Source organism: Halococcoides cellulosivorans (genome assembly GCF_003058365.1).
Classification (GTDB): Archaea; Halobacteriota; Halobacteria; order Halobacteriales; family Haloarculaceae; genus Halococcoides; species Halococcoides cellulosivorans.
The window spans coordinates 166,590-222,498 of record NZ_CP028858.1; the positions used below are offsets into that span (position 1 = coordinate 166,590).

A 55,909-nucleotide genomic window follows, 5' to 3' on the forward strand; every position below is an offset into this window, starting at 1 on the left:
GCAACGCCGCGCTGCTCGAAGAGAAAGCCCGCGCCCTCGAAGAGATCGGTGAGGACGAACGCGCCGAGGAACTCGCGGACGAGGCCGACGAACTCCGCGAGGCCCAACAGGCCGAGATGATGGACGAACACCTCTCAGAATGAGCACCGACGACACGCCCGAGGACGGCGACGCGCCCGAGGGCCACGCTGTGCCCGAGGAGAGCGACACGCCCCACGCCGACCAGCCACAGCCGTTCCGCCTGGCGATCCGCGAGACCGAGGAGGGAACGTTGCTCGCCGCGTGTGACGCCGACCTGATCGGCGAGACCATCGCCGAGGACGAGGTGAGCCTGACGATCACCGCCGAGTTCTACGGGGAAGAGGGCGCGGACGCCGCGGCGGTCCGGGACGGACTGGCGGACTGTGCGGTCGCGAATCTCGTGGGTCGTGAGGTGGTCGATCTGGCGATCGAGGTGGGCGTCGTCGACCCGGCGAACGTCCTCGACATCGAGGGGACGCCCCACGCGCAAGCGATGTGGATGTAGGGGCCCGACCGAACGGCCACGCCCCGGACTGGCGTGGTCGCGGGCCCCGCGCCCGAGGGCGCGAACGACACGATTTTGGCCCGGCCCGCAGAACCCGCTGCCATGTTATCACGCCAGTTCGTCCGGGACAACCCCGACGACGTGCGCGCGATGCTCGACCAGCGGGGCGTCACGGACGTGGATCTGGACGCCCTCCTGGAGATCGACGCCGAGTGGCGCGAGTTGAAGGCGCGTGGCGACGAGTTGCGCCACGAGCGCAACGAGGTCAGCGAACGGATCGGCGCGCTCAAACGCGAGGGTGACGACGAGGCCGCCGAGGCGGCCATCGAGCGCTCACAGGACCTCAAAGCCGACCTGGAGGAGGTCGAGTCCCGCGCCGAAGACCTCGAAGCGGACCTCGAAGATCGCTTGCTCGCGATTCCGAACGTCCCCCAGGACGACGTGCCCGTCGGAGAGACCGAAGACGACAACGTCGAGATCGACCGCTGGGGCGTCGCGGAGAGCGACGTCGACCCGAGCACGGTCGACCCGCACTACGAGTTGGGTGAGCGCCTGGGCATCATCGACGAGTCCCGCGGCGCGAAAGTCTCGGGCGCGGGCTTTTATTTCCTGCGTGGGGACGGCGCACGCCTCGAACGCGCACTCGTGCAGTTCATGCTCGATCGCCACCGTGAGCAAGGCTACACCGAGGTCTTCCCGCCGATCCCCGTCAACTCGGCGTCGATGACGGGGACGGGGCAACTCCCGAAATTCACCGCGGACGCCTACCGCGTCGGCGGCGACGAACGCGAGGCCTACGCCGACGAGGACCTGTGGCTCTGCCCGACCGCGGAGGTCCCGGTCACCAACATGCACCGCGACGAGACGCTGATCGCCGACGAACTCCCGCTGAAATACACCGCCTACACACCGAACTTCCGGCGCGAGGCGGGCGAACACGGCACCGAAACCCGCGGGATCGTCCGCGTCCATCAGTTCAACAAAGTCGAGATGGTGAACTTCGTCCCGCCAGAACAGAGTGACGAGCGCCTGGAGGGTCTGCTCGACGAGGCGACCGCGATCCTCGAAGAGTTGGGCCTGCCCTACCGTGTGATCGAACTCTGTACGGGCGATCTCACCTTCGCGTCGGCGAAGACCTACGATATCGAGGTCTGGGCCCCTGGCGACGACATGGACGACGGGCCCGACCGCGGCGGTCGCTGGCTCGAAGTCTCGTCGGCGTCGAACTTCGAGGACTACCAGGCCCGACGGGCGGGTATTCGATACCGACCCGAGCGCCACGAGTCCGCCGAGTACGTCCACACGCTCAACGCTTCGGGGCTGGCACTGCCCCGCGTGATGGTCGCCATCCTCGAACACTACCAGCGCCCGGACGGCACCGTCGCCGTGCCCGACGCGCTCCAGTCGTACATGGGTGGGATCGACACGATCGAGGGCCTGGACCCCGTCGACGAGAGCGCCCTCGGCGAGAGCGATTCCTGACGCCGGCGGTTCGTCTCGAGAGTTCTGCCGTGCCCAGCGACAGCGATCGGCGTGCGTCACTCTGACAAGAAATAAACAACATGTTTATTAATGACTGTCCGTAACGCAGTGTACGGATGGAACTCACAGAGATCCACACGCACCTGACCGACAACTGCGACTTCCCGGTCGACCGGGCTGGACTCATCGCTGCCGTCGGGGACCGCGAGGTCACCGCCGCCGACGGTGGGTCGACGCGCCTGGCGGACGCGCTCCAGGCCACCGATGAACCCCAGTACGGCTCCGCGACCGAGGCTCACGAGGCGATCCTCGCGAACCTGGGCGACGCCCACGTCGGGCGGAAGTTCTACGATGACCGCGGCGGCACTGGCCAGGACCGCCACCGAACACGCAGTCTCTAGCACGACCGATCGCGACGGCGTCAGTCGAGAACAGAGACAGTGGCGGCGTCGGGATCGACACCCAATCGGGCGAACTGTTCGACGAGATGGTCGTGCGCGGCGTCGATCGCCCGCCCGCGATCATCGAACCCACGCGGTGCGGGCTGCTCGAAGATGACCCGCACCTCTCGACCGTCGATTTCCTGGACGACACCGCCCGTACCGACGGGCGTGATCGCGTCACAGACCCAGACGAAATCGGTCTCGGGCGTGGGCGCTCCCCGATACTCGGGTGGGTCGTCGCCGGGTTCGTACAGCGTCCCCGTGAGCGCGACGTCCGCGTATCGCCCTTCGATTCGGAGCACGCACTCCTCAGGCCTCGATCGCGCTCGCGATCTCAGCGAGGCGGTCGTCGCTCACCTCGGGGCGATCGGCAAACAGCGCGTGGACCGGGCCCACGTCGTCGCCGTCGGTCCGGGGGACGACGTGGACGTGGCTGTGGGGCACTTCCTGGCCCGCGGCGGGGCCGTCGTTGACGGCGACGGTCGCGCCGTCGGCCCCGACCGCGTCAGCGATCGCGTCGGGCAGGCGACGGGCGACCGCGAACACCTCGCCCGCGAGTTCGTCGGGCATCTCGCCCAGGCGCTCGTGATGGGCTTTCGGAATCACCAGCGTGTGGCCCTCGCGCAACGGGTTGGCGTCGAGAAAGGCCAGCACGCGATCGGTCTCGTGGACGACATGGCCGGGAATCTCGCCGTCGACGATCGAACAGAACACACAGTCGCTCATGAGCGAACGATCGGGTGGCGGGTACGTTAAACGCGTGGTCCTCCGGACCACGCTATGTCGTGGTCGGTGTAGTCGCTCGCGTCGGCGCAGGCGACCACGCGATGTCGTGGTCGACCGTGGCCGTGCCAGCGATAGCGGACCTAAACCTTTAACCGCGCCAGCGCCGGTCTTTTGGACATGGCTTTTGACGGTCTCCTGGAAGACCCCGTCATCCAGAAGTACCTCCACGAACTCGTGGGCCCGACGGGCATGCCGGTCGCCGCTGCACCGCCAGACGGCGAGGTGACCGACGAGGAACTCGCCGAGACACTCGATCTGGAGTTGAACGACGTCCGCCGGGCGCTGTTCATCCTCTACGAGAACGACCTTGCGAGTTACCGCCGGTTGCGCGACGAGGACTCGGGGTGGCTGACCTACCTCTGGACGTTCGAATACCAGAACATCCCCGAACAGCTGGAATCGGAACTCCACCGCCTGCTGGAGGGACTCGAACGCCGTCGGGAGTACGAGACCGACCACCAGTTCTACCTGTGTGAGCAGTGTGGGATCCGCTTCGAGTTCGAGGAGGCGATGGACGTGAACTTCGAGTGTCCCGACTGTGGGAGTTCGCTGCAGTCCATGGAGAACACCGCGCTCGTCGACGCGATGGACGGCCGGATCGACGAGTTGCGTGCGGAACTCAACGTCGAGCGGGTGGCCTGATGGTCGTTCTCGCGAGCAAGGTCACGGTCCGCGGTGAGGCCCGCGAGCGCGCGCTCGACGGCCTCGAAAGCATGGTCGGGGATGCGATCGGTGAGTTGGACGTCGAGTGGACGATCGGCGTTCGAGACGACGACTTCCCCTCCGTGACGATCGAGGGCCCGGACGCCGCCGCGGCGCGCTCCGTCCTCGGTGAGCAGTGGGGGACGATCACCCCGCAGTTGACCGACGGCGAGGTCCACGTCGGCACGCTCAACTCCTGGGACGCCGACGGCATCGTCCTCGACGCGGGGCAACCGGTCCACATTCCCGCCGACCAGCTCGGCCTCGGAGAAGGTGGTCCCTCGCGGATCCGCCGTCGGTTCGGCCTCGTTCAGCATCTCCCCATGCAGTTCGTCGCGGGCGAGACGCCGCGGCTGGCCGACGCCGAGCGCGACCGCCTGTTCGAGTGGACGCGTGGCGACGGCCGCGTCAACGTCAACAACGTCACGCGCTCGGAACTGCGCGCGACGCTCAACCGGGCGGGCCACGCCGAGGACATCGTCACGATCGAACGGCTGGGCCTGCTCGAACAGAGCGTGGTCTGTACGCCCGAGACCGCACCGCCGGGCCTGATCGCGTCGGTCGGAAAGTATCTCCCCGCGGAGATGCTCGCCGTCACGCCATGAGGCGGGCGCTGGCCGTCGCCGCGGTGCTCGCACTCGTCGCGCTCGCGGGCTGTTCGGGCACCGTCTCGGAGGCCGACCTCGCCGAGAACGCGACGACGAACTGGTCGACGACCGAGCCCGCCCACCTGACCGTCGAGGGCGACGAGTACCGTGCCGTCTATCGTATCGAGAACCGCACGACCGTCGAGCTCTACCAGCGCGACGCGTTCGGCCAGGAGTCGCCGCTGCCCATCTCGGCGCTCTCTTTCCGTGCCGACAACGGGACCGTCTACAACCATTCGGCGTTCGAGGTCGACGAATCGAGTCGCCGGCTCACCCTGGAGCTCCCCGCCCGGTCGGGCCAGCTCGCCTATTCGGCGCCTGCCGGGAGCAAACACCTCGGGGCCCAGACGGTCGTGACTGGCTCTCATCGGGTGACGCTGCCCGCGAACACGACCGTCGGCCTCCCCGTGCTCTCGCGGGTCCACCCCGGCAACTACACCGTGAATCGCTCGGGACCACGGACCGAGATCGTCTGGCAGAACGTCACGAGTGATCAGCTCTCGGTCGATTACTACCACGAGCGTGACCCGTTCGTGCTCGCCGCCCTGTTCGGACTGATCGGCCTGGTGCTCCTCGCGGGCGCGATTCATTACCTGAGGGCGTTGCGTCGCCTCCAGCGCCGCCGGGTCGAGGCGGGTCTCGAATTCGAGGAGTAGCCGTCGCCCTTTCCGCGCGATGGGGACCGTCGCGGGGGTTATGGACGTGGACCGCGGACGGCCGGGCATGGAGGTGGGCATCGTGACCGTCGGCGACGAACTGCTGGTCGGTGACACCGTCAACGGCAATGCCGCCTGGCTGGGCCAGCAGTTGCACGAACGCGGCGCCGATCCCCGTCGGATCACCGTCGTCGGTGACTCCATCGGGGCGATCGCTGACGCCGTCGACCGCCATCGGGACGCGTTCGACGCGGTGATCGCCACCGGTGGACTCGGCCCGACCCACGACGACCGCACGATGGCCGCCATCGCCGCACTCTTCGACCGGCCGCTGGAGCCCCATCCCGACGCGATCGCGTATCTCGAAGCCGAACGCGGCTATTCGAACGAGGAGTTGGCCGCCGACACCGTCGCCCTGCCCGCCGGCGCGCGCCACCTGCCCAACAGCGAGGGCGTCGCGCCCGGGGCAGTCGTCGAGACCGTCTACGTCCTCCCGGGGGTGCCAGCCGAGATGAAAGCGATGTTCGAGGCCGTCGCCGGCGAGTTCGGCGGTACGCGGCCCGTGATCGAGGTCGTGCGCGTGCCGGGCCACGAGTCCGAACTGCTCGACGTCATCGAGGGTGTCCGCGAGCGCTTCGACGTGCAGGTCGGCTCGTATCCGGGCGAGGTCGTCCGCATCAAACTCACCGGCACCGAGGACAGCGAGGTCGCCGCGGCCGCGGACTGGGTTCGCGAACACGCCGACGTCGAGAAATAGGGGGGGGGGAGGGACGCCGGTCGCGTTCTCAGCCGTGCGCTCAATCGAGTTCGAGCCAGGGGACGTCGATCAGCGCCGGGATGTGCGTCTCGATGTGGTGTTCCCAGACGCCCTCTTCTCCGAACGCCTCGCCGTGGTCGGCGGTGACGACCACCCGGCCGTCGAGGTCCTCGACCAGCGTCGCGATCTCTTCGAGCGCGATCCTGAGGTTCTCCTCGTGGAGTTTCAGGCCGGTCTCCCGGGTGCCGTCCGAGAGCAACCCCGTGGTTCCGGTTTCGAGCCAGAGCCCCGCTTTCTGGGCGAGTTCGCTGCCTTCGAGCAGGCGCTCCATCTTGGGGCGGACGGCGTCACCGATCCGTCCGAGTGGCCCCTGGCTCGCATCGTCGTCGCCCTGGCGTTTGATCCCCTCCTGGATCTGTTCGAGTTTCGGGCCGCCGTCACGCGAGAGAAACGGGGCGTGAGGCTGCATGTAGTGGAGGACCGTCCGCTCGCGCTCGTCGACGAGATCGGCGTGGTCGCGATATGAGGCTTCGATTCCCGCCGGCGGGACCGTGCCGAGATCGTCGTCCCACTCGTCTTGCCAGACGTCGATCACGCTCTTGATGTGATCGTTGGCCGTCCAGTCGTAGTCACAGCTCGCGCCCCACTTGAGGTCTTTCAGCGCGATGCCGAGGTCGTTGATAAAGGGGTTCCCCGAGAAGTAGGCGATGTCGTGATCGCCGTCGAGGGTGCGATACGCCCACTCGGGGGTCGAGGAGCCCAGACTCTCGCGTTTTTCGAGCGTGCCGTCGAGATACTCGTCGTAGACGTCCTCGAAGACGTCGTAGCGGCAGGCGTCGAGGACGATGCAGGTGTCCCAGTCGGATTCGAGAAACTCCTGGGGCGTCATTGCCAGCGGTTACGCGCCCGCTGATGAATGCCTTGGGATGTTCACCGGAGGAGGGCGTACAGCCAGCCGAGCGTGGCGAGCAGGCCGCCGCCGCCGACGAGGACGCCGAGGAGGTTCACCGTCGACGGATCGAGCGTTCCCGAGAGGACGATCATACCGGTCCGTGGAGCGCGCTCTGGATAAAGCTACGCCCGCCGGAAGGTCGGGCCGCCGTCGCCGTCCTCGACCTCGATGCCCAGCTCGTCGAGTCGGTCGCGCACCCAGTCGGCCCGGTCGTAGTTGCCGGCCTCGCGGTCGCGCTCGCGGACCTCCAGGAGGAGTTCGACCAGATCGTCGACCAGGTCGTCGGCGTCGCCGCCCGCCGCGACCGCCAGCGGCAGGCCCAACACGTCGATCGCGATCGCGTCGTACAGCGCGATCGCGTCGCGACAGCCCTGGTAGTCGTACGGCGCGCCCCGATCGACGTGGCGGTTGACCGCACGGGTGGCCGCTTCGAGTGCGGCGAGCGCGCGGCGGGTGTTGAAATCGTCGTTCAGGCCGTCGTGGGCCTCACGACGTGCGTCCGCGACGGCGTCACGAAGGTCGTCGTCCGGCGCGGTCGCGAACGCCGCGACGCTGTCGGCCCCCTCCTGGGCGCGCTCGTACCCGCGTCGAAGCGTCTCGAAGCGATCGCGGGCCTCCGCGATCGTCGCCGCGCTGTAGGTCGCCCGCGAGTCGTAGGCCGTCGAGAGGAGGAAGGTGCGCACGACGCCTGCGCCGTGCTCGTCGATCGCCTCCGCGACGGTCGCGAAGTTGCCCAGCGAGGAGGACATCTTCTCGTCGGCGGTTTCGAGCAGGCCGACGTGCAGCCAGTAGCGCACGAACTCCCTCCCCGTCGCGGCCTCGCTCTGGGCGATCTCGTTTTCGTGATGGGGAAAGATCAGGTCCTGCCCGCCGACGTGGATGTCGATGGTGTCGGCGAGGTGGGCCGTGCTCATCGCCGAGCACTCGACGTGCCACCCGGGCCGACCTTCACCCCACGGAGACGCCCAGGTCTGGGCGCCGTCGACGGCCTCGTCGGCGGGTGCGGCCTCGTCGTGACGGTGGTCAGCGATCGCCGCGGGGTCGACGCCGCCGGCTTTCCAGAGCGCGAAATCGGCGGGGTGGCGCTTTTCCGATCGTTCGTCGGGGTCGCCCTGGGACTCCATCTCGTCGACCGCCTGATTCGAGAGGTCGCCGTACGACTCGAAACTCGTCACGTCGAAGTAGACCGACCCGTCGACGGCGTAGGCGTGGCCCCGGTCGATCAATCGCTCGACGAGTGCGACGATCTCTTCGATGTGCTCGGAGACGCGCGGGTACGCGCTGGCGCGCTCACAGCCCAGGCCACGCATCGCGGCGATGATCGTCTCGATGTAGGATTGCGCGACATCGCGTTCGTCCGCGCCCGCTTCTCCGATGCGTGCGACGATCTTCTCGTTGACGTCGGTGAAGTTCTCGATATGGTCGACCGAATACCCGCGGGCCCGCAGCCAGCGCACCATCACGTCGACGTGGACCCACCCGCGGGCGTGACCGAGATGCGGCGGGTCCGAGGTGGTCAGCCCACAGTAATAGAGCCGAACGTGGTCGTCGTCGGTGGGCTCGAAGACCTGTGACTCGCCGGTCATCGAGTCGGTCACCCGAATCGGATCGCCACCGTCGGGGGGCGTGTGCTCGCTCATTGGCGGGCCAAGCGGTACCGCGCCAATCAATCCGTCGATGGTCCGGCCGATTCAGACCCACTCGAACAGCGTCAACGGGTCCTGGAGGTCGATCTGGCCGTCGCCATTGATGTCGAACAGCGCAGTGTGCTCTTCGAGGATGCGGTCGTCGGCGTGCTGGAAGTACCGATTGACGTCTGGGAAGTCGATCCGTCCGTTGCCGTTGAAATCGGCGTGGATCCCGTCGCCGTCGAGATCACGGGGCCGGACGCCGTCGATCTGCGGGACGTCGGGGGCCGTCCGCACGACGGCTCGCGCCGGGACCGACCGTCCGTCGCCCGTGACGGCTTCGACGGAGACGTCGACGACCGATCCCGGTGGGAGCGCGTCGATCGTGACGCTCGTCTCGCTGGCTGGCACCGACCGGAAGACACCTTCGAGATTGTCGGGAACGACTCGCACGGCGTAGCGCTCGACGGATTCGGCGGGCGCCGTCCACGAGAGGTCGATCCCGCCCTCGGCGGGGGCGAGCGAGAGGTCCCCCGGCGGAGCGATCGACCCCGCAGTCGTCACCTCGGCTTCGATCGGGGCCGATTCCGCGACGACCTCGCCGTTTTCGACGGTCTCCGTCCAGGCCTGGAGGAAGTAGGCCGTCTCCGGATCGAGGCCAGTCAGGGTGGCCTGGCCATCAGCGGCAGTTGCGTGGGTGACCGGCGGTTCGACGACCCTGTCGGTGACTGGTGCAGCGCCGACGTGAACACGGTTCGTCTCGTCGCCCGCGGCGGTCCACCCGACGACGACCTCGGTTTCGGTGACGTCGAACGTGGCCCACCGGAACTCCGGTCCCCCTGGTGCCGGTGAATCGGCCGGTGGTGTCGTCACTATCGCAGGGTCCAGTGTCTCACTGACAGTCGTCGATGGGTCCCCCTGGTCGACCTCTATCTCGTAGGTTCGGTCGGGGGCGATCGGAGGTCGACCGACCGTCTCCGGGGAGTCGGGAGTTTCCACCCAGAACACGTAGTCGTCCCACCTGATCTGGATGGGGGTGGCCGAAGAGACGTACGAAAAGGAGATCGAAGAGGCAGTCACGTCGTCGATAAACATCTCGTTGGTCGGCCGTCCCGATGCGCTTCCGATCACTCTCGACCCGACGGCCGCACCCCCTGCGAGTCCCGCTGCCGAGGCCAGCAGGCCCCGCCGGGTCGTCACCGGCTGTCCTGTCCCCGTTGGATCGTTCTCGTCAGCCATCGTTCTCTCACACGTTGGACAGAGATAATATTAAAATTACGCAATTTATGTCAACATTGGCGCCCCGGTCGCACGCCTCGTCGAACATCGCTCACAGTCCGTGGGGTCGAACCGACCCGTCGCCCGGTTCAGAGGTCCCGACGCTGGAACAGGAACACGGCGAGCGCGAGACAGACGATCGCGACGACGGTCAGGACGCCCGCGCCGACGAGGTCGATCTCACCGTGGACGAGCACGCCCGGCGGGTCGAGATATCGCATCGGCGAGAGGCCGCCGAGCGCGTCGTACTCCGTCGTCACGATCACGGCCTCGAGCAGCCACGCCGCGAACACCGCTCCGAGCGCGACCCGGCCCGCGACACGCCCGCGCCGGACGACGACGCCGACGAGCAGGCCGATCGCCGCCCAGCAGACCAGATACGGGAGCGACAGCGCGTGCAGGACGGCCAGATCGTCGAGCGCCAGCGGGTCCCCGAACAGGAAGGCGGTCCCGGAGAGCAGGATCGGAACCGCGACGCTGAGCGCGACGATCGGGACGCCGAGCGCGAGGAATTTTCCGAGCAGGACGCTCCGGCGGGTGACCGGGCCGGCGAGCATCGTGTCGAGTCGGCCCTCGCCGAACTCCCCCGCGACGCTGCCCGCCGCCGCGGACGCGAGATAGCCGCCGACCCCGACCATCCACCCGAGCGTGTAGAACTCACTGGCGAGCAGGCCCTCGATCGAGTCGAGGGTTTCGAAGCCGAACAGTTCGTTGAGCGCCGGCGGCATCGCGTCGAGCATCTCGGTGAACCCCGCGTCGGTCATCTGCGGGCCGACCCAGACGTACAACGCCCCGAACAGCGCGAACAGCACGGCGATGACGCCGGTGATCCGGAGGCGATTGTGCCCCTCGAAGCGCGCGACGGTCAGCAGCGTCTGCCAGTCGGTCCTGCCGTGGGCATCGTGTCGGGCGTCCCGTGTCTCAGGCATGGAGGTCCACCTCCCCGAACCACAGCGCACTCGCGGCGACGAGCACCACCGCCGCTCCGAGCAAGATCACGGCCCCGAGCGGGTCGTACGCACTCTGTGTGAGGATATCGAGGGGGACGTAGTACCGCGTCGGCGAGAGCCCACCCAGCCACGCGAGATCCGTCTCGGTGACCAGCGTGTCCACCAGATAGGCCCCGACGATGCCGCCCGCGCTCACCCCTTCGGCGACGCGGCGCCGCCCGGCGGCGACGCTCGCGAACGTTCCAAACGCGCCACACGCGAGCAGATACGGGATCGAGAGCAGGTGCACGGCGGCGAGATCACCGATCGCCATCGGATCGGTGAGCAGTGCGTTCGCGCCCGCGACGGCCCCGAACACGATCGCGTTGACGACGAGGATCGGTGTGAGCACGGCGAGATAGGTCTCGACGAGCAGGTGCCAGCGCGCGATCGGCGCGGCGAGCAGCGTGTCCATCCGCCCCGAGTCGATATCGCCCGCGATCGATCCGGCGGCGACGTACGCCACGTACGCCCCGAGGCCGAGCAGCCAGGTGTACTGGTAGATCTCGATCGCGACGAAGCCTTCGAGTGTCGCCATCTGCGCCAGGTCGAGGCCCTCGACCATCGACGCGGGCAACTGCCCCATCAGCGCGTCCATGTCGACGTCACCGACGATCCCCGGCGCGAGCAGCGTCATCATCGCGGCGAACCCGCCCATCCCGAGGCCGATCACGATCGCGGCGGGCAGGCGGCGCTCGGCCTGGAATCTGGTGGTCTCAAACATCGCTGGACTCCGCCGACTCCCGTTCGGCGTGCGCTCCAGACGCCCGATCGCCACCACCTCCGGCCCCAGGCCCGTCAGCTCCAGACGCCCTATCGCTCGCGCCGTTCTCGACCTGATCGACGCGTGCAGCGGGGTCTTCGCCGTAAAATCGCATGAACACGTCTTCGAGCGGGGCCTCTTCGATAGTGAGATCGAGGATTTCGTAGTCGAGGACGCGTTCGAGCAGGGGCTCGTAGGCGCCCGTGTACGTAAAGGAGAGCGTCGTCGCCGGCGCTGTGGCGCTGTCCGCGTCGTCGCTGACCCCGTCGCCGCCGATCTCCACGTCGTGAACGCCGTCGAGATCGAACGCTGCGGCCCCCACGTCGCCGGCGATGCGCGCCCGAACGGTCTTCCCGCTCCGATCGATCAGCGACTCGATGTCCTCCAGTTCGACGAGGTGGCCGTCCCGAACGATCCCCACCCGATCGCAGACCTTTCGGACCTCGCTGAGAATGTGCGAGGAGAAAAAGAAGGTTTTCCCGCGTTGCTGTTCCGAGCGGATGAATTCGAGCAGTTCTTCCTGTTTCAGCGGGTCGAGCCCGGAGGTCGGCTCGTCCATGATCAACAGATCGGGATCGTGCATGAAGGCGAGCACGATCGCGAGCATCTGTTTGTTCCCACGTGAGTACTCCCGGACCTTGCGATCGAGCGGCGGGTCGAACAGATCCAGCAACTCGTCGCTGCGCACGTCGCCCCGGAGTGCGCCGTGGTACTCCAGCAGACGCCGTCCCGATACGCCCTCGTCGAACGCGGGTTCGCTCGGCAGGTAGCCCACTCGCGCGCGGGCCGCCCGGAGTGCGCCCCGATCCAGCAGGTCGGCCCCCAGCACGGTCGCCGACCCCTCGGTCGGCGACTGAAACCCCATCAGCGTCCGGATCGTCGTGGTCTTGCCCGCGCCGTTCGGGCCGAGAAACCCGAAGACCTCGCCCTCCGCGACCGAAAAGGAGAGGTCCTCGACACCGCGCACGTCGCCGTAATACTTCGTCAGCCCGTCGGTTTCGATCGCGGCCATGCGACGGCCGACGGCCGACGAGCGCATAAAGGTGTGCGAGGCCCGACCCACGGCGGTCGGGCCCGTTCCGCATCGGTTTGCTCCGCCCGGGTGCAGTGCCGGGAAGCCAACGTCCAAAGGTCACTGTCGTGTACCGATGGCCATGCCAGCACTCGGGGTGGCTGCCCACGGCTCATACTCAGTCTGCCCTCTCTGAGGACATCGGTCTGTTGCATGCTTTATGAGATATGGGGGACGACCGCGAGTTTGAGAAGCATGAGACTTACCCCATGGGCATTATTGAGCCAGGGCCGTTGGCCGTCGAGATGGTGTCTTGGATCGCCTACAGGGCGCGGATTTGTGGGCACGATCGCGTCACCGAGTGAAACGAGGTTGGCTTCTTGACGATCAAACCAGGCAAGGAGAAGTCGTGTGTACACGAAACCGGGTGGTGGATTTCGACAGACTGTATTGATATTTGTTATTAGTAATATATGCCACGTGGGCGGTGACAAACTGATGTCGCGCTCTGTCTGGCCCATCTTTTCGGTGGTGCATGAGAAAGCATATACCGCGGCGGTTTATGTGGCAAAATATGCCGATAAGCGATCATATAGTGACTGATCTGTTGGGTGATAGTGTCGAAAACTCCATTTCACGTCGAAATTTCGTCAAAGCAGTCGGTGCCAGCGGGGTTGCCCTGGGAGGGGCTGGAGTGACATTGGCGAATGAGGATGGGGTAAAAATGAGGGATACCTCCAATGCCTGGGGAGTACGACGGGATGCGCACATGAGTACGGGAGGTTCTGAAAATGAGGAACACGATGATATATGGGATGCGGGTATATGGGAAAATACACATATGATATCTTCAACCTCGCTGAATCTCGTCGGTAGAACCTGGGAACCACGTGGTAATCCCGACATGTCCGCCCCTGCTGACGGTGCCTGGCGGTATACGTTTGCCATCAGTTCATCCGCCATCGCATACGGGGAACTTGAAGAAGATATGTCAAAAAATTGGGCATTCCCACTGAATAGTGACCCCCAGGACCCCTTTGATACTGCTTATATGGGGAGAGAGGTTCAATTTCGGGAAACATTTACGGTTGAATCAACTGGGACTGACGACCAGATAGATCGCATAGCCATTGCCGAACGTCGAGATAAGGACTATTGTGGGTTCATTCATGGGCGCAGCTTCTTCGAGGAACTCTACAACGGAACCGAGGTAGAAGCGCCTTATGTCCCGCCGCAATTCATCCCTTCTCAACTCGGAGAGGGCCTTTCATCCCGCTATGCGAATCCGGCTGGAGTATTGAACGATGCAGAGGTAAAGTACGAACAAGAACAGGCCCAAGACAGGATTCAAGACGCCAAGGCTGGGGTGGGGGTTGCGGGATCGACGATAGGACTGGCTATAACTATAGCTGGAGTATCATTACCTCTTGTCGGATTGGGAGTGGGTATTGTTGGTCTAACACTTTCGATCGATGGATTTTTTAACGCTTTATTGGAGGAGCCGGATCGGGATGTCGCCATCTATCGTGGTTTCAGGCACCAGCGTCCCTCAGAGGCATGCGGACCCGCTGGCCTCGGCTATGTCACTTTCGACGTGTTCGTGAGTCCAGACGAGACGACACAGTTTACGACAACAATAGATATCTCACAGAATGGTCATCAATTCGTCGGTGATGACCCCTATATCCACCCAGAATGGACCGTGGAGATTGATGCTGGCCCCCCTGAAAACGATAGGCCCACACGAGAAACATTGGATATCAACTGGGGCGATTCCTCGCCTGCCGACCCACCTGACGAAGCGAATGAGGACAAACAATACGGATCGAGTCCGACCCCTGTCATTGGCTATCCCAATCAAATTTCTGAATCGGACACTGTCCGGTTCGACGCGTACGGGACCAAACTGGAGATGCATCCTCTCGCCGACACGGAACCGTACGAGTGGACACTCTCACGAAGCGATGAGAAAGTCGACGAATACTGCACACGGACCGATTCACCCTATTTAGATGTTGACTTCGAGTCGATCGATAATGCAACCGGGATCTACGAGATGACGCTTTCGGTCACCGACGCGTCCGGTGGAACGGGGACGGCTGTCGATGATACGATTCGTGTCGGTGATAGTGATGAGGTCGGGGCCGTCTTGTGGGAAGCGACGAGAGAGCAAACGCCCGATGGAGCGGCTGTGACGTTCAATATCGGCAAGTATTCGAGTGGGGACGTCGACGAGTGGACACTCTCGTACGACGGGCCGGATGGGTCACACGGTGAGGTCACTGGGTCGACCCTCAGGGAGATTATGGTCGTCCATCAGTCGGAGATCGGAGAGACCCACACGCTCACCTTCGATCAGACGGGCACCTACGACGTTACGTTAGAGGTCGTCCCAGTTGACGGGCAGGTAAGTACGGCCTCGGTGACCGTCGAGATTGAGTCGTCGGATCTGGAAGCACCTGCACCTGGGGCGGCATTGGACGTAGCAGAAACGAACACCATAGAGAACGGAACGCAGGTCACGTTCAGCTACGGAAAGCGAGAATCGGTCGATATCGACGAGTGGGTCCTGAATTTCGGTACCTGGGTTGGTCCGAACACGAACCGATTCCAAGAGATGACCGGGGAACATATCCAAACCTTTGGGACCCCGCCATCGGATGTCGGTGAGACGAGTACTGTCCTGTACCGTACCACTGGCGAGTACGAGGTCACGCTGACAGTCACCGGTAAAAATGGCAAGGAAAGTACGGCCACGACGACGGTCCAAATCGGTGACGAAGACGAGGGGAACGGTGGAACGGAGCGCGTTCGGTGGACGTACGAACTCGAATCCAGCAAACTCGCCGCGGCACCCACCGTCGAGGATGGTCCGGTTTACACTGCAACTTCGGGTGGGACGGTCCATGCTGTCGACCCCGAGACTGGCGACGCGATGGACGTTCCGTCGGGGTCTTGGTCAACTCAGGCTGCATCGACACCGATACCTGCCGGTGAAGACCTCTTGGTCAGGTCTTGGGGTGGGAAATTATATTCTGCTGATGCGATGTCGGGTACCGTCAACTGGACATTCACCGGGCAAGCAGGCGGTTTGGCAAGCAGGCCAACCTATCACGGCGGAACCGCATATGCAGTTCTTTGGAACGGAAGTCTGGTGGCAATCGACGCCAGTACCGGTGAGGTTCAGTGGCGTTTGAACGAGTCGGCCACCACCTTCGCCGACCCCCCGGTCGTGAACGACGGGACAGTGTTCGTCAGGTCACGAGCGGGAACGCTCTGGGCGGTATCTGCCGACGGCGGCGACATACGTTGGCGAAATGATTCCATTGCAGATGGTGTCGCCGTTCAGCCCGCCGTCCATAACGATTCGATTTATGTCGTCTCGTTCGATGGACGCCTGCATGATGTGACGGCGGATGATGGGACTGTCGTGGATTCGTTTTCACCACCCTCGACTGGCCCATATTCGTCCTCTCCAGTTGTGGGTGAGGAGCACGCATACGTAGCGTCAGGTGGGGGGACCGTCCATGCTGTCGATCGCACAACTGGAAACGTAGACTGGTCTTTCAGCAAACCCCATGGGGGTGTGCGTGGCCTTACGGTTCGGGCCAACACACTCTTAGTGGTCTCTGATGAGGGAACCCTTTACGCCGTAGACATCTGAATAGTGGTGGCGATCATGTGAACTGGGTGTCTCAACAATTCTGGGTGTCTATCACCACGATCTGGGACCTTAGGTCGCGGTAATTCCATTCCGATGTCTTAATTTGTGCTATATAGAGTCGATGGCGTTTTAGCCGGATTCGGAAGAGACAACCCCAATATTGCACCTGTCCCCGGCGGTCGTCGCCGCCGACGACACGACTAATGGCGCGGGTCGCCTTTTCAATCTATGCCCGCGCTCGTGGTGGCCGCCCACGGCTCACACCTCAGTCCCGATTCGAGCCGTCCGGCCCGCGATCACGCCGCCCGGATCCGCGCGACCGGGGCGTTCGACGAGGTGCACACGGCGTTCTGGAAAGAAGAGCCCTCCTTCCGGGACGCCCTCCGGACGGTCGCCAGCGACGAGCTATTTCTCGTTCCGCTGTTCGTCAGTCGGGGCTATTTCACCGAGCAGGTCCTGCCCAGAGAGTTCCGCCTGACCGAGTTCGACCGCGATCGGTGGGCGGAGGCGGGATCGATCACGACGACCGCCGACGACGTGTCGGCGACGATCCACTACTGCGGTCCGGTCGGGACCGACCCCGTGATGAGCGACGTGATCGTCCAGCGTGCCGAATCGATCACCGGCGACACCGCGATCGGCCCGGAGACGACCCTCGCGATCGTCGGCCACGGCACCGAGCGCAACCAGAACAGCGCCGAGGCGATTTACGACCACGTCGAGCGCATCCGTGCGACCGACCGCTTCGCCGCCGTCGAGGCGTTGTTCATGGACGAAGCCCCCGCGATCGACGACTGGCCGGAATACGTCGACACCGAGCGCGTCGTGATCGTCCCCCTCTTCGTGGCCGACGGCTACCACACCCAGGAGGACCTCCCCGAGGACATCGGCCTCGTCGAGGACTATCGCGAGTCGTGGGCGACACCCGCCCGCGTCGCGGGCCACGAGGTCTACTACTCGGGGGCGGTCGGGACCGAACCGCTGACCGCCGAAGTGATCCTGGATCGCGCGAAACGCGCGGGGGCGAGCGTCGAGCACGCGATGGCGGCCATCGAGGCCGACGCGGTCGCCGCGGACTGAGTGGCGTCGCGGATCAGCCTGCGACCTCGGCGAGCGTGAGCAGGGGGTCGGGAAAGACCAGTGCGATCAGTCCACCCAGGACGAGCGCCGTCGGGAGCATCGGCCCGAGCTCGGTGACCACCACGAGCCCGATGCCACCGACGATGGCGACGAGCCCGATCACTCGGAGCACCCATCTGAAGACCCCGTCGAGGCCCAACTCACCGAAAGACTCGATGGCGTCGCGGAGTTCGTCCATGTCACGGCGCAGTCTGTTCTGTAGACTCGATACGGTTTCGACTCGGCGCCTCGGCCGGGCGCGGACCGTGGCGGTCACGGCCCACCGGGGTGGGGTGAGCAGTGCCGTCAGGCCACCCTCACCCGATCGATCGCCGTCCAGCCCACCAATCCGAGGAGCAGTGCCCCGAAGACGACACCGAACCCGAGCACGATCGGGCCTGGATCCAGCGCGTACAGCACGACATACATCCCGAACACCACTGCGACCGTCGGGATGGCCAGTCGTCGCCCGCGCGTCCAGGCGTCGTCGACCCAGAACCGATCGCTCCGGGGCGCGAGCCAGAGTGCTCCTGCCAGCGTGAGATAGGCGACGCCCTGGACGGCGTGCGCTGCGATGGCGGCCAGCGGGTCGCCGGCGACGGCCCGGCCGACGACCAGCCCACCCTGCGAGAGCGCCACGCCGCCTGCGATCACAGCGACTATCGACATCAAGAGCGTGTCTCTGTCCACGGCGACCATTCATTTCAAATTGATATAAGGCCGACGAAACACTGGGTCATCGTGTCAGGCTATGCGCTGTTCGATGGTCGCTCGCGAGTCTCTCGCGGCTCTTCGACTCACTGGCAGACGGGTCTGGGTCGCGACTCGGCAACCGTCCATTGATGGCCCCGACACGATTCGGTGTCACGGTCCACACGGATTTACTCGTCCCACCGCAAGACGCTGTATGAGTGTCGTTCAATCCGTCGCCGATCGGGCCGGCCTCGACGGCGAATTCGACCGGGTCGATGCGGTGATCTCGGCGTGGATGCAGCGGTGGAGCCTCCCGATCGTCCGGACGGCGATCGGTGTCGTCTTCGTCTGGTTCGGCGCACTGAAGCTCATCGGCATCTCACCGGCCGGCGAACTCGTCGCCGACACCGTGTATTTTCTCCCCCCAGAGCTGTTCGTCCCCGTTCTCGGCGTCTGGGAGGTCCTGATCGGACTGTTCATGCTCTACCGCCCGCTGGTTCGCCTCGCGATTTTATTACTTTTCCTTCAGCTTCCGGGGACGTTTCTCCCCGTCGTCTTGCTCCCCGATGTCGTGTTCACGACGTTTCCGTACGGGCTGACCGTCGAGGGCCAGTATATCGTCAAGAATCTCGTCATCATCGGGGCGGCACTCGTCATCGGCGGGTCACTGACGAGCGACGACTGACCCGATCACGGGCAGCGCCCACCGCAGCCCCGCGGTTTTTGGGCCTCGGCGGCCACCCCAGTGCATGGACGAATCGGACCTCCTCGCGGCCGCCGACGCGGGCGTGGCGTGTGACGGCCTCCGCGTCGAGCGGACCGACGCGGGCGTCACCGTCGAGACCCCCGACGAGCGCCACGAGGGCCTCAGCGACGCGGACGCCCGCGCGATCCTGGCCGAACACCCGCGACTGGTCGACAACTGGGCGTTCTGGACCGATCGCGCGCCCGACCGCGACGACTATCGCGCCTTCCTCAGATGGCTCGAACACGCCGACGAGCGCGCGCTCGCGGACCGCATCGGCACGACGGCCCGCGAGTGGGGCGAGGTGCGGGTGACGACGACCGTCGCCGCCGACGGCACCCGGACGTACTCGATCCGTCATCGCGCCGACGCGGATCGCGACCCGGCGACACTGGAGGAGATCCGGGACGTCGAGGCCGCCGACGACCTCGCGACGACCGACGCCGACGGGCAGTATCGCCCGCTGCGGACCGCGCCGACGCTGCGCGACGGCTGGATCGCGCCCGATCTCGACGCGACATCGTGTCCCGACCTCGTCGCGACCGTCTACCCCGCGACGATCGCGAACTGGTATCGCGAGCGCGAGGGCGAACTGGACGTGACACACTTCGACGCCGCCGCGGCCCGCCAGTCCGGCATCTACGCCGTCGTCGACGACCTGGACCGGGCGGCGATCGACTGGGTCGCGAGCGCGTGCTGTCGCGACGAGATGTGCCTGAAGCGTCGCGAGTGGGACGCCGGCGAGGAGGATCCGATCGACGTGCCCCGTGGCGACGGGGAGATGCCCTGTCGAGAGCCCTGTTCGCTGGTGGTCGCCGCCGCGCGGGCGTTCACCAAACAGGAACAGGAATCACCCCAGACGTACGAATTCGAGCTGACGCCGAGCGAGCACGAGACCCTGCTCGACTGTCTCGACGCCGTCGCCGCGGATCGATCGGTCCGCCTCGCGGACCTCGGTGAGGGAGCGAACCGCTACCGGGCACGATACCTCCAGGCCAAGCGGTTCTCAGCGAGCGGTCCAGGCGATCGCGCCGAGCACGGCCACGAGGACGAATAACACGCCGACGGTGACGACCAGCGAGTTCGCGAGCACGGCGACGACGACGCCGACGACGAGCACGAGTGCACTCGCGAGCGCGGCCAGCGTGCGCGGATCGTCGACGGCCGCGACCGCGGGCGAGGGTGTGGGAGGCCGCTCCTGGGGGTGGGCCAGCGACTCGTCGACGCGGACGGTCTGCTCGGCCGCCTCCGGTGGCTCGACGACCACGTCGACGTAGCGGGTACACGACCCGTGGGCGCTGACGAGTTTGACCTTCCCCCGGAACGTCGACTCGGGCGGCGCCATCTCGACGGGGATCGACCGACGATCGTCCGCTTCGAGGAAGTGATTGGTCGCGGGGACGCTCGCGACGTCGGCCAGCGCGTCCTCCAGGTGGACGTGGAGGTGGACGCTCTCGCCGTGGTTGGTCACGCCGATGTCGAACGCTCCGGTCACCCTGATCTCGGCCGGCACGCTCAGTTCGTGCAGGCCGTCGCGGCTGATCTGAACCGGGAGCGTCTCAGTCACGCCACTGACTGCGCAGGGCGTGACAAAAAAGGTTCCCGCCGGTGCCGCCCCGTCTCACTCCGCGTCGCGCATATCCGGCGGCAGCAGGTTCGGAATCCCCTCTTCGATCGGGTAGGTCTCCCCACACTCGGTACAGGTCAGCGTCCCGTCGACGATCTCGTCGTCTTCCCGGGCCTCGACTGATAGCTCCAACTCGCTTTTGTCGAGCGGACAGACGATCACGTCCATGAGGTCCTCGTCCATACGCTGGCGTCGAGAGCGACGGCCAAAAGCGTGCCGAACGTCGGAACCCTACGCCTCGAAGGGCCGATCGCGCACGATCGTCTGCTCGCGTCCGGGGCCGACGCCGATCACGGTGACGGGCACGTCCAGCGCGTCCTCGATCGCCTCGATGTACGTCCGAGCGTTCGCGGGGAGCGCGCCGTATCCCTCGGCGGCGACCGTGTCGCGATCGAACTCCGGCCACCCGTCGAACGTGCGATAGGTCGGCTCACACGCGGCCCACCGGTCGGTCGTCGCGGGGACCGTCTCGACGGTCTCGCCGTCGAGGCTGTACGACTCGGCCATCCGGAGTTCCTCGAACCCTCCGAGCGTGTCGATGTGGTTGAGTGCGATTCCCGAAAAGCCGCTGGCCCGGGTCGCGTGTTCGAGCATCGGCAGGTCGAGCCACCCCACCCGGCGGGGCCGTCCGGTGACGGTGCCGTACTCGTCGCCCGCTTCGCGGATCTCGGTCGCGAGTCGTTCTTCCTCGGGGTCGGCGTCGCCCGCATACCCCGGCGTGTCGCCCTCGACGCCCGCGAGTTCGGTCGGCATCGGGCCGCTCCCGACCCGCGTGAGATACGCCTTGACGATGCCGATGGTCTCGCCGGACCCGACCAGCGCGGGCGAGAGCCCCGTCCCCGTGCAGGCCCCGCCCGCGGTGGGGTTCGAGGAGGTGACGTAGGGGTAGTTGCCGTGGTCGATGTCGATCAGCGTGCCCTGCGCGCCTTCGAGGATGATGTCCTCGCCCGCGGCGTGGCGGTCGGCCAGAAAGTCGCCCGCGTTCACGAGCATGTCTTCCGCAACGAGACGCTCGCCGTAGTCGGCGTACTCGGCGTGGAGCGCGTCGATGTCGAACGCGTCGTCAGTCTCGACGCCGAGGACGTCCTCGACGAACGCCCGGTGCTGGGGGACGACGTACTCCAGGGCGTCGCGCAACCCCTCGGGATCGGTGAGTTCCCCGATCCGGACGCCACGTCGGCCGGCCTTGTCCTCGTAGGTCGGGCCAATGCCACGCCCGGTCGTGCCGACTTCCTGGTCGCTGTCGGCTTTGACGTCCTCTTCGAGGCCGTCGATGACGCGATGGAACGGGAAGATGGCGTGCGCGCGGCGGGCGACCCGGACGTCCGGGTCGAGGCCGCGCTCGCGCAACTGATCGAGTTCGTCGAACAGCGTTCGGGGGTTGACGACACAGCCGTTGCCGAGCACGCCGACCTTGCCGCGGATCGCGCCGCTCGGGACCAGAGAGAGTTTGAACTCGTCGCCGTCGCGAACGACGGTGTGGCCGGCGTTGTCGCCGCCCTGGTATCGTGCGACGACGTCGGCGGGGTCGCCCAGAATGTCGACGACCCCGCCTTTGCCCTCGTCGCCGAGTTGCGAACCGACGATGGTGACGATCATCACGCACCGTTTTCCTCCTGCCGGCCATACGGATTTCGGTCGGCCGTCGTGGATCGCGTGTCGATGCGCGTGGCGACGACGGGTCCACGCGACCGTCTGGCCGTCCGGATCGCCTCGAAATGCCGGGCGCAGGCGTGCTGTGGCCGATCTCGTCTCTCGGGAGGGACCGGGACGGCGTCGCCCGACCGACGCGTCGACAGACAGACCGACCGCCGGGCTGACAGACCCGATTCGGCCCGTTCGCGGACGTTATCGCTTCCCAAACCCTTATTTACCCGCGGTTGCGACCCTGAAACTGACGGTCGGACCGACGACAACCTTTAAACCCACCGACCACAAGTTAACACGTGGCATGATAGATCGACTCGAAAAAGAAGTCGACATGCTGGAGCGACACCTCCAGGTGTTACGAATGGTGATCGAGAACGAACCGATCGGCATCGTGAAGATGTCCAACGAGACCGGCTACCCCCACCACAAGGTCCGGTACTCGCTGCGCGTGCTCGAAGAGGAGAACCTCATCGAGCCGTCCAGCCAGGGCGCCATCACGACCGAAGAGACCCAGGCGTTCGTCGACGACCTCGACGGCAAAGTCGAGGAGATCGTCGACAAACTCGACGAGATGAAAATCGAAGACGCGACGGCGATCGAAGGCTAACTGCTTTTCAATTCGGGGACGGCGAGGTGGAACTGTTCGTCACGCGCTTCGACCAGACAGAGGTGAAAGCCGTCTTTCCGGGAGAGCCGGACGTACGATTCGCGACTGTCGCGACTGAACAGGCCGCCGCCGGTCGCGTCCGCCGCCGTTTCGAGCGCTTCGGGGTCGAAGTAGCTCTCGGTCACCAGGAATCCGGCCGCGAAGTGGTCGTGTGACCGGCCAACGTCGGTCGCGGTCGTCACGAGCGTCTCCATCATCGCGCCGGTCGCGGCGTCGCGGTCGTCGTTCAGGTCCGCGACGATCAGCGGGTTGCCCATCCGGTCGCGCACGACGACGTCGAACGCGCGCTGTTCGCGACTGGTCTCTCCGTCGACCTCGACCTGGACGCTCACACTCCCCTGAAGTTCCGCCCGATCGATCCGGGGCAGCGCCTCGTAGAGGTCTGCGAGCGCGCGCCCGTGGCCCGTGTCGCGAATCTCGTAGATCAGATCCTCGACGAGCCAGGAGACGAACCGGTAGAGCAGACTCGATTCGAGGAACTCGTCGAACGGTTGGCCGTCGACGGCGACGTCGTCGGCCTCGAACTGGGTGTGGTGTTCGAGTCGGAGGTTCTCGGTGACGGCCGATCGGTCTGCCGACCCTTCCGCGGCGGCTTCGAGTGTCGCTTCACCGCGAGAGGCGTACCGTACGAACAGGTTCGTCCCGGCGAGCGCCTCGTCGGCCGAGAGCGTTCGTGTCGCGCTCTGGGCCGCGCCCGTTCCGGCGGACTCGGCGGGCCTAGAGTCGAGTTGCTCGGCCAGATCGTCGCGTTCGGCCGCTAGCTCGTCGAGTTGGGCCTCGAGTTCTTCGATGCGACTGCGATACTCCCCACGCTCCTCGCGCAACCGGTCGACGGTCGATTCGAGGTCGTCGATCCGGCGGTCGCGCTCGTCGATCTGGGCCTCCAGATCGCGAATCTGCTCGGAGGGCGCGCCCGACGCCGGCGGTCGGTCGCGCGAGACGCCACTCGTCGGTGTCGACGGGTCGCCCGAGTCGTCGCTCGGTGACTCGCTGTTCGCGGGGTCGACCGACGGGATCGATCGGCGTTCGAGGTCCTCCGGCGAGAGGTCCTCGTCCGACCGGGAGCGCTCTCCGCCGCCTGGGCCGGCGGCGGACTCGCCTGTGTCGGTCTCCGTGCGCGGCGTCGACGACTCACGCGAGCGGTCCTCCTGGCTCGGCCCGGTCTCCGGTCGCCCACTGGCGTCGCCCTCGCCAGTGCGCCCCTCGCTCGACGCCGCCGATCGCCGGGGCGACGTGTCGCCCTCGCTGGAGCGGTCCTCGCCCGCCCGGTCGTCCGTGGAGGGTTCACGCGACTGCCCGCTCTGGCTCGTGTCGTGCGATCGGTGCTGGTCGCTCGTGTCCGCCTGGCGATCGTCTCGCACCGGCCCGCGGTCCTCTCCTCGCTTCTCATTGGCCCGGTCTGGAGGATCGTCCCGTTCGGTGCGCTCCCGATCCGGCGGTGAGCGCGTCTCGCCGGTCGTGTCGTCGCCCGCGTGGCGGTCCTCGTTCGCACGTCGGTCCTCGTCGGTGCGCTGGTCTTCGTCCAGTGCGGGGCGGTCGTCGCTCTCCGGTCCGGATCGGTCCGTGGGTTCCCGTGTGGGCCGGTCGCCGGTCTCGGTCGGGTCGGCCAGTGGGTCCCGCTCGATCGTGGTGCGCTCCGGGCCGTCCGACGGTTCGTCGCGCTCGGGCGCTGCTGACTCTTGGTCGTCTGACTCTGCGGTGTCTTCGCGCTCGGTCGGCCGTCGGTCGGCCCCGCCGTCGTCGCGTCCGGCGTCGAGCGGGTCGAGCGCTCGATCGGGGCGATCGCGGTCGGTGTGATCTCGCTCGTCTCGCTCTCCACCGGCGTCGAGGGGGTCGGTCGCGTCGTCGCTCTCGCCAGGTCGGCCGCTCGATGGTCCTGTGACTCCGTCGCTCGATGGTTCCGTCGTCCCGGAACTCGATGGGCCTGCGGCGCCGGCGGTCGTGCCGCTCTCGGCGCCAGGCTCGGTTCCGCCCGCCGCGTCGACCTCCTGGACGTCGATGTCGACCTGGTGGACCTCGAAGATGCCGACCTCGTCGTCGGCGGTCTCGAACGCCTCCTCGTCGGTGATCAATCGCTCGCTCGCGCCGACGAACGCGGCGCTCGTCGACCGGCCGCCGTGGTAGACGATGTAGTAATCGCCGCTGAGGACGTTCTCCGAAAGCTCGATGTAGCCCGTAAAACCCGCGTCCGAGAGGCGGCGATCGACGTCGCTGATCGGGGTGTCTTCGGTGTAGTACTTCGCCCGCGGGCCCTCGGTACGCTCTTGCATCACCGCGAGCAGGGGGAGCGCGTCCGATGGGGCCCGATAGGCCGTGCCCGCCGCGTCTGCGACTGTGTCGAGGGTGCCGTCGATCACGCCGACGACGCTACCGTCGAGAAAGTACGCAGCCCCGCCCGCGGTCCGGACGCGCCCGGAAAATCCGCGGTCGGAGAGCTGCTGGAGCCCGTCCTCGCCGCCCTCGTAGGGCACTTCCTCCCAGTCGTCGACGCGGTCGACCGTGCGCGTCGTCATTACCTCTACAGTATCGGCCAGTCGACGCAAATACTTTGTGAAGGGGTGGGGGCACGCTGGTGGTCGGTTGGGGACGCCGCTGGTGATCGGTCGTGGACGCCGTGGGGTTGGGACCGTCGTGGACGGGTCGGGCCTCGTGGGGTCTGCTCCCGGCCGTGACGCCCGGGATCGATCTCGGCGCTGGACGCCCGAACCCGATCCTCAACTTATATGAGTCCGTCGTCAGAACCCCCGCTCAATGCATGATGGCGACTGACGAACACCGTGCGCGTGTCGTGGGCACGCTGATTCTCATGACGCTGGCGGTGACTCTGATCGGATCAGGGGTGGCGAGTGCTAGCACGACGAACGTGACCGACGCGGCGGGTGTCGACTCGAACGCCTCGCTCGAACCGATCGCGGACCGATTGCCGACCGATCCCAACGGCGATGGCCTCTACGAGGATATCGACGGGGATGGACGGTGGACGTTCGTCGACGTGAATCTGTTCTTCCAGCACTCCGACGAGCCGGTGATTCGGAATCATACCGCGGCGTACGACTTCGACGGGGACGGCGAGATCTCCCTGCAGGACACGCTGTCACTGTTCGAAGAGCGCTACGACGGCGACGGTGACGGACTGTCGACCAGCGAGGAGCGCGCTCTGGGCACCGATCCCCGCCTGGCCGATACGGACGGCGACGGTGTCGACGACGGCCAGGAAGTCGAGACCGGGACCGGCCCGAGGGTCGTGAACTTCGACAACGCGGGCGTGGACTGCGGCGGTGACTGTGACGTGAGTTCGCGGTCGGTCGCCGTGGGGCCTTCTGACCCGATCACAGCCGCGGGCCCGCGACGGACGGGCCCCGCGGTCGATATCGATCCGAACACAACCTACACGGGCGACATCGAGCCAGCGGATGCGGACATCGTGGTCGCCCAGGATGGCGGCGGTGACGCCGAGACGATCCAGGGTGGCGTGGACGCCGCAAGCTCGGGTGACGTGGTCTACGTGCGGACCGGCGTCTATCGCGAACAGGTGACCATCGACGAGCAGGTGACGATCGTTGGCCCGAACGCGACGTTGAGTGGGTCGGGATTGGGGAATTATACCAGGGGATTTACGATCAACGAATCGACTACGATATCTGGTCTCACCGTCGAGGAATTTGCTGGAGTTATGGTCGATCGGCAGCCGAACCTCGAAGTCACCCTCAGAGCGGTGACCATCCGAGAAGCCGGGACGACCGCGTACGCTAGCGGATCATCGGCTGATTGGACGTTTGAAAACGTCACAATGTCAGAATCTGGGGGGATCTTTGCACAAGACTCCACAGGAGACTGGATGTTCGAAAATGTATCGCACTCTGGGTATTCGAGTATTTTTGCGTCTCGTTCCACTGGAGATTGGTCGTTCGATCGCGTAACGATAGATGACACTTCGGGTCATTGGATCTATGCATCCGACTCCTCTGGCAAGTGGACGATATCACAGGCCCACGTCGAAACAGCAGGTGCCGGCATCGGCGCTACTGACACGACTGGAGACTGGACGCTCACCCGCGTAAATATGACGACTGGGTATGCCGGTGGCGCAATCTATGCTGGTGGATCAGAAGGTGACTGGACCGTTTTGGAAACGTCGCTTACTGGTGGAAATGTTAGTTATGTACTATCTGCAACCAAATCCCGCGGTGATTGGGTGGTCTCCCACAGCGCATTCTTGATCAATGGCTCGGGCTCAGGCAGTGGAATTTCAGCGAGTGGCTCTAGTGGCCAGTGGAGCATATCTCACTCAAAAATATCTGTCCATGGTGATTCTCTGATAGTCGGACAGACTGGCGACTGGGACGTTAGAGAAACCACATTTAATGGCGGAAATGTTGGTATACAGTCGGGAGATCACCAGGGTACGTTGATGATATCCAACGTGACGTTCGATCAGGGGAGCGAGTCGGTTGCCATGCACAGTGGCAATCACAGTGGACAGGTCACGATCAGAAACGTCGGTATTGAAGATGGCACCGGGATCCTTGGCGGCGGGACTGGTGACTGGGAGCTTCGAAATATCCATATATTGAACAAATCACCGACATCAAGCAGACACCTTGGCATCAATATCGACTCCAATGGGAGCAACGTGACGATTTCGAACGTCGTCACATCTAACGTGGAAATGGCCATTCTGTGCGGGGGAGATGCCGACTCGTGGACGATACACGATACGATCATCCAAAACGCCTCGAATGGCCTCATCATCGATGTCGAGGGCCAGACGACTGTCGAAGAGACTCTCATAAAAAACGCGACAAAGGGGATTGTCGCGGATGGGTCGAGTCACCTCAACGTCTCCAAGGTCACGCTGACTGCGATTTCCGATGTCGGCATTAGCTACGGGAGCGGGCCCGGCAACGCCACCCTGTCGAAACTGCGAATTGCTGACGCCAATCGGGCAATCGATCTCCGAAACATGGGATCGACGACTGTCTCCCGGACAATCGTTCGGAATGCCTCGACTGGCCTCGCGGTGACAGAGGGCTCGGTTCTGGAGGACGCACAAACGAATCAGACGGTATCGGTGCGTCGGTCTCGCTTCTCGAACACCGACCGCGCGATCTGGACCGACACAGACGCACTCGATCGCGTCACAGCGACGGAGTTCCGGTGGGTCGATGAAGCGATCAACGCGAGCGAGACGAATGCGACGATCGACGCCCGCGAGAACTGGTGGGGGTCGGACGGCCTGACCGAGTCGGACACCACGGGCGACGTGCTGACCGGCGAGGCCTGCGACGAGCCCTGTGCGGGATATATTCGGGACAGTGGGGCGACCTCGGGGGATATTCTCCCAACGGCCAGCCTGGTCACGGGCGAGGGCGTCGCGGTCTGGAACCAGCGGTTCGGGACGACTGAGAACGCGACGATCGCGATCGAGTACGAGACGACCGCGCTGGACGACAACGCGACGGCCACGCTGATCGCCGCTCCGAACAGAGAGCCGATGCTCTGGACGCTCGATCCCCCGACGAACGGAACGGTCGAACGCACCCTCTCGGCTGACCGGTTCCACGCCGACGACTCCGTCGGCGAACGCGTGACCATGATCCTCGAGACGACCGACGCCCGGGTCACGGTCGCGAACGTGACAGTCGGGACCGCGACGGCGGCCTGATCGACCGGCGACCAGCGACCCGGTCGACAGCTTTTATCTGGCCCCGGTCGACCGTCCGGCATGGGCCGCCCACCCCGATATCGGATCGCTGACACCGCCCAGCAGATCGTCGGCGGCTTCCTGCTCGCCGGCCCCTTCGTCGTCACCGAGGAGGTCTGGAATCTGGCGGCGACGATGACGCTGGTCCACGGAATCGCGGCGGTCGCACTCGTCGCGGCGATCGGCTACGGCGCGCTGTACGCCGCCGACGACGATCGGGATCCCGATTCCGAGGCCGAGGTTGCGGGTGTTCCGATCCGGTTCGTCTCCTTGATGGGCGTCGCCTTCGGGTCGGTGACCGTCCTCGCCTTGCTGGTCGCCGCACCGGATCACTTCCTCGCGGAGTTGCCCGCCGATCAGCACCTGCCGGTGATGGCGCGTGCGATCAGCGTCGGTGCGATCTTCAGCGTCGTCGGGGCGGCGACCGCCGACAGCGTGTTTTGAGGGGTCGATGTTCGATCGGGCTCGATCACGACTGTTCGCCTCGTTCGCTCGGCTCGAAATCGCCGTCATCCTCGCTGGGATGTGGCTCGTCCGGTGCACTCGCCGCCCACGCTGCGGCGTCGATGCCACCGTCGAGATCGTCGAGGCGATCGCTGATCGCGTGCAGATCGTACGCGGAGCGGACGCGTTCACGATCGTCCGCGATCGCCCAGTACTGGCCCCGATGCCGGACGAGTTCGCGGTCTTTCAGCCGCGACAGCGCCGTGCCGACCGTGTTCGCGCTCGCATCGATGGCCGTAGCGATCTCCGAGCGGGTGAACGCCTGATCGTCGTGGCGGGCGAGATGGGTGACGACTCGCTCTGGAACGCTCGGTCCCTGGGGCACGTCCCCAGACTCGAACTCGTCGATGCTGACGGGCATGGTGCTGCATAGGTGTGCCAGCGTAATTAGCGTACTGCCGTACTGGATGTACTTCTCCTCAGTCGATCGCCTTCTCACTCCGCCAGTCGTTCGCGCGCGGCGGCGACGACCAGCGGGAGCGTGATCGTCGCGTCAGCGTACTCCGAGACCATGACTGAGGCCCGCCGGTACGCTTCAGGATGGCACGTTCATTACCCGTGGAGGGAGATAATACATAAAATGATCTAATCCGTAATATATGTATAATTTCAGTATGAATGGGTAAGTATGCGGGCCCACAACTGAAAATTTATGAAACGGGTCACCTATTCAGTAATTATTGGGGCTGCAGTATTTATTTCAGTCCTGTTATTGGCTATTATTTTCCTTCCGTCGCTATTGTCTCTCTGGGGTGGAGACGCGGGGTATTCGTCACTGTGGGGTGAGGTACATGTCCAGCACATCGGATCCGACGATAGTGTCGGGGAGATCGAGGTCACTCCCTTCGAGAACCTCTCCGAAAGACAGCAACGCGTCTTCGAACGCGCCCTCGATAGCGCCAGCAGTAAAACCCGGGTCGAGTCCTCGGTCCGATTCGACACGTCGCACGTGTCCTACGAGGGTGAGGTGTACGAGGTAAAGGTCTTGATCCTCGATTGAGGGTCCGTCGATTGTGACCGCGCTATCCCCTGCTTCACCGCAGACATGACGTTTGTGTTATATTCTTCAGATTGCGAGGAGTATCGCCAGCCGGTGAGTTCCACCTCAGGCCAACCGCTCCCGCGCGGCGGCGACGACCAGCGGGAGCGTGATCGTCGCGTCGGCGTACACCGAGACGTTCTCGGCGTCGGGTTCGAGTTTGCCCCACGACCGGGCCTCGTCGAGTGTCGCCCCGGTAAGCCCACCCGTTTCGGGTGGATCCATCGTCAACTGGACGGCGTAGTCGTACGCCCGGGGCGTCACCAGCGCGGCCTGGAGGACGAAGTTCTTCGGGACGCCGCCGCCGACGACAAAGGCCCCGAGTTCGTCGGCGTGGTGGGCCTGATCGGTGATCGTCGTCAGGTCCGCGAACGCGTCGACGGTGAGATCGCGCGTCCGGCCGTACATCCAGGTCTGCAACCCGAGAATCGAGTCCTGGATCGCCGGACAGTAGATCGGCACGCCAGCCTCGTGGGCCGCGGCGGCGACGCCCGCGTCGGCGTCGATGTCCTCCTCGTCGTTGACGCGACTGTTCGCCCGCCCCAGCGCGGCGGTCACGTCTTCGATTGAGACGGGATCCCCGCCGGTCAGCGGTTCGAAGACGTGCTCACGACAGTGGGCCTCGAACGCGGCGAACTGCTCCTGAGGAAGATACACGTCGTAGATCCGGTCGACTTCGGCGTCGCGAAGCGCCTCGTCGTGGGCGCGACTCTCCTCGCCGTCGGGCCCGACTGCGCCGTGGTGGTGATGCCCACCGATCGCCTCGATGGTGTCGTGGGTGAGCGTTGCGCCGGTCGTGACGAGCGCGTCGACGTGCCCGTCGCGGATCAACTCGGCGACGATCGAGCGCATCCCCAGCGGGACCATCGCGCCCGCGAGGCCGAACAGCGTGGTCACGTCCTCCGAAAAGAGCGACTCGGCGACGTCGACCGCTTCGGCCAGATTGCCCGCGCCCGCGCCGGCCTCGCGATATCCCGCGACGAGGTCGTCGACGGTCATGCCCGCCCGCGCTTCGGCGTGGCCGATCGGGTCGTGATCGAACGGGCCGCGATCCTCGTGCTGGTGATCCTCGGTCATACCGTGTTCAGGCCGGTCGGGCGCTTCAAGCCCGCGATACGGTGCCTGGGCCCCTGCCGTCAGCGGCGGTCGCCGAGCGGCTGGATTCGATACCAGACGACGAACCCGGCGAATACGACCGTAGAGCCGAGGAGGAAGCCGACGACGAACACGATTCGACCAGGTGATCCGGTCGTGAGACTGGCCAGGCCGAGTCGTCGAAGCGCGGCCGCCACGGTGAGCGCCCCGGCAGCCCCACCGAACACGAGAGCGAGAGCGGCGACGACCGTTTCGAGTGCAGACCTCCCTCGCTCGACGAGTTCGGCGCTGATGCGTTCTGGGTGCATGGGTCGAATCGCCACTCACAGCCCGGTCGGATGGTCGATCCAGGTGGTCTCCAGGTCCCACGATTCCATTCGATCGGCGAGTGCGCGCACGCCGAGCGTCTCGGTGGCGTAATGCCCCGCCGCGATCACGTTCAGTCCGCGCTCGCGGGCCTCGTGATAGACTGGCTGGCTCACTTCGCCGGTAACCAGGAGGTCCGCGCCCGCCCTCGCGGCCGCTCCCAGGTAGTCCCCGCCCGCGCCGGTGACGATGGCGACCGATTCGACCTGGTCGGGCCCGTGATCGAGCGTTCGAACCGTCCCGTCGCCGGTGTCGAGGTCCGTGGAAAGGTCCTCGGCGATCGCATCCAGCGGGCGGCCCGCGGGCAACCGGCCCGACTGGCCGACCGGGAGGTCGGTCCCATCGAGGGTGATCGGCGCGCGATTGCCCAGATCGAGGCGGTCCGCGAGGCGCGCGGCGTTGCCGAGTTCGGGATGGCCGTCGAGCGGGAGGTGCATCGCATAGAGTGCACAGCCCCCCTCGATCAGGCGCGCGACGTGGTCGTAGGTCCGCCCGGTCACCCGATCGAGGCCACCCCAGACGATGCCGTGGTGGACGACCAGGAGGTCGGCGTCGCGATCGACCGCGGTCTCGACGGTCGTGCTCGCGGCGTCGACGGCGACGGCGATGCGGTCGACGTCGGGATCGGGGCGGTCCGTGCTCGTGGCGAACGATCCGTCGGGCCCGACCTGACAGCCGTTCGCACTCGGGTCGAGATCGGCGTAGCCCGCGACGTCGAACGGCTCGGCGAGTCGGTCACAGACTGTCGAGAGCTGCATAGCGGGGCCTTCGACAGCCGACCTGTTGGGTGTTCGGGTCGCTACGCGGTGTCGAGGCGATACCGGACGGTCTCGACGCCCTCGAACTGCGGGCCGGTCCCGACGCGCTCGAACCCCGCGTTCGAAACCACGTCGCGGACCGTCTGTTCGGGCTGAGGGATGAGTACCTCGACGCGCATCGATTCCTGGCGGGCGAATCGGACGGGTTCGTCGAGAAGGCGATCGCAGGCGTCTTCGGCCCCGTCGAGTTGGGTGACGTGGACCGTCTGATCGCGGGCGTCGAAACTGACGAATCCGCGGATCGACTCGTCGTCTTCGGCCACGCGCACGGTGCGATCGTGGATCAGGTTCACCATCACGTCCCGGGGACTGTCGGTGAGGTTCGCCAGCGTCTCGGCGTCGGCTTCGACGGCGTCCCGGATGTCCATGTCGGCGGGACACTCCGCTGGCACTTACCGTTTGTCACGGGGTGGGTCGGTCACAGTTCGAGTGGCGTCTGATCGAAGACTTGATCGAGAAGTCGCCGTGCCTGCGTCCGTGCCGCGGCGGAGCCGACGAAGACGCCGGAACCGTACACTCCGACCCCGATGCCGACCAGAACGAGCGTTTCGACGTCGGTTACCGACTGGAACTGCCTTCGCAGGAGCGCGACCACGACCGCCATCGTGGCAGCACTCGCTACCTGGACGCCGATCGTCCGCCAGTCGACACCGAATCCGACGATTCGGTGGAGAATACGGCCCGCGAGGACGGTCCCGAGAAGCACAGTCACGGCCGTCGCGACCGCGGCTCCGATCGCCCCGAACTGCCAGGCCAGGACGACGTTGAGGGTAAGATTGACTGCGATGAACACGATCGAGATGCGGAATGTCGCGTCCGGGCGGTCGATCGCATTCAGCGACTGCATCAGGAACGTCTCGTAGGCCTGGCCGAGACGGCCGACCGCCAACACGGCCAGGATCGTCGCGCCGGCGGTGAACTCCGGCCCGTAAATCGCGAGGATGTCTTCACCGAGAACGATCGCGCCGGCCACGCCAGGGATGGCGAACAGTCCGGCGAAGGTGGTCACCGTCGTGAGCGTACTCGCGATTTCGTCGGTCCGGCCCTCGGCCGCGTGGCGACTCAGGTACGGGAAGACGACCTTGCTCATCGCGGAGGGCAACAGGATGAACGCGGCGCTGATCCGCCACGAGATCTCGTAAACACCGATCGCGGAGTCTGCGACGAAAAAGCCCAGCACGAGGACGTCCATCCAGGAGTATGCATACGGCTTGATCGTCGTCAGCCAGGCGTACTTGCCGTAGTCGTACAGGTGTCGGAGGTGCTCTCTGGTCGGGCGGGCGATACCGAGCGAACTCACTGCGAGGATCGCCACCGAGATGACTGCCGCCGCGGCGATCTCACCCACCAGCAGGCCGACCAGCTTGAACCCGGCGACGACGAGGACGACTTGCAGACCGATCCGGAGCAGTTCCCAGGCCCCGCCGACGAGCGCGGCGAGTTCGACTCTGTGTTCGCCACGAAGGATCGCCCTGAGAAACGTTCCGATGCCCTTGAAAACGAACAGCGCAGCCACGAGCATGGTTCCCTGGAAGCCCAGGTAGGCGTCGACCCGCCCTCGAAAGAGCACGAGCACGGCGACGATCACTGCCAGCAGAGCAATCTGGAGGGTCGTGCCGGCCGTGAAGTACGCGTCCTGGTCGGTGTCCTCGCTGATGCGCTTCTGGGTCGTCCCCCGGATCCCCTTGGTCGGGATCAACAGCCAGTTGACCAGTGCGAGTGCGAGAAAGTACTGTCCGAGCGTTCCCGATCCGAGCAATCGCGCGAAGTAGATCGTCGCGACGAAGCCCACCACCGTCTGGAGCATTTCGACGCCGAACTGCAGCGCCGAGGACCGAGCGAGTTTCGCCATCTCAGCCCTCCAGATACGCCGCCCAGACCGTGTCGCGAATCCTCTCGTGAGTCTGGTCGATCGGCCGTGTCGTGTCGATCACGCGCGTCTGCTCGTTGGCGCACTCCTGGAATAGCTCTCGACGATCGCGGAGGTAGTCGATCGGGTCGGCGTCGATGTGGAGTCGATCGAGCATTTCGCCGGTGTCGTCTTTCCGGTCGGCGGCGACCTCGGCTGGCACGTCCATCAGGAAGGTCACGTCCGGCGTCGGCAACCACGAGTCGATCAGCGTCGCGGGACGCTCGCGGTAGAGCCCGTCGTAGTGGAGTTCGACGCACTGATCGAGGACGTAGCGATCGATGCAGACGACTCGTCCCGATCGCAGGTGCGGGTAGATGTACCGGGCGAAAAACAGGAGGTGATCGATCAACAGGAAATACCCCCAGATCCGTCTCAGGACTGCGCTGCGGTGGTAGTCCTTACGTCGCCAGCCCAGCGTGACGTACAGCACGCCCATGAACGGATACGATAAAAAGGGCCGCCACCGCGCCCAGACGTGAGTCGCGTCGACGCCTGCCGCCTCGAACTCCGCGACGAGTCGCTCGGCCTGGGTCGTCTTGCCCGAGCCGTCGATGCCCGAAAAGCAGATCAGTGCGCCGCCGGTCCCGACCGGTCCGACGCCGGCCTCTCGACGGGTGATCCCGACTAGATCACCGAGCGATAGCCGTCGCGTGCTGGGATATCGGAGCAGTTTGTAACTGATCGGGACGACGGCGACGAGGCCGCCGAGACCACCGACTGCGAGGAGGGCCCCGAGGATCTCCCGTCCGAGTGCGCCGAGACCGATCGCACCGCCGATCACGGCGAGCGGTCCCGCGAGCAAAGTGAGTCCGATGGTCGCGTCGCGTCGTCGACTCATGCTTCCCCCAGGAGGACCTTCGAGGCGGCCGTCAGCCCGTGAGACTGGAAGTCTTTCAGCGTCTCGTGAGTCGTGCACTGTCTCGCGACGCGGGGGACGTGGTGGACTGCCGAGGCCATCGTCGGCAGCCAGGTCGGGAACACGACGGGGAACGATCGCGGCCGCGAGCGCTCGAACCACCGATCGACGAGCCGCGTGATCCACGATCGTGGGATGGCGTCGAACACTCGATCGGGCACTCCCCCGCGACCGGTGGCCGTCAGATACTCGTCGAGAACGAGCAAGTAGGCGTAGAGTGCGTCGACACACCCGTACGAGCGGGCCGCCTCGATCGCGATCGCCCAGTCGACCGATTCGGTGTCGACGATTGCGACGCCGTGGTAAAGTTCTGCGAACGTGATCGAGCAATGCGAGTAGGCGTGGGTCGCGACGAGATACAGGTCGTCGGCGGGGGCCGGCGTCCGCTGGCCGTCCGCGTTCGCGCGCTCGACGACCCGTTCGGCGTCGCAGACGACCTTTCGGATCCACATCGCGTCGGGGTAGATGTCGACTGGCCGTGGATCTGCGGGTGAGCGCTTGGCCATGACCTTTCGTGGGTGCGCGAGCAGGCGAAAGCCGTAGAACTCGAACCCCTCCGCGGCGAGAACGCGGGCCGCGAGCGCCTGCTCGCGAGGGTCGGGGACGAGCAGGTCGACGTCGCTCATCGTCGCGCTGGGCGTCCGGAGGTTCTTCATCGAGGCGTACGCGACGCCGGCGTCGTTCAACAGCTCGCAGACGTGCTGGAACCGCTCGCGGCGTTTCCGACGGTGGGCAGCCTGGTCGTCGGCCTCGTCCGGTGGCTCCGGAAGCAGTTCGAGTGAGAGTTTGTTCGCCCGGAGCACCTCTGCATCCGGTGGGTCGCCAACCCGATCGACCGCCGGGTCGACCAGGCCGGCGATCGCCGCCGATTCCGGCGCGTATCCCCTCTCTGCGAGCGTGGCGTCTCCAATCGTGTGCTCCATGGTGGTTACCGGTATCCGAGATCACGCAATCGCTGTTCCAGCTCTGCATCGACGATCTCGCGATCGTCGGCACTGGCCTCGTGCTCGGTTCGGTGCGTCGATCGCCAGTCGTCGAGGCGGTCGGCCAGCCGCTCGGCCGTCTCTGGCGACCGTTCGATCATGTTCTCGCGTTCCTCCGGATCCGAACGCAGATCGTACAGTTCTCGCTCGCCACCGTGGACGACGTGACACCCCTCGCAGACTGCCGAGTCACCGACCGTTTCGATGTACTTGTACCGGTCCGTCCGGATCGCAGCCTTGCGCTGGGTGTGGGCCTCTTCGACGATCACGGCGTCTCGTGTGGGGTCGCCGTCGCGGATCGTCCCGAGCAGGGAGTGCCCGTCGACGTCCGGGAGGGGATCGTCGAACAGAAAGTCACAGAGTGTCGGCGCGATGTCGACGTGCTGGACGAACTCGTCGACCGTCCGGGCCGGCAGATCGGGGTGAGACAGAATCATCGGGACGTGGATCGTCGCGTCGTAGAGTCCGTGATGATCGAAATAGATCCCGTGTTCACCGAACGACTCGCCGTGATCGCCCAGCACAACGTACAGCGTCGGCCGGTCCGTCGCTTCGTCGACCCTTTCGTCGAGGCGACGGAGTTGCTCGTCGACGAATCGGACGGCCCCGACGTACCGGTCGTACGGGTCGTCCGGGTCGCCCTGCACGTACTCGTCTGGCACCTCGTAGGGGGCGTGCGTGTCCCAGAAGTGAACGAAGGTGTACGTCGGTGACGTTCCGGTCTCGACGGCGTCGATCGCTGCGTCGACGACGTCGTCTGCGGAATCCGGAAGCCACCCACCAGCCTGGACGCTCGGTTCCGACACCTGGAAGTATGCCCGACGGAACACACTCACGAGACTCGGTGGGGCCCTATCGAGAGACCATTCGAGCAGTGCCGACGGCACAGACCGCCGTCTACCACCCGATCGGTCGCGGTCCCGTTGGTCGGTCGACTCGTCGAGTTTGCCGCTGTACTGGTCGTACCCCGATTCGTGCCAGTTGCCGAGCCAGTCGATCGCGCTGGTCTCGTAGCCCTGCGCTCGGAACCGTTCCTGGAGAAAGGGTAGGTCGTCCAGAACCTCAATATCGCGTTCCGTGAGGTTCGTTCCGTGATTGTAGACGCCCGAAGTCGCCGGATACGTGCCAGAGTACAGCGACGCCAGCAGCGGTTCGGTCGCGTTGATCGGTGAAAACGCCCGCTCGAACTCGACGCCACTCACGGCGAGGTTCGTCATCCAGGGGGCAGTCTCCGCTGTGACTACGTCCGGCCTGAGTGCGTCGACGACGACCACCACCACGTTCGGCGTTTGAGTTTGGTCCATGTATCGAACGAACTGTCGCGATACCGATTCGTAGTCTGTCGGTTTGTGGATGTCCTGCATAACGATTTCGACTGCCGAACGGCGACACCTCCCGACCGGTCGTCCTCGGTTCCCACCCAGACCGGTGACGACGGTGTCGCTGCGAGGCGTGATCTCTCATAGCTTTCAAGACCGCCGCCCGCTATGGCCGGTATATGCCGGTCTGGCGCACTCTCGACCGCCTCGCTGATCGATGGGGGGCCGTCCTCGTCGGAACTGCTCTCTTTTTCCATCTCTTGCCGATCGTTTTCAACGCTGGCCTGCCACCGATCGACGGTGACTCGGCACTCTTTCAGTACATGGGGTGGTCCATGACTCAGGGGGGATTGCCATACGTCGACATCTGGGATCTCAAACCGCCCCTGATATACTATGTCACGGCTGGCCTCGGGGCGCTCACACGCGGGAACGTCCACGTCTTGCACCTTGCAGGGGTTTCGTTGACGACCGCCACGGCGGTCGGATCCGTCCTTGCCCTCGGCACGATCACCCATCGCCAGACTGGTGATCGGAAACTGGCTCTCGCGGCCGGTCTTTCTCTCCTTTCGCTCCCGGCGTTCTATCAAATTCCACTCGGTGGGGTCCGACCGAAATACTTCGCACTGCTGTTTGGATTGGTTGGCCTCTATCTGATCCTCGAAGAGCACCCGGGACTCGCCGGCGCGTCTACGGCCATCGCGGCGGGGTTCTGGCACTGGGCGGCGATATACCCGCTGCTCGCGGTCGCCATCGCGATCCTACGGTCGAGACGTCAGGCACTCTGGGTCGTCGCCAGCGGGCTGGTCGTCACGATTCTCGTCCTCGTCCCGTTCGCGGTCCGCGGGGCGCTGGACACGATGATCGCTGAAGTGGTCCTCACGATGCTTCTCGTCGGATCGGAGTCGCAATTCGTCGGCATACGCGTGGTGAAACTGTTCGTGGTGTACGGATACGGCTCGATCGTCGTCCCGCTGGGCGTGCTCGGTGCAGCGATGACGCTCACACGGCGCTACAGACGGGACTGGTGGATTGCGGCCGGGACTGGGTGGTTCCTCGTCCAGATCCTCGTCGTCGATTTCGACTGGCGAGCCGACCTCCTTCACCTGGCGGCGTTTTTCGCGCTGGGAATCGGTGTCCTGGGATCCCACCGCGACCTGTGGCGTCGACTCTCGGATCGGCTTGTTGATGCGGTCTCTGGTCGGTCGAGTGCTCGATTTCTCGTCGCTGGTCTCGACCGGCACAGTGGGCCATCGATCGTCCTCGGGGTGGCCATTCTGGCCGCGCTCGCTGGTCCGGTGTGGGCCGGTGGGATGGAACTCGTCGTGGACGTTCTGCCCCTCGGTCCGATCGAGCCGTGGATTCCGCACAAGGCACCTGTCGTCGATCTGTTCCGGACGCTGACCAGGGGGTCTGCGACGGTCGAACCACCACCTCGGTATGGGCTGCCCGATCTTCAGGACCTGTTCCTTTCGAAGTCCTCGGTACCGGAGTGTCACGTTCGTCTCTCTACGACGGAACGGAATCTCATGGAGGCACTCGAGGTCACTCACGAAACGACGCCCTGTGGCGACTTCGATCGGTACTGGGAGGCTCTGGTGGGGTGAGGCCCGATCGACGGTCGCGGTCGATTTGTACCGTCGATCGCGGGTCGATCTGCCGAGAGGTGAATATTTGGGGCAGTGGCGTTGAGTGCAGGCCATGACGAACGTGTTCCGGAAACTCGGTGTCGCCGCCGACGCGATCCGACTCGCGATTCATGGTCCCATCTACACGGCTACGCTCGACGATCGATCCGCGTCCTTCCTCGTGACGACGCCACGAGAGTATCATCACGCCCGACGGTTCACGGGCGAACGAGAGATCCTCCGCACCTTTCTCGACACGATCGAGAGTGACGATCACGTCCTCGACGTCGGTGCCAACGTCGGGGTGTTTTCGGTCTTTGCGCTCGCGGCGCTCGATTCCGGCCGAGTCACCGCCGTCGAGCCACACCCACCGACGGCGGTTCGTCTCCGGACGAATCTGGCCCAGAACGGACCGGAGTCGTCCTGGACGGTGCGAAATCACGCACTCGGGGCCGAGGATACGACGGCCGGGTTCCACCTCGAAAACGATATGAGCGGGTTCCCTTCGAATCACCTCGCGAGTGACGGCGAGACGACCGTCACCGTTCGGCGGGCGGCGACACTCATCGACGAGGACGAAATCACCGTTCCCGATGTCGTAAAAATCGATGTCGAAGGGGCCGAAGGGAGCGTTCTCGACGGCTTCGGGGAATTCCTCTCTGAGGTACGATCGGCGTTCGTCGAGGTGCATCCGACCGCTGGCGTCTCCACCGAGTCGATCGAGTCCCGACTCCAGGCGGCGGGGTTGACGATCACCGAACGGACGGTTGCCGAGAACGAGAACACGCCGATGCTCGTCGCGGAACGGTGATAGCCGGACTGTCGTGAATTGGGGGCCGTCTGTCGAGATCATCGGATCCCGACGGCTGACAGTCTCCGTCGTGTTTGGTGATGATGTGGTACCGTCGGATCGACGTATACCCCGGCCATCGAATGGTGCGATTCCCCGATCGATATGACTCTCCAGGCCTCTGGCGAGTCGACCCGAATACGGCCGACAATCTTTTGGTCGAGACAAGCTTTAAATCGTCTATTCGTGACGAGCGTCGCTTTGGTCGTGCTGGATACGGTCCGGAAAGACCTGTTCGATGAACTGTTCGACTGGCTTCCTGGGGTGGCCGTTGAGAACGCATACTCACCAGCGAATTTTACGTCCCCTGCGCACGCCTCAATGTTCACGGGCACCTATCCGTCACGGCACGGTGTCACACCACGACAAAAGTCACTTGACTCCGCTGACACCGTTCTCGCAGAACGACTCGACGAGATGGGCGTCAAAACTGTCGGAATATCCACCAACACTCATATATCGAGGTACTGGGGATTCGACCGAGGGTTCGATCTGTTCTCCGAACGGTCTGAAACGGGTCGGATGCTCTCACAGTCGAACGTCGATTGGATACAGCTCGTCCGGGACGCTGATTCCCGTTCGGTGGTCGAAGTGTTGGAAGCGTGTCTCCGATCGGGCCACTCAGTCAAATCGCTCTGGGTGGGGGCGGAACTGAAATACTACGATCACCCCGTTCTCGGGACACTGTTTTCGGGAGCGCAGGATTCTGGAGCAACCGCCGTCCAGAGTTTCATCGAAGACCGGTGCGTCCGCGATCCGGAGTTCCTTTTCGTGAATCTCATGGAGGCTCACAGTCCCTATGATCCGCCTGAAAAGTACTGGTCGGGGGATGGCGTTCAGCTGTCTGGCCTCGCTGAGTCGTTGGGTACTGCGCCCTCTACGGAGACGATCGATCGGGCCTATCGGGCGGCCTGCCGGTACCTTTCCGACAAGTACGAACGAATCTTCGACGATATCCGTGACGAGTATGACTATATTATAACATGCTCGGACCACGGCGAACTCCTGGGCGAACACGGGTACTACGCCCACGAGTACGGTCTCTATCCAGAATTAGTTCAGGTGCCACTGGTGATCTCTGGACCGTCGGTCCGTGATCGGTCAGTCGATAACCTGCTGAGTCTGACTGGTATTTTTGATCTCGTCGTGGACCTTTTCCACGGGGCGACCGTCCGTGACGCCCTCGATGTCGTCTCCGAAGATCGCTGTTTCACGGAATTTCATGGACTCGATCCGAACCGTCGAGATCGCCTGATTTCTGAGGGGTACTCGTCTGACGTTCTCGCCTCCCACGATACGGTTCTCGCGGGTGCTGCTGACTCTGCGGGATACGTGTATGGGGGTGTCGACGGATTCGAGGGCGACTCCGATGACGATGCTCTTCTGTCGGCCGCCCAGGAACACCGTGATCGTCTCGTGATCGATCCGAGTGAGACTGATACGCACCCGGCTGATTTGCCTGAAGACGTTCGCCGTCAGCTCGATACTCTGGGGTATATTTAAACATCTCCCGAGTGGTGAGTTATTTTCTGCATACAATTTATCAACTGCCAATTCACCATTTAATTTAATACACCTCCGTCACCATATTTGTTACTTTATCGGACAGTAGCTTTTTACCTGAATGCTGTGGGTATCCCCTATGATGGAGTGGTGTCGGCCGCCCGTTCGCGCAGATCGGTCGACAGACCTGAACAGCGGCGTTATGTCGATCGATGCGCCGATCCGATTGGACGACGATCACGCGTCGCTGGTGGGCGACGGGACAGTCTTGAAACCGACCTACGAGGGGCCTGCGGTCGTCGTGGAGGGGTGTACGTCCGCGTTCGTTTCTGGGCTGATCGTGGAACATATCGGTGGGGAAGCGACCGAGAAAGCCAACGGAATCGAGGTTCGAGATGCGACAGACACCCGAATCGAGCACTGCCAGATCAGAGACACACCACGGATCGGTGAGCCCGGAACAAACGATGCGATCGGTGGTGGATCGGGAATCTGTGTCGCGTCCGACGCTCGTGGAACTATCATTCGCGACTGTGCGACCGTCGACTGTGGCTGGCGAGGAATCGAAGTCGGCGGAACGCAAACACGCATCGAGCGGTGCCGGTCCCGAGGCCAAGTCGATCGCGGTGTGAGTGGTGACGTCCAGTATCCCGGGGTCGATCCAGAGTTCGACGCCGCTGCGTCTCAGCTGGTCATTCGGAACTCCACTTTCGAAGGTGGCCCCCACCCGGCCGCTCCGATCGGATTTACCGGTGCGCGGCAGGTCCTGGTCGACGATTGTTTCACGACCACCGAGTCGGGTCGCCGTGGTGTCGCGGCACGGAACAGCGATCAGGTGACGATCCGCAATTCACATTTCGTCGGCGGTGGGCCCGACCCCCAGGACGGCATCTTTTCCTCGTCAGATGGGACGAAAATAGTCGACAATGATATCTGTGGCTTCGAATTCGGCGTTCGAGCGAGCGGGCGGAAAACGATCATCTCGGAGAACGTCATCACCGAGTGTGAATATCCGATAATCGATCGAAAGGATCGGTCGATCCGTCGGCAGAACAATCTCGTGTACGATCGTCGGACCGGACGAACCGGTGAGCTGATCAAACGCATTCGTTTGCTCTCGCGGAGGTTCTGATGAACGTCGCCATCATCGTCATGGACTCGGTGCGGGCAGCCGACGTCGACGAGACGACGATGCCGACTCTGTCGTCGATGACGTCCCGAACTGCGCTCGCACCTAGCAGTTGGACGCTCCCGACGCACGCATCGCTGTACTCGCTGAAATCTCCGATCGCCCACGAGACGACTCGTCCGACCGACCGCCTCACGGATCACGCGTTCGTCGACGCCATCCGGGCGGCGGGGTTCACTGTCGGCGGGTTCTCGGAAAATCCGTATTTTAGCGCCCGGTTTGGGTTCGCAGAACCGATCGATTATTTCGACGACGACATCCATCACAAACCTCGGCGGTCTGGGTACTCGTTCAAGCGCCTGGTCGAACGAGAGCCGTCTCGGCCGAAACGATACGTTCGTGCCGCCCACCACCTGCTCCACTCGAACGAGCGTGTCGCAGACCTCCACAACGGCATTCGCTTCGTCCGGGGGACGGACGATCGTCGTCGGCAGTTCTACGGTGACCGTGTCCTCTCTCACGCTCGTGACTGGCTCTCGACCGGATCGGAGGACAGCGTCGCCATCATCAATCTCCTCGACGCACACCAGCCACACGTCCCGACGAAATACAGCGATGCTCTCGGCTACGACTTTTCTGAGCCAGAAATCCGTGCTCTCGATCGCTTCGATGGCATGGAGTTTCTTTCGGGACAACGGATCGATGATTGTGACCATCTCGCACCGTTCGACACCTGGGACGAACTGTTCGAGCGACTCCACGCCGCCTATCGAACGCAAATCAGATACCTCGACGACATCGTCTCCGAGTTCATCCGCTCTTGCGACGACGTCGTCCCGATCGTCACGAGTGACCATGGCCAGATGCTCGGTGAGGAGGGGTGGTTCGACCATCACGGCGTCCTCCACCCGAAGGCAGTCGAAGTCCCCTTTTTTGTGGGGGAAGGTGCCGAGTCCGAACTGACCGGGGAGACGGTTCACGGACTCGTTGCCGAGGTGTTCGCTCATCTGACAGATGGGGTGACTCCGGTAATCGGATCGGGTGAGACGCTCGTCGCATCGGACGGCATCGCCCGACAAGTAGACTCAGGGTGGACGCTCGATGAGGGTCCAACGAGTCGCCTTTCGACCGATGATCTGCTCTGTCGGCGGGTCGCTCGTCCTTCGGACTCGCTCACGACCATCTTCGAGTCTCCATGGTCGAGTTCCGAAATCCACGTCAAACAGTACGAACGCTCCGGAGAGGCCGGCCGACAGTTGGTCGACCGCTGTCCGTACGATGGCCAACTTGAGGCGTCCGTGGCCTCGTGGCTCCGGGCCAGTCCCGAGGCCTACGGATCGATCGATTCGACCACCGCCGACCGACTGGATCGGTTGGGATACCTATGAGTGCCGTCTCAGTGATCATTCCCACGCTGGACGAGGCGGACTACATCGAAGAGTCACTCGACGCCACGCTGGCACAGACCGTTTCGGACATCGAAGTGATCGTCGTCGATGGCGGCTCTACCGACGGAACGTGCGAAATCGTTGCCGATCATCCCGATGATCGTATAATACTTCAGGAGAACGGCGATATCGTCGATTCTCTGAATGTCGGGCTGGAGAAAGCGAGCGGTCGATTCGTCGCTCGTGTGGACGCGGACGCCGTGCCCGACCCAACCCGGTTCGAGCGGCAGATCGAACTTCTGGAGCGGAATCCGTCGGTCGGTCTCGTCGGGTGTTTCCTTCGGAAGAAAGATCCCGATACCGGGGCGACGACGCTCCAACGAGAGCCCGTCGAGTCGGCTGCGATCCGCCGACGACTGCCGTTGCACAATCCGATTCCCCACTCGACGTGGATGGTCAGACGAGAGGTGTACGAGACAGTCGGGCGGTATCGGTCGTATCGCTGGGAGGACTACGAACTGCTGAGCCGAGTGATTCAGCAGTACGAAGTCCGAAATCTGGACGCGGCTCTGGTCACCGAATACGATCGGCCTGATAGCATTATCGAAACGACGCCGACCTGGCGGGCCATCCTGGCGAGCGCCGTCTGCGGACTTCTCGTCACTGCGCGCGGTTCTTTCAGTTTTATTGATCGGATACTCTTCGGGCTCCGGATCGGGGTCCTTGCCGGTCGTCGGTTCGCGCGGATCCCCGTCCACACACTTTCGGGCCTCGTGCCCCGGTGACTGGCGGTCTCGTGACTGTCACTCGATATACCCGAGTTGGTCGAGGTTCTGTTCGACGGTCTCGGAGAGATCGTCCCGATCCGCGGAGAGTGACGCCCGTCCGGCCCCGAGGTCGACCGACTGCAGTTCCGCCTCGTGGTCTCGGAGCGCGTCGACGAGCCGGTCGTGAACCTCGGGGTGATCGTCGCTGACGTCCTCGCCCTCCGAACCCATGTGAGCGACGCGGTACAGCGCGGGCGAGCCCTGTTCTGGCTCGACGTACTTCCATGGGCCTTCGCGGATCCCGACTGCTTCGGTGTCGTCACCGTCCACACAGAAGAAGACTGGAGCGTCACTTTCCCGGTCGAGATCGATCAGTGAATCGCCCGCCATCGAATCGGGAGCGTCGATCCCAGCGGCTTCGAGTAGCGTCGGCGCGATGTCGAGATGCTGGACGGGATACTCGTCGACCCGACCAGGCTCCAGTCCCGGTGCGCGGACGATGATCGGGACCTGTGTGAGTGAGCTGTAAACCGGTCCGGCGTGGAAGGGGGCGTACCGCCCGAACGACTCGCCGTGGTCGGCTGTGATTGCCACGACCGTCCCGTCGCCCACAGTGTCCAAGAGCCGTCCGACCTGCTCGTCGGCGCTCCTGACGCCGGCGTCGTAGGCGTCGATCGCCGCCTGTGGTGGCTCCTCTCCGACGGTGATCTGGTCGTGTGGACGGACGACGTGTTCGACGTCGGTGTCGCCACGGATCGCCTCAAGGTGGTCGTCCCACCGCGAGTACGGTGTGTGGGCGTCCATGAGGTGAACCCACGTGAAATGGGGGTCGCCGTCGGCCTGGCGCTGGGCAATCCAGTCGCATGCGGCGTCGACGACATCGCGATCGGTCACCGCCTCACGGTACCCGTCCTCCGTCCCGTCACTCTCGGCCGAGCGCAACGTCTCGACGAGTGGCTCGTAGACGTACTGGCGGAGCACTCGACTGTCGAGGTGACGGTCGACCTGATCTCCGAGTCGCTTGATCAGCGGTTTGGTGGCGGCGAACTCGGCCACACCGTCGTACCGGTCGAACCCCTGGTGGTAGTTGTACTCCCGGGACACGAAGCCGTTGTTCGCGAAGCCACCAGTCGCCCACCCCGCGGCCTGAAACCGCTCTGCGAGCGTCGTTGCGCCCTCCGGGATCCCGAGTCCGTCGATAGCGTGCGGGCAGTAGCCGGTGTGCAGCGCCTGCATCGCCCACCGTGTGTGTGCGGCGTTCGCGTAGCTGTGTTCGAACAGTGTTGCATCGGCAGCGAACCGATCGATGGCGGGCGTCGTCGGACGGTCGTAGCCGTAACAGCCGGTATGATCGGCACGGAGGCAGTCGACCGTGACGAACAGGACGGAGCGCGTGTCGGTCATCCCGTGGGGGTATCACGTCTGGGTTGATATATGGTGCTGGCCGGACTCGATCCGTGCTCACTGCACCGCCTCGACGTAGCCTGCGACGCCGTCAGCGAACAGTTCTCGCACGGTGACGTCCGCCAGCGCGTCGGCCAGAAGCGATCGTCGGCGTTCTTTCAGCACGGAGGGGTGGACGCGCTGGCCACCGGCGGCGAACGCGTACAGTGAGAGGTGATACTCCGATGGGTCGAGTTCCATGTCCGTCCCGGTCGCGATTCGAGCGGTCGCGGCGTCTGTCGCGAGCGTTCGATCGTCGACTGTCCGACCGCCGTTCAGCACGAACACCCGATCGATGGGCGCGTGGTCGACCACGCGGTCGGCCACGGCGTCGGGGACGACGTTTTCCGAGAGGTCGATCGAGAAGGCGTGCAAGAGCGCAGCGGAGAGCAGTTCCGAGCGCGCGATCCACCGCTTGAGTCTGACGCGCCGTCGAGTCCCCGCGGGTAACTGATCGTCTTCGACGGCCGTCCCCGGAAAGACGCCCAGCGTCGCCGGCCAACTGTAGACTGCTCCGTCGTCGTCCACGAGGAGGACGTTGTCGCCCATGAACCCCAGTTCGGCCGACTCGCGAAGCAACGTTAGAATGGTCGAGGTCTTGCCCATTCGCCCCATCGAGGTCAACACCGTCGCGCGTCCGTCTTCGTCGACGACTGCGCCCGCGTGAATCAGTGCGACGCCAGCGTCGAGCAGCGCGGTCGTGAGCACGCCCTCGACGATGTCGTCGATCCCCGACTGGTCCCGAAAGGCCGGCGTGAACACGACCCGTGTCCGATCGGTTCCGAGGCCCCCAATCCGGACGGCGACGGGCGATCGTGTCGGTGTCGAGGGGTACCGGACGGTCACGGTGTCGTCGTCGACCCAAAAGCGGTGACTCGCCAGTCGGCGCGCTCTCGCCGGTGGTGTCGGTGACCAGTCCGGTCGGCGTTCGATCTCGACGACGTGGTCGGCGTCGCCCGACCCGCCAGTGAAGGCCTCGGGAATCGGTACGTCGGCGTTCGTCCGGACGGTCACGAAATCGTGGATGTGGTAGGTCTCAGTCGCGTGCATGGGTCTGGGCGATCTCGTAAATCTCGACGAGGCGGTCGGCGACCGCCGACGGACTGTACTGTTCGTGGATCGTCCGGCGGGCGGCCCTCCCGAGGCGATCGCACGCGTCGGGGTCTGCCCGCAGCGCCCGCAGTCGCTCGACGATCGGGTCGGGCACCCCGGGCGTCACGAGAAAGCCGTTCTCCCCGTCCGTGACGGCATCGGCCATCGAGAGCGTGTCGCTCGCGATGACTGGCCGCCCGGTCGCCATCGCTTCGAGCACCGTGAGTGGTGGATCGATCACTGGCGTGCGCTCGACGCCCAACTCACGGAACGGGAACGTCCAGACGTCGGCGGCGGCGTACGCCGCGCGCTTCTCGGTGTCGGTCAGGTGACCCGTGTGGACGGTGAGGTTGTCGAGGTCACGAACGTCGCGATCCTCGATCTGTTTGGTGACGACGAACAGTTCGACGCCCTCGTCGGCGGCGAATGCGTCGAGTGCCGCTGCGACCTCGAACGGAAATCGGGCTTCGTTCACGTTCCCGAAATAGCCCGCGACGAAGGCGTCCTCGGGGAGACCGAACTGCGCTCGCGCGGTCGATCGGTCGACACCACCGAACCGGTCGAGAAAGACCGGTGGATCGAGACTGTGGCAGTTCGATGACGGAACGCCCATCGCTTCGAGCGCCTCCAGGTCGGCGTCGGTCGTCGAGACGTAGGCGTCGATACGACTGGGGGTGTCGAGTGCGTTCAGCAGTCGACCGTGTTCGACGCCACCGAACGTCTGGGCGACCACGGCTGCGTCGCCCACGAGGTCGTTCACCAGTGCGAACAGGCTGTGACTCGCAAAGCCCAGATGAACCACGTCGGGGTCCTCACGGGCGAGATGTCGGCCGACACGCCAGGCCAGTCTGGCGAACATCACGGCGTCTCGATTGTAGCGATACCCACCGAGGGCCGCGACCAGATCTCCGAGGCGGGATTCGCGCGCGTACGACATCTCGAACTCGGGACTGGGCTCGTCGCCCGGTCTGATCGTCGAGATGCCTCGGACGTCGAGGGCGGCGTGATCGGTGAGCGCTCGCATCTGGTCGCGGGTCAGCACCCGAGTCCCTTCGCTCCACGGCGGGTGGAGGCCGTAGCCGACGACGCACACCTCCGAGAGACTCATCGGACGAGGCGGGTCTTGAGCCCGAACAGCGCCCCCATCACGCGCATGTATCGGGCGCGCATCGGGTGATACTTGTAGGCGGCCATCGACGCGTCGCGCTGTCGTTTCGACCGGTCGCGATTCTGCAGGGCCCTCCGGTACGCCTCGGGTGCACTCACCGTGTCGCCGTCGCGAAGGCGTTCGTTGACCGTCACGGACTGAGGCAACACGGCGGTTCTGACCCGCCCATCGCGGTAGTACTCGCAGGTGTCACGCTCGGCCGTCTCGACCGACCAGTCCGGGCGGAACTCGTTGTGCGTCGTCTCGTGAGAGTGGACCGTCAGTTCGGTCTCCGGGACCTCGACACCGATCTCGTCAAGGTAGGCGTCGAGATGGTCGACGAACGCGAAACAGGCGGTGATGGCGTCCTGCAGGCGTTCGATCAGCAGTGTCTCACGCTCCGCCCGGTCCAGATCGAACCATCGCTCCCGGAGGTCGGTGATCGAGGCGTCGAAGGCGTCCATCACCGGCGTGTCCCGTCCAGTACTGTCGGCAAACAGCATCATATCGTTGCGCAGGGAGTTGAGCCGGTGGACCGCAAAGCGGGTATCGAGATCGACGGGGAACCGCTCGGCAACCACTCCCGGGACGGCCAGATCGAACGCGTCACCGAAGACGATATCGAGGCGGTGGTGATCGATCGATGGGCCCGGGAAGAAGAGGAGTTCGAGAAACTCCATCGGGTAGGTCGTCGTCACCGAGTCGACCAGGTACGCGAGGTAGTTGAATCGATCGCGGTTTTTCTCGTATTCGAGTGACTCGCCGTAGTGGAGGACGAGGTCTTTCGGCATCGGGAGCACGTTGTAGTACTCGGGAAACGCCGATCGAGTGATGACCTCGGGACCGTGGAAAAAGTAGTATTCGTCGGTCTTCGCGGCCGAAATCCCCTCACGAACTGCGGTCGGATCGTCGATTTCGTCCTCGACCACGACGATCAGGTCGACGTCCGAGATTCCTGGCCGGGAGACCTCTCCAGTCCCCGATTCGTAGACGGAGACGACGCCCGAGACGCTGGCGATCCGATCGAGAAACGTGTCGCGAGCGTCCGCGTAGGCTTCCGGGGGCTCGTATCGGGGGTGATCGTAGAACGCGTAGTTCAGATCGGACGATGCGTCCTGCACGGCCGCAGAGGCGATGCGATCTTCAGTCATTCTGACCACTCTTCGAACCGATCGAACAGTCGATCGACGATTCGATCCCACGTGAACTGCTCTTCGATGCGCTGTCGGAGTGCGGGCCCGGTGTCGGCGTCGAATCCGTCGGCCATCGCGTCGGCGAGGCCCTCTGGGTCACCCGGCTCTGCGTAGATGCCGAGGTCACCGAGAACGTCGGGGGCTCCCGCGACGTCGGTCGCGACGACGGTCGATCCACTGGCTGCCGCTTCGAGGACGTTGATCGGACAGCCTTCCGAGTAGGCCGCCGAGACCGCGACGTCACAGGTCTCGAACCAGCCGAGCAGTTCCTCGCGGGGGACCCGCCCCGTCAGCGTCACCACATCCTCGACGCCGAGTTCCTGGATCCGCGTTTCGAGATAGTCGGCATAGCCCGAGTGGCCGTGGCCACCGACGTGGACGATGTGGGCCTCGGCGTCTCGCTCGCGAAGCGCCGGTGCGGCGTCGACCAGCGTGTGGACTCCCTTTCGGGGGATCGCACTGCCGACCGAGACCGCCACGGTGGCGTCCTCCAGGCCGTACGACTCACGAACGTTCTCTGCGGGGGTTTCACGATCGAACTCCGTGAGGTCCACGCCGTTGGGGATGGCGACCACTCGGTCCGGATCGATCCCCATCTCTTCGAGTTCGGGGACCGCCCGCTCGGCGACCGTGTGGACGTGATCGGCAAAGCGGGTGCCGTACTTCTGGATCAGGTGGTCGAGGTAGACACCCGTGCAGTATTTCCACTTTCGGTCGAACGAGGGGTACTCCCGGAACGACCGAATCTCGTTGAGATAGGTCCCGTGCGCGGTTTCGACGAGTGGTGTGTCGACCTTTCCCAGGAGATCCGCGAGCACGGGTAACGTGATGTAGTTGCCGTGCATGTGGATCAGATCGAAATCGTGGGCCTCGTCCAGTTCCGACAGCGTCGGGAGTGCCCGGACTGCGAACGCGAAGATGTTCAGCGGGAAGAGTCGGTCCGAGCGCCGGACCGTCCTGATTTCGACCTCGTCCGAGAGTTCGGGCCGAACGTCATCTTCGTGCTCCTGATCGGTGATCACCCAGTTCTCGACCCCGCGATCGTCGAGTTCGGCAACGATGTTTCGGGCGACGTACGGCACCCCGCCGTGCCGGTTGAACGCCGGTGCGACCGTACAGACCTTCACGCCCGCGGTTTTACCCGGCGGTCCGAAAAGCGTTGCTGTCTGCCCGTCTGGGGGTCACCTGTGCCGGGTAATGTGTCGGCGGACCGACCACGCTCCCCCCGCCGCGAGCGCCGCAACGACGAGCACGACCGGATCGCCGGAGAGATAGAGCCCGGGCGTGGGTGGCCGATAGCCAGAGACGGGCCAGAACAGCGCATACGACGACGTCCCGGTTGGCGTTCGCAACAGCGCGTCCAGCAGGAGATGGCTGGTGACGCCGACGGCCATCCACCTGATGGCGGTCCGCCTGAATCGTCGGCCGACGAGGAGTCCGGCGATCCCGATCGACAGTCCGACGCCGAGGAGGGTGTGCCACCCCAGCACCTCGATCGAACCGCCGACGAGTGCTTCGAGTGGGTCGTCGTCGACGAACAGTCCGACCTTGCTCACGTCGGGGACGATCGCGCCGAAGAGGGCTGCCGTCCGTGCGGCCCGGGAAACGTCGACCGCAAGCGAGACGACGGTCACGCCCGCGTACGCGAACAGGACGTGCGAGAGCAGATCGACCATCAGTCGGCCTCCCGCGGGACGAGTGCGTACGCGTCACGGTCGACGCGCCAGTCTCGAACGATCAGCGCGATCACGATCAGGCCCGCCAGCGCCGATACGCCGTAGGTGTAGTGGTGTTCGGTCTGCTCACGAACGACGATGCCATCTGCAGCGACGGTCCGGTCGGCGGTGACCACGCCCGCCACGTCGAGGTACTGCCCGTCTCGAACTGGCCGGTCGACCCCGGTCAGGCGGATATCGTACGCGCGGTCGTCGATGTCGACGGTGATGAGTAGCGGGTCGGTCGAACTGACCTGTCCGTAGACGACGGCGCGTTCGCCGGTGATGCCACCCTCGACGACGGCCTCGCTGTCGAGGTGTGGGGCCTCCGCGTAGGGGGCTTGCCCGAACCCGATCGGGACCCACAGTTGGACGAGGACGAGGACGACGAGCAGTCCGAGGCGCTTCATCGCGGTCGGAGCTTGTTGGCGAGCAGTTTCGCCGCGACGGGACCGAACACGCGGGGATGGCGGCGGAGCAGATACCAGGTCCATTCGAGGTGGCCACGCGTCACCATCGTGTCGCCAGTCTCCTCGTCGTAGTGGGGGACGACGTCTCGTTCCAACTGGAGCACGCGCCCGCCCTCCTTCTCGACGCGGATCGCGAAGTCCGTATCGCCGCCGTGGTGGCGACGCTCGTCGAACCCGCCGACGCGATTCCAGAGGTCGCGATGGAAGATCATGAGCCGACCGATCACCCATCGCAGTGGGGGAAAGTCCCGGAGCCCGGCCAGCGTCTGCCGATCCATCCGGCCGAGGGTCTCGGCAACCGTCGCCGTCGGAAACTCGATATCGTCGTCAGCGATGACGATCCAGTCGGCGGACGCGGCCCGCACGCCCGCGTTCCGGGCGACGTTCAATCCCTCGTCCCGTCGGACGATCACCTCTGCGTCGTCGGGCACTGTCGCTGGCGTCACCAGCGACTCTCGAACCGTCGGAATAACGACTGAGACGTCGTCGAACTCGACCATACAGATGTCGGGGGTACTCTCGCCGGACAATTATCAGTTACCCGTTGGGGCCTGGTAACACGTTTCGACGGCATCGACGACATCGCCCCATCCTGGCAGATCGGTGGGCGCGACCGGCCTCCCGATCGCCCGCTCGACGGCCGCACCGATCGCTGCTGTGGTCGCTGTCTCGACGGTGACGACGCCTTCCTGATCGGACCAGCCGCCGAGTCCGCCGTGGGTAGTCGTGACACACGGTGTGCCCGCCGCGAGCGCCTCCCCGACGGTCATCCCGTAGGCTTCGAATTCGGAGAGTGTCACGTATGCCGCCGCCCCGGCGTACAGCCCTGGCAAGCGATCGTCGTCGACGTAGCCGAGAAAGTCCACCCGGTCGTCGACGCCCGCCTCGCGAGCGATCCCCTCCAGATCGTCACGGAACGGGCCCGTGCCCGCCACCACCAGGTCGTACTCGGGCACCTCCTCCAGCGCCCGGATCACGTGCTGGACGCCCTTGTAGGCCTCCAGGCGGCCGACCGAGAGCAGGTACGGTCGGTTCCGTCGCTCGGGCTCAGCGGCCGCGAACCGCTTGACGTCGATGCCGTTGGGGATCACCGTCGCGTCGACGCCGAAATCTGTCCGCAGGCGTCCCCGTTCCCACTCGCTAACGGCGATCACCGCGTCGGCCCGTCCCAGCGCCCACCGACCCAGCGGTCGGTACGCCGACAGCAGTCGATCGCGTAGTCCACTCGCACTCTCGCCGTGATAGTGTAGTGTGACCACGAAGCGCACGTCGCGAACGCCGAGCGCAGCCATCGCCAGCGGCAGCGAGTGGTAGTTGTGCGCGTGAACCACGTCGGCGTTCGATCGCCTGACTGCCAGCGCGATCTGCGGGGCGACGTGTACCGCGCCACCGGGAGCGAGCGACCGGAACCGCCGCACGCGAACACCCTCGACCACAGCGTCACTGTCCACATCGCGGCCGGCGTCGGCGCTGAACACCTCGACCTCGTGGCCGCGGTCGGCCAATCGCGTCGCGATCTCGCTGACGTGGGTCTCGACACCGCCTGTCCGGGGTGGGTATCGATGAGTGGCTTGCAGAATTTTCACTCGAAGTCCTCCCGCAGGTCCGTATCGACCTCCCAGGTGCCGTCGCCGTGACCCATCAACAACTTCACGCTCGCGCGCATCAGCGACACCTGTGTGTCGAACAGCGAATACAGCGGCTGGACCGGGCCGAGCCAGTCGCGCTGGCCAATAGCGACGAACCCGGCGAGCGCGAGGAGCACCGCGAGGCCGCCCCGCCCCACGACCGACACCGCCGCCGCGGTCCCGGCGAGCATGGTCACGACCAGTAGCCACGGCGAGACGATCATGAACCACCAGTTGAACGGCAGGACCACGCGCCCGTACGCGCCGTAGCGGCCCAGCGCGTCCCGATGCTGGACCAACAATCGAATCAGGCCCATCCCCCGACGGTCTTTCTGCTGGCGACGCCTGACGAACCCCGAGTGGCTGGCCTCCTTGTACTGGACGGCGGGATCGAAGATCACCCGGTCGCCGCCGCGGCGAATCTTGAGTGCCAACTCGGTGTCGTCGGCCAGCGAGTTCGGGTCGATCGGTCGGATCGAATCCGCTTCGAACGCCGAGAACGGCCCGTGGAAGATCAGCGTCGAGTCGAGGTGTGACTCCAGCTGTTGGATGTGACTCTGGATCCCCCGATAGCCCGCCTCGACGGCGCTCCCGCCGAGCACCTCGACGTTCGTGCCGGTGACGGCCCCGACCGCGGGATCGGCCAGCGCCGCGGTGGCCTCCCGGAGCGCGTCCGGCGCGAGTTTCGAATCGCAGTCGGTCTTGACGACGACCTCGCCGGTCGCCGCGCTGTAGCCGTCGTTGAGCGCCGGCGCGAGACCGCGGCGTTCGGTCTCCTCGATCAGCGTGAGATCTGGCGCGTCTCGATCGGCGAAATACTCACGGACGATCTCGGGGGTCTCGTCGGTCGAGGAGTCGACGACGACGAGTTCGACTCGCTCCATCGGATAGTCCAGCGCGAGCAGGTCGTCGAGTTTCGCCGCGACGATCCCGCTCTCGTCGTAGGTCGGCAAGACGATACTCACCGACGGCGTCCGCTCGACTTTTTCGGTCGGGACGCCCGAGGGCCGAATCCAGGCGTACAGGCCGAGATAGATGGCGTAGGGGGCCCCCGCGAGCGCGAGGAGCGCGACTGTCGCCCCGACGAGCAGTTGCATGCCTCTCCGTACTGGGCTACCCGGCAAAAACACCACCGGACGGTCGTGACCGACTCCCCAGGGAGACGGTAGACGGCTTGGCCCAGGGCCGGTGGTCTGGTGGGGTCGTCGGACGCTCACCACGCGGTGGGTTGTCTTCTATCTCTGAGAGGGTTGTTTCAACATCACCGAATAACTCAAGTAGCGTCGGAGTCTGTTCGAAGACAACGATCACGACCTCGCGGGTGGGGTCGTCGACCCGCCGAGCGGGTGGCAGACACCGGTCTCAGCGACCGGGTGTCCCAACGGCCGCGTCGATCGGTCCGGCGTCTCAACGGGGGACGGGACCGCCACGGCGTGGGTTGGGCCGCCACCGTTCGGGGGTGGCGACGGGGTCGTGACGGAGGACACGATGGGAGCTGTACAACAGCCACAGGCCGAGCCCTCCAGCGAGGATCGCGCCGACACGACCGAACCGAGCGAACAGTATCTCGTCGGCCCAGACAGCGACGTGACGCCGACGATCAGCGTCGTCATGCCGACGTTGAACGAAGCGGGCGGGATCGCGACGTGTATCGAGTGGATCAAAGAGGGGCTCGCAGACGCCGAAACCTACGGCGAAATCGTCGTCAGCGACAGTTCCGACGACCGGACCCCCGAGATCGCCCGCGAGATGGGTGCGATCGTCGTCGAACCCGACGCACCGGGCTACGGCAACGCCTACAAGTATGCGTTCGAGCGCGTGCGTGGGCAGTACGTCGTGATGGGCGACGCCGACACGACCTACGATTTCAGCCAGTTGCCCCGCCTGCTCGAACCCGTCGCGGAGGGCGACGCGGACATCTGCATGGGGTCGCGGCTGAACGGCGAGATCGAGCCGGGTGCGATGCCACTGCTGCACCAGTACGTCGGCAATCCGCTGCTGACGGCGTTTCTCAACGCCTTCTACGACACGAACGTCTCGGACAGCCACAGCGGCTTTCGGGTGTTCGATCGGTCCGTCCTCGACGAACTCGCCCTCGAAACGACGGGCATGGAGTTCGCTTCGGAGATGGTCATGGAGGCGGGCGCGCGCGATCTGACCATCGAGGAGGTGCCGATCACCTACCACGAGCGCGAGGGTGACGCCACCCTGAACAGCTTCCGTGACGGCTGGCGACACGTCCGTTTCATGCTGGTCAACGCCCCGGGGTACCTGTTCTTGTACCCCGGTGCGGCGCTGATCGCGCTCGGGGCAGTCGTGATGGCGCTCGCGGGCACCGGCGTCGCGGTCGGTGACGTCTCCTTCGGGACGCACTCGATCATCGCGGGGAGTCTCTCGACGATCGTCGGCCTTCAGATCGCGAGTTTCGGCGTGTTCGCCCGCCTCGCGGGCAACCCCGTCAACGAACCGCGCGACGCGATCACGACGGCCATCGTCGATCGCCTGCGCCTGGAA

The 55,909-nt window shown here is 64.9% G+C and carries 56 protein-coding genes (2 of these 56 only partly in view); 23 read left to right on the plus strand and 33 right to left on the minus strand.

Annotated features, from left to right (window positions below; genetic code table 11):
* The 4 genes from HARCEL1_RS00825 to HARCEL1_RS00840 form a co-directional block, all read left to right on the plus strand.
* Positions 1–143, plus strand: partial view of a tetratricopeptide repeat protein gene (locus HARCEL1_RS00825; RefSeq protein WP_108380732.1) — the final stretch only. 595 nt of this gene lie to the left of the window's left edge; only the last 143 of its 738 coding nucleotides appear in the window; its start codon lies beyond the left edge, outside the window; it ends in the stop codon at positions 141–143.
* A complete protein-coding gene (locus HARCEL1_RS00830; RefSeq protein ID WP_108380733.1) occupies positions 140–526 on the plus strand; it encodes a DUF424 domain-containing protein in 387 nt (128 codons plus the stop codon). Before HARCEL1_RS00825 ends, HARCEL1_RS00830 begins: the two co-directional genes overlap by 4 nt.
* 102 nt (positions 527–628) lie before the next feature.
* On the plus strand, positions 629–2,008 hold the full coding sequence (gene serS, locus HARCEL1_RS00835) for a serine--tRNA ligase (RefSeq protein ID WP_108384026.1): 1,380 nt from the start codon (positions 629–631) through the stop codon (positions 2,006–2,008).
* Between the two features lie 116 nt (positions 2,009–2,124).
* Positions 2,125–2,409: a DUF5789 family protein gene (locus HARCEL1_RS00840; RefSeq protein WP_108380734.1), complete on the plus strand. Its 285-nt coding sequence runs from the start codon at positions 2,125–2,127 to the stop codon at positions 2,407–2,409.
* A 20-nt stretch (positions 2,410–2,429) separates the two neighbouring features.
* On the opposite strand, the gene HARCEL1_RS00845 is transcribed toward HARCEL1_RS00840, so the two are convergent.
* Positions 2,430–2,753: a DUF7113 family protein gene (locus HARCEL1_RS00845; RefSeq protein ID WP_108380735.1), complete on the minus strand. Its 324-nt coding sequence runs from the start codon at positions 2,751–2,753 to the stop codon at positions 2,430–2,432.
* Positions 2,754–2,760: 7 nt separating this feature from the next.
* Complete coding sequence (locus HARCEL1_RS00850) at positions 2,761–3,177, minus strand: HIT family protein (RefSeq protein ID WP_108380736.1); 417 nt, start codon at positions 3,175–3,177, stop codon at positions 2,761–2,763.
* Positions 3,178–3,354: 177 nt separating this feature from the next.
* On the opposite strand from HARCEL1_RS00850, the gene HARCEL1_RS00855 reads away from it, so the two are divergent.
* The 4 genes from HARCEL1_RS00855 to HARCEL1_RS00870 all read left to right on the plus strand — a co-directional run bounded on the left by HARCEL1_RS00855 (position 3,355) and on the right by HARCEL1_RS00870 (position 5,999).
* The gene (locus HARCEL1_RS00855; protein ID WP_108380737.1) at positions 3,355–3,879 is read left to right on the plus strand and encodes a transcription factor; all 525 of its coding nucleotides are present in this window, start codon (positions 3,355–3,357) and stop codon (positions 3,877–3,879) included.
* Positions 3,879–4,544 carry a DUF2110 family protein gene (locus HARCEL1_RS00860; RefSeq protein WP_108380738.1) on the plus strand — a complete coding sequence of 222 codons (666 nt, stop codon included), beginning with the start codon at positions 3,879–3,881 and terminating at the stop codon, positions 4,542–4,544. The genes HARCEL1_RS00855 and HARCEL1_RS00860 overlap by 1 nt, the downstream gene beginning before the upstream one ends.
* Positions 4,541–5,242 (plus strand): DUF5803 family protein, encoded by a 702-nt coding sequence (locus HARCEL1_RS00865; RefSeq protein WP_108380739.1) that lies wholly within the window; start codon positions 4,541–4,543, stop codon positions 5,240–5,242. The genes HARCEL1_RS00860 and HARCEL1_RS00865 overlap by 4 nt, the downstream gene beginning before the upstream one ends.
* Before the next feature lie 67 nt (positions 5,243–5,309).
* Complete coding sequence (locus tag HARCEL1_RS00870) at positions 5,310–5,999, plus strand: competence/damage-inducible protein A (RefSeq protein WP_108380740.1); 690 nt, start codon at positions 5,310–5,312, stop codon at positions 5,997–5,999.
* A gap of 40 nt (positions 6,000–6,039) precedes the next feature.
* Here HARCEL1_RS00870 and HARCEL1_RS00875 read toward each other — a convergent pair whose 3' ends face one another.
* The 6 genes from HARCEL1_RS00875 to HARCEL1_RS00900 form a co-directional block, all read right to left on the minus strand.
* On the minus strand, positions 6,040–6,888 hold the full coding sequence (locus HARCEL1_RS00875) for a hypothetical protein (protein WP_108380741.1): 849 nt from the start codon (positions 6,886–6,888) through the stop codon (positions 6,040–6,042).
* Between the two features lie 185 nt (positions 6,889–7,073).
* Complete coding sequence (gene cysS, locus HARCEL1_RS00880; protein ID WP_108380742.1) at positions 7,074–8,591, minus strand: cysteine--tRNA ligase; 1,518 nt, start codon at positions 8,589–8,591, stop codon at positions 7,074–7,076.
* A 51-nt stretch (positions 8,592–8,642) separates the two neighbouring features.
* Positions 8,643–9,818: a fibronectin type III domain-containing protein gene (locus HARCEL1_RS00885; RefSeq protein ID WP_108380743.1), complete on the minus strand. Its 1,176-nt coding sequence runs from the start codon at positions 9,816–9,818 to the stop codon at positions 8,643–8,645.
* A 128-nt stretch (positions 9,819–9,946) separates the two neighbouring features.
* Positions 9,947–10,786 (minus strand): ABC transporter permease subunit, encoded by an 840-nt coding sequence (locus HARCEL1_RS00890; RefSeq protein WP_108380744.1) that lies wholly within the window; start codon positions 10,784–10,786, stop codon positions 9,947–9,949.
* Positions 10,779–11,570, minus strand: coding sequence for an ABC transporter permease subunit (locus tag HARCEL1_RS00895; protein ID WP_108380745.1), 792 nt, complete (start codon positions 11,568–11,570; stop codon positions 10,779–10,781). Before HARCEL1_RS00895 ends, HARCEL1_RS00890 begins: the two co-directional genes overlap by 8 nt.
* Positions 11,563–12,621 (minus strand): ABC transporter ATP-binding protein, encoded by a 1,059-nt coding sequence (locus tag HARCEL1_RS00900; RefSeq protein WP_108380746.1) that lies wholly within the window; start codon positions 12,619–12,621, stop codon positions 11,563–11,565. The genes HARCEL1_RS00895 and HARCEL1_RS00900 overlap by 8 nt, the downstream gene beginning before the upstream one ends.
* Positions 12,622–13,195: 574 nt before the next feature.
* Between HARCEL1_RS00900 and HARCEL1_RS00905 the strand changes: the two genes are divergently transcribed.
* Both HARCEL1_RS00905 and HARCEL1_RS00910 read left to right on the plus strand, forming a co-directional pair.
* Positions 13,196–16,285, plus strand: a complete 3,090-nt coding sequence (locus tag HARCEL1_RS00905; RefSeq protein WP_159076960.1) for an outer membrane protein assembly factor BamB family protein — start codon at positions 13,196–13,198, stop codon at positions 16,283–16,285.
* Between the two features lie 228 nt (positions 16,286–16,513).
* Complete coding sequence (locus tag HARCEL1_RS00910; RefSeq protein WP_108380748.1) at positions 16,514–17,365, plus strand: CbiX/SirB N-terminal domain-containing protein; 852 nt, start codon at positions 16,514–16,516, stop codon at positions 17,363–17,365.
* 13 nt (positions 17,366–17,378) lie between these two features.
* Here HARCEL1_RS00910 and HARCEL1_RS00915 read toward each other — a convergent pair whose 3' ends face one another.
* Positions 17,379–17,603 carry a hypothetical protein gene (locus HARCEL1_RS00915; protein WP_108380749.1) on the minus strand — a complete coding sequence of 75 codons (225 nt, stop codon included), beginning with the start codon at positions 17,601–17,603 and terminating at the stop codon, positions 17,379–17,381.
* A gap of 107 nt (positions 17,604–17,710) precedes the next feature.
* Positions 17,711–18,073: a hypothetical protein gene (locus HARCEL1_RS00920; RefSeq protein ID WP_159076961.1), complete on the minus strand. Its 363-nt coding sequence runs from the start codon at positions 18,071–18,073 to the stop codon at positions 17,711–17,713.
* Between the two features lie 238 nt (positions 18,074–18,311).
* On the opposite strand from HARCEL1_RS00920, the gene HARCEL1_RS00925 reads away from it, so the two are divergent.
* Positions 18,312–18,782 (plus strand): hypothetical protein, encoded by a 471-nt coding sequence (locus HARCEL1_RS00925; protein ID WP_108380751.1) that lies wholly within the window; start codon positions 18,312–18,314, stop codon positions 18,780–18,782.
* Between the two features lie 64 nt (positions 18,783–18,846).
* Positions 18,847–19,899 carry a DR2241 family protein gene (locus tag HARCEL1_RS00930; RefSeq protein ID WP_108380752.1) on the plus strand — a complete coding sequence of 351 codons (1,053 nt, stop codon included), beginning with the start codon at positions 18,847–18,849 and terminating at the stop codon, positions 19,897–19,899.
* On the opposite strand, the gene HARCEL1_RS00935 is transcribed toward HARCEL1_RS00930, so the two are convergent.
* From HARCEL1_RS00935 to HARCEL1_RS00945, 3 genes are read right to left on the minus strand one after another with little or no spacing between them, the layout of a single operon-like run.
* A complete protein-coding gene (locus HARCEL1_RS00935) occupies positions 19,849–20,409 on the minus strand; it encodes a DUF7524 family protein (RefSeq protein WP_108380753.1) in 561 nt (186 codons plus the stop codon). The two genes, HARCEL1_RS00930 and HARCEL1_RS00935, sit on opposite strands and share 51 nt — an antisense overlap.
* Before the next feature lie 54 nt (positions 20,410–20,463).
* A complete protein-coding gene (locus HARCEL1_RS00940) occupies positions 20,464–20,652 on the minus strand; it encodes a methytransferase partner Trm112 (RefSeq protein WP_108380754.1) in 189 nt (62 codons plus the stop codon).
* Positions 20,653–20,700: 48 nt separating this feature from the next.
* Entirely contained in the window at positions 20,701–22,068 is a 1,368-nt protein-coding gene (locus tag HARCEL1_RS00945; protein ID WP_108380755.1) for an adenylosuccinate synthase, read from the minus strand.
* Positions 22,069–22,420: 352 nt separating this feature from the next.
* Between HARCEL1_RS00945 and HARCEL1_RS00955 the strand changes: the two genes are divergently transcribed.
* Entirely contained in the window at positions 22,421–22,726 is a 306-nt protein-coding gene (locus HARCEL1_RS00955) for a hypothetical protein (RefSeq protein ID WP_108380757.1), read from the plus strand.
* Here the strand turns inward: HARCEL1_RS00955 and HARCEL1_RS00960 are convergent.
* Positions 22,723–25,299: a DUF7527 domain-containing protein gene (locus tag HARCEL1_RS00960; RefSeq protein ID WP_108380758.1), complete on the minus strand. Its 2,577-nt coding sequence runs from the start codon at positions 25,297–25,299 to the stop codon at positions 22,723–22,725. The two genes, HARCEL1_RS00955 and HARCEL1_RS00960, sit on opposite strands and share 4 nt — an antisense overlap.
* Before the next feature lie 242 nt (positions 25,300–25,541).
* Here HARCEL1_RS00960 and HARCEL1_RS00965 point away from each other — a divergent pair, with 242 nt between their 5' ends.
* Positions 25,542–28,451 carry a right-handed parallel beta-helix repeat-containing protein gene (locus HARCEL1_RS00965; RefSeq protein ID WP_108380759.1) on the plus strand — a complete coding sequence of 970 codons (2,910 nt, stop codon included), beginning with the start codon at positions 25,542–25,544 and terminating at the stop codon, positions 28,449–28,451.
* Between the two features lie 60 nt (positions 28,452–28,511).
* Complete coding sequence (locus tag HARCEL1_RS00970; protein WP_108380760.1) at positions 28,512–28,934, plus strand: DUF2391 domain-containing protein; 423 nt, start codon at positions 28,512–28,514, stop codon at positions 28,932–28,934.
* A gap of 25 nt (positions 28,935–28,959) precedes the next feature.
* Here HARCEL1_RS00970 and HARCEL1_RS00975 read toward each other — a convergent pair whose 3' ends face one another.
* Positions 28,960–29,355 (minus strand): winged helix-turn-helix domain-containing protein, encoded by a 396-nt coding sequence (locus tag HARCEL1_RS00975; RefSeq protein ID WP_108380761.1) that lies wholly within the window; start codon positions 29,353–29,355, stop codon positions 28,960–28,962.
* A 291-nt stretch (positions 29,356–29,646) separates the two neighbouring features.
* Between HARCEL1_RS00975 and HARCEL1_RS00980 the strand changes: the two genes are divergently transcribed.
* Positions 29,647–29,994: a hypothetical protein gene (locus HARCEL1_RS00980; RefSeq protein ID WP_159076962.1), complete on the plus strand. Its 348-nt coding sequence runs from the start codon at positions 29,647–29,649 to the stop codon at positions 29,992–29,994.
* A 105-nt stretch (positions 29,995–30,099) separates the two neighbouring features.
* Here the strand turns inward: HARCEL1_RS00980 and HARCEL1_RS00985 are convergent, their stop codons facing one another.
* From HARCEL1_RS00985 to HARCEL1_RS01020, 8 genes are read right to left on the minus strand one after another with little or no spacing between them, the layout of a single operon-like run.
* The gene (locus HARCEL1_RS00985) at positions 30,100–31,110 is read right to left on the minus strand and encodes a deoxyhypusine synthase (RefSeq protein WP_108380763.1); all 1,011 of its coding nucleotides are present in this window, start codon (positions 31,108–31,110) and stop codon (positions 30,100–30,102) included.
* 59 nt (positions 31,111–31,169) lie between these two features.
* Positions 31,170–31,436 (minus strand): hypothetical protein, encoded by a 267-nt coding sequence (locus tag HARCEL1_RS00990; protein ID WP_108380764.1) that lies wholly within the window; start codon positions 31,434–31,436, stop codon positions 31,170–31,172.
* Between the two features lie 15 nt (positions 31,437–31,451).
* Positions 31,452–32,252 carry a Nif3-like dinuclear metal center hexameric protein gene (locus tag HARCEL1_RS00995; protein ID WP_108380765.1) on the minus strand — a complete coding sequence of 267 codons (801 nt, stop codon included), beginning with the start codon at positions 32,250–32,252 and terminating at the stop codon, positions 31,452–31,454.
* A 41-nt stretch (positions 32,253–32,293) separates the two neighbouring features.
* Positions 32,294–32,680, minus strand: coding sequence for a hypothetical protein (locus tag HARCEL1_RS01000; RefSeq protein ID WP_108380766.1), 387 nt, complete (start codon positions 32,678–32,680; stop codon positions 32,294–32,296).
* A 50-nt stretch (positions 32,681–32,730) separates the two neighbouring features.
* The gene (locus HARCEL1_RS01005) at positions 32,731–34,164 is read right to left on the minus strand and encodes a flippase (RefSeq protein ID WP_108380767.1); all 1,434 of its coding nucleotides are present in this window, start codon (positions 34,162–34,164) and stop codon (positions 32,731–32,733) included.
* Position 34,165: 1 nt separating this feature from the next.
* Positions 34,166–35,062 carry a dTMP kinase gene (locus HARCEL1_RS01010; protein WP_108380768.1) on the minus strand — a complete coding sequence of 299 codons (897 nt, stop codon included), beginning with the start codon at positions 35,060–35,062 and terminating at the stop codon, positions 34,166–34,168.
* Positions 35,059–36,063, minus strand: a complete 1,005-nt coding sequence (locus HARCEL1_RS01015; protein WP_108380769.1) for a nucleotidyltransferase family protein — start codon at positions 36,061–36,063, stop codon at positions 35,059–35,061. Before HARCEL1_RS01015 ends, HARCEL1_RS01010 begins: the two co-directional genes overlap by 4 nt.
* A 5-nt stretch (positions 36,064–36,068) precedes the next feature.
* Positions 36,069–37,427, minus strand: a complete 1,359-nt coding sequence (locus HARCEL1_RS01020; protein WP_159076963.1) for a sulfatase family protein — start codon at positions 37,425–37,427, stop codon at positions 36,069–36,071.
* A 194-nt stretch (positions 37,428–37,621) separates the two neighbouring features.
* On the opposite strand from HARCEL1_RS01020, the gene HARCEL1_RS01025 reads away from it, so the two are divergent.
* The 6 genes from HARCEL1_RS01025 (at position 37,622) to HARCEL1_RS13920 (ending at position 44,725) form a co-directional block, all read left to right on the plus strand.
* Positions 37,622–39,049: a DolP-mannose mannosyltransferase gene (locus tag HARCEL1_RS01025; protein WP_108380771.1), complete on the plus strand. Its 1,428-nt coding sequence runs from the start codon at positions 37,622–37,624 to the stop codon at positions 39,047–39,049.
* Positions 39,050–39,143: 94 nt separating this feature from the next.
* On the plus strand, positions 39,144–39,881 hold the full coding sequence (locus HARCEL1_RS01030) for an FkbM family methyltransferase (RefSeq protein WP_108380772.1): 738 nt from the start codon (positions 39,144–39,146) through the stop codon (positions 39,879–39,881).
* 246 nt (positions 39,882–40,127) lie between these two features.
* On the plus strand, positions 40,128–41,423 hold the full coding sequence (locus tag HARCEL1_RS01035; protein ID WP_233357457.1) for a sulfatase-like hydrolase/transferase: 1,296 nt from the start codon (positions 40,128–40,130) through the stop codon (positions 41,421–41,423).
* 142 nt (positions 41,424–41,565) lie between these two features.
* The gene (locus HARCEL1_RS01040) at positions 41,566–42,555 is read left to right on the plus strand and encodes a right-handed parallel beta-helix repeat-containing protein (protein WP_159076965.1); all 990 of its coding nucleotides are present in this window, start codon (positions 41,566–41,568) and stop codon (positions 42,553–42,555) included.
* Positions 42,555–43,940, plus strand: a complete 1,386-nt coding sequence (locus tag HARCEL1_RS01045) for a sulfatase-like hydrolase/transferase (protein ID WP_108380775.1) — start codon at positions 42,555–42,557, stop codon at positions 43,938–43,940. Before HARCEL1_RS01040 ends, HARCEL1_RS01045 begins: the two co-directional genes overlap by 1 nt.
* Positions 43,937–44,725: a glycosyltransferase family 2 protein gene (locus tag HARCEL1_RS13920; RefSeq protein WP_108380776.1), complete on the plus strand. Its 789-nt coding sequence runs from the start codon at positions 43,937–43,939 to the stop codon at positions 44,723–44,725. The genes HARCEL1_RS01045 and HARCEL1_RS13920 overlap by 4 nt, the downstream gene beginning before the upstream one ends.
* Before the next feature lie 18 nt (positions 44,726–44,743).
* On the opposite strand, the gene HARCEL1_RS01055 is transcribed toward HARCEL1_RS13920, so the two are convergent.
* From HARCEL1_RS01055 to HARCEL1_RS01100, 10 genes are read right to left on the minus strand one after another with little or no spacing between them, the layout of a single operon-like run.
* The gene (locus HARCEL1_RS01055) at positions 44,744–46,111 is read right to left on the minus strand and encodes a sulfatase (protein ID WP_108380777.1); all 1,368 of its coding nucleotides are present in this window, start codon (positions 46,109–46,111) and stop codon (positions 44,744–44,746) included.
* 57 nt (positions 46,112–46,168) lie between these two features.
* Positions 46,169–47,200, minus strand: coding sequence for a hypothetical protein (locus HARCEL1_RS01060; RefSeq protein ID WP_108380778.1), 1,032 nt, complete (start codon positions 47,198–47,200; stop codon positions 46,169–46,171).
* Entirely contained in the window at positions 47,187–48,350 is a 1,164-nt protein-coding gene (locus tag HARCEL1_RS13885) for a glycosyltransferase family 4 protein (RefSeq protein WP_159076966.1), read from the minus strand. Before HARCEL1_RS13885 ends, HARCEL1_RS01060 begins: the two co-directional genes overlap by 14 nt.
* Positions 48,347–49,540, minus strand: a complete 1,194-nt coding sequence (locus HARCEL1_RS01070; protein ID WP_108380779.1) for a hypothetical protein — start codon at positions 49,538–49,540, stop codon at positions 48,347–48,349. The genes HARCEL1_RS13885 and HARCEL1_RS01070 overlap by 4 nt, the downstream gene beginning before the upstream one ends.
* Positions 49,537–50,709, minus strand: a complete 1,173-nt coding sequence (locus tag HARCEL1_RS01075; RefSeq protein ID WP_108380780.1) for a glycosyltransferase family 4 protein — start codon at positions 50,707–50,709, stop codon at positions 49,537–49,539. The genes HARCEL1_RS01070 and HARCEL1_RS01075 overlap by 4 nt, the downstream gene beginning before the upstream one ends.
* A gap of 54 nt (positions 50,710–50,763) precedes the next feature.
* Positions 50,764–51,258, minus strand: coding sequence for a metal-dependent hydrolase (locus HARCEL1_RS01080; protein ID WP_108380781.1), 495 nt, complete (start codon positions 51,256–51,258; stop codon positions 50,764–50,766).
* A complete protein-coding gene (locus HARCEL1_RS01085) occupies positions 51,258–51,707 on the minus strand; it encodes a hypothetical protein (protein WP_108380782.1) in 450 nt (149 codons plus the stop codon). The genes HARCEL1_RS01080 and HARCEL1_RS01085 overlap by 1 nt, the downstream gene beginning before the upstream one ends.
* On the minus strand, positions 51,704–52,267 hold the full coding sequence (locus HARCEL1_RS01090; RefSeq protein WP_108380783.1) for a glycosyltransferase family 2 protein: 564 nt from the start codon (positions 52,265–52,267) through the stop codon (positions 51,704–51,706). Before HARCEL1_RS01090 ends, HARCEL1_RS01085 begins: the two co-directional genes overlap by 4 nt.
* A 33-nt stretch (positions 52,268–52,300) precedes the next feature.
* The gene (locus HARCEL1_RS01095) at positions 52,301–53,353 is read right to left on the minus strand and encodes a glycosyltransferase family 4 protein (protein WP_108380784.1); all 1,053 of its coding nucleotides are present in this window, start codon (positions 53,351–53,353) and stop codon (positions 52,301–52,303) included.
* Positions 53,350–54,492, minus strand: a complete 1,143-nt coding sequence (locus tag HARCEL1_RS01100) for a glycosyltransferase (protein WP_108380785.1) — start codon at positions 54,490–54,492, stop codon at positions 53,350–53,352. The genes HARCEL1_RS01095 and HARCEL1_RS01100 overlap by 4 nt, the downstream gene beginning before the upstream one ends.
* A gap of 391 nt (positions 54,493–54,883) precedes the next feature.
* Here HARCEL1_RS01100 and HARCEL1_RS01105 point away from each other — a divergent pair, with 391 nt between their 5' ends.
* Positions 54,884–55,909, plus strand: partial view of a glycosyltransferase family 2 protein gene (locus HARCEL1_RS01105; RefSeq protein WP_108384028.1) — the 5' portion only. Its footprint extends 198 nt past the window's final position; only the first 1,026 of its 1,224 coding nucleotides appear in the window; it begins with the start codon at positions 54,884–54,886; its stop codon lies off the right edge, out of view.

Coding starts and splice junctions, on each gene's coding strand:
- HARCEL1_RS13920 (WP_108380776.1), top strand. CDS start 43,937: ATGAGTGCCGTCTCAGTGATCATTCCCACGCTGGACGAGGCGGACTAC.
- HARCEL1_RS00965 (WP_108380759.1), top strand. CDS start 25,542: ATGATGGCGACTGACGAACACCGTGCGCGTGTCGTGGGCACGCTGATT.
- HARCEL1_RS00840 (WP_108380734.1), top strand. CDS start 2,125: ATGGAACTCACAGAGATCCACACGCACCTGACCGACAACTGCGACTTC.
- HARCEL1_RS01025 (WP_108380771.1), top strand. CDS start 37,622: ATGCCGGTCTGGCGCACTCTCGACCGCCTCGCTGATCGATGGGGGGCC.
- HARCEL1_RS00975 (WP_108380761.1), bottom strand. CDS start 29,355: ATGCCCGTCAGCATCGACGAGTTCGAGTCTGGGGACGTGCCCCAGGGA.
- HARCEL1_RS00920 (WP_159076961.1), bottom strand. CDS start 18,073: ATGTCGATAGTCGCTGTGATCGCAGGCGGCGTGGCGCTCTCGCAGGGT.
- HARCEL1_RS01080 (WP_108380781.1), bottom strand. CDS start 51,258: ATGGTCGATCTGCTCTCGCACGTCCTGTTCGCGTACGCGGGCGTGACC.
- HARCEL1_RS01100 (WP_108380785.1), bottom strand. CDS start 54,492: ATGCAACTGCTCGTCGGGGCGACAGTCGCGCTCCTCGCGCTCGCGGGG.
- HARCEL1_RS00850 (WP_108380736.1), bottom strand. CDS start 3,177: ATGAGCGACTGTGTGTTCTGTTCGATCGTCGACGGCGAGATTCCCGGC.
- HARCEL1_RS01030 (WP_108380772.1), top strand. CDS start 39,144: ATGACGAACGTGTTCCGGAAACTCGGTGTCGCCGCCGACGCGATCCGA.
- serS (WP_108384026.1), top strand. CDS start 629: ATGTTATCACGCCAGTTCGTCCGGGACAACCCCGACGACGTGCGCGCG.
- HARCEL1_RS00915 (WP_108380749.1), bottom strand. CDS start 17,603: ATGGACGAACTCCGCGACGCCATCGAGTCTTTCGGTGAGTTGGGCCTC.
- HARCEL1_RS00925 (WP_108380751.1), top strand. CDS start 18,312: ATGAGTGTCGTTCAATCCGTCGCCGATCGGGCCGGCCTCGACGGCGAA.
- HARCEL1_RS00955 (WP_108380757.1), top strand. CDS start 22,421: ATGATAGATCGACTCGAAAAAGAAGTCGACATGCTGGAGCGACACCTC.
- HARCEL1_RS00930 (WP_108380752.1), top strand. CDS start 18,847: ATGGACGAATCGGACCTCCTCGCGGCCGCCGACGCGGGCGTGGCGTGT.
- HARCEL1_RS00885 (WP_108380743.1), bottom strand. CDS start 9,818: ATGGCTGACGAGAACGATCCAACGGGGACAGGACAGCCGGTGACGACC.
- HARCEL1_RS01040 (WP_159076965.1), top strand. CDS start 41,566: ATGGAGTGGTGTCGGCCGCCCGTTCGCGCAGATCGGTCGACAGACCTG.
- HARCEL1_RS00890 (WP_108380744.1), bottom strand. CDS start 10,786: ATGCCTGAGACACGGGACGCCCGACACGATGCCCACGGCAGGACCGAC.
- HARCEL1_RS01005 (WP_108380767.1), bottom strand. CDS start 34,164: ATGGCGAAACTCGCTCGGTCCTCGGCGCTGCAGTTCGGCGTCGAAATG.
- HARCEL1_RS00980 (WP_159076962.1), top strand. CDS start 29,647: ATGAAACGGGTCACCTATTCAGTAATTATTGGGGCTGCAGTATTTATT.
- HARCEL1_RS01055 (WP_108380777.1), bottom strand. CDS start 46,111: ATGACCGACACGCGCTCCGTCCTGTTCGTCACGGTCGACTGCCTCCGT.
- HARCEL1_RS00995 (WP_108380765.1), bottom strand. CDS start 32,252: ATGCAGCTCTCGACAGTCTGTGACCGACTCGCCGAGCCGTTCGACGTC.
- HARCEL1_RS01020 (WP_159076963.1), bottom strand. CDS start 37,427: ATGGACCAAACTCAAACGCCGAACGTGGTGGTGGTCGTCGTCGACGCA.
- HARCEL1_RS00970 (WP_108380760.1), top strand. CDS start 28,512: ATGGGCCGCCCACCCCGATATCGGATCGCTGACACCGCCCAGCAGATC.
- HARCEL1_RS00910 (WP_108380748.1), top strand. CDS start 16,514: ATGCCCGCGCTCGTGGTGGCCGCCCACGGCTCACACCTCAGTCCCGAT.
- HARCEL1_RS01010 (WP_108380768.1), bottom strand. CDS start 35,062: ATGAGTCGACGACGCGACGCGACCATCGGACTCACTTTGCTCGCGGGA.
- HARCEL1_RS00960 (WP_108380758.1), bottom strand. CDS start 25,299: ATGACGACGCGCACGGTCGACCGCGTCGACGACTGGGAGGAAGTGCCC.
- HARCEL1_RS00945 (WP_108380755.1), bottom strand. CDS start 22,068: ATGATCGTCACCATCGTCGGTTCGCAACTCGGCGACGAGGGCAAAGGC.
- HARCEL1_RS00990 (WP_108380764.1), bottom strand. CDS start 31,436: ATGCACCCAGAACGCATCAGCGCCGAACTCGTCGAGCGAGGGAGGTCT.
- HARCEL1_RS00870 (WP_108380740.1), top strand. CDS start 5,310: ATGGAGGTGGGCATCGTGACCGTCGGCGACGAACTGCTGGTCGGTGAC.
- HARCEL1_RS00940 (WP_108380754.1), bottom strand. CDS start 20,652: ATGGACGAGGACCTCATGGACGTGATCGTCTGTCCGCTCGACAAAAGC.
- HARCEL1_RS00865 (WP_108380739.1), top strand. CDS start 4,541: ATGAGGCGGGCGCTGGCCGTCGCCGCGGTGCTCGCACTCGTCGCGCTC.
- HARCEL1_RS01085 (WP_108380782.1), bottom strand. CDS start 51,707: ATGAAGCGCCTCGGACTGCTCGTCGTCCTCGTCCTCGTCCAACTGTGG.
- HARCEL1_RS00900 (WP_108380746.1), bottom strand. CDS start 12,621: ATGGCCGCGATCGAAACCGACGGGCTGACGAAGTATTACGGCGACGTG.
- cysS (WP_108380742.1), bottom strand. CDS start 8,591: ATGAGCGAGCACACGCCCCCCGACGGTGGCGATCCGATTCGGGTGACC.
- HARCEL1_RS01070 (WP_108380779.1), bottom strand. CDS start 49,540: ATGACTGAAGATCGCATCGCCTCTGCGGCCGTGCAGGACGCATCGTCC.
- HARCEL1_RS00875 (WP_108380741.1), bottom strand. CDS start 6,888: ATGACGCCCCAGGAGTTTCTCGAATCCGACTGGGACACCTGCATCGTC.
- HARCEL1_RS00855 (WP_108380737.1), top strand. CDS start 3,355: ATGGCTTTTGACGGTCTCCTGGAAGACCCCGTCATCCAGAAGTACCTC.
- HARCEL1_RS01060 (WP_108380778.1), bottom strand. CDS start 47,200: ATGCACGCGACTGAGACCTACCACATCCACGATTTCGTGACCGTCCGG.
- HARCEL1_RS01015 (WP_108380769.1), bottom strand. CDS start 36,063: ATGGAGCACACGATTGGAGACGCCACGCTCGCAGAGAGGGGATACGCG.
- HARCEL1_RS01000 (WP_108380766.1), bottom strand. CDS start 32,680: ATGGACATCCGGGACGCCGTCGAAGCCGACGCCGAGACGCTGGCGAAC.
- HARCEL1_RS00830 (WP_108380733.1), top strand. CDS start 140: ATGAGCACCGACGACACGCCCGAGGACGGCGACGCGCCCGAGGGCCAC.
- HARCEL1_RS01090 (WP_108380783.1), bottom strand. CDS start 52,267: ATGGTCGAGTTCGACGACGTCTCAGTCGTTATTCCGACGGTTCGAGAG.
- HARCEL1_RS00985 (WP_108380763.1), bottom strand. CDS start 31,110: ATGACCGAGGATCACCAGCACGAGGATCGCGGCCCGTTCGATCACGAC.
- HARCEL1_RS01045 (WP_108380775.1), top strand. CDS start 42,555: ATGAACGTCGCCATCATCGTCATGGACTCGGTGCGGGCAGCCGACGTC.
- HARCEL1_RS13885 (WP_159076966.1), bottom strand. CDS start 48,350: ATGAGTCTCTCGGAGGTGTGCGTCGTCGGCTACGGCCTCCACCCGCCG.
- HARCEL1_RS00860 (WP_108380738.1), top strand. CDS start 3,879: ATGGTCGTTCTCGCGAGCAAGGTCACGGTCCGCGGTGAGGCCCGCGAG.
- HARCEL1_RS00905 (WP_159076960.1), top strand. CDS start 13,196: ATGCCGATAAGCGATCATATAGTGACTGATCTGTTGGGTGATAGTGTC.
- HARCEL1_RS00895 (WP_108380745.1), bottom strand. CDS start 11,570: ATGTTTGAGACCACCAGATTCCAGGCCGAGCGCCGCCTGCCCGCCGCG.